A 42862-nucleotide genomic window follows, 5' to 3' on the forward strand; every position below is an offset into this window, starting at 1 on the left:
TCACAACCAAACAGGGAAAAGAAGGAAAAGTCAATGTGAATTACAATGCCCGTGTAGATATTTCCAACATTTCCAAACGCTATAATTTACTGAATGCTCATGACTATGCGCTTTTTGAGAATGAATTGGATCGAACCTCTAACGGCTACGATATGCAAGGAAACGTCATTCCAAGTACAAAAGTCCCCAGACATACAGATGATGCCTTGGAAAGATATAAGATTTATTCAACTGACTGGCAGGACTTAATGTACCAGACGGCAGTATCTCAGGACCACCAGTTGGCTGTCAATGGTGGTAACAAGATGACTCAATATAATATTACTGCCGGCTACACCGATCAAGAAGGTATTATTATGAATACTGGACTCGAACGTTATTCTTTCCGTCTGAATCTTAAATCTGAGCTTGCCAAGCGTTTAGTTTTGCAACTGAACACAAGTTATTCACAGACTGAGCAGAAGCAAACGTCGCACTCTCAATCTTCAAGTATGAACCAAATGGTAAGACACAATAAAAATTGTATCTTTCAAGCTATGAGATAATTAACAGAGAAACAAAACAGACTTGTTAACGGTTTAGAAACCAGCGAACTTCTATAATCTGCCTCATTTTGCATCAAGCGAAAGAACGTCCTTACTTTTTGCAAAGGTACAAAACAGTCCCCGTCTTTGCAAAATTTCCCGCAATTTTATTTCGCCCGCAAATTTTATCCTCCATCATTTTTCCTGTTCTGAAAACGGCTTCCGGCTTGATGTGCGCAAGCCCATTTCAGAAGCAGCACAAGCAAAGAAAAGCCCACGACGACCACAATGTCACCAGTGACACTGCCATCGTCGCGGACACTTCTTTTATGTGCTTGTGCTGAACGGCCAAGACCGTCTTATTCGTTTTTCTTTTTTCGTTTCCGTTGTCAGCCGGAAATGCCGCCGGATGCAGGACACGGCAAGCGTGAATCTGCTCCTGCGACTATTCCCGGCTGTCATGTGTGGCCTGTCTTCCAACCGTCTTGCCCTGCCGTTGCCAATCGGAGCAATGGCAGGCAAGACCATTTTCAGACAGATGCCGCCGGAGGAACACCCGCGACCGCAAGCCATGCCCGCATGACAATGACGGTCACGGGACTTCCGTCACGGCGGCAGGAAAGCGAGGCTTTCCCTTGTCAGTTGCGCCGCCCTTTCGATTTTCCTGTGGCGCGTTGCGCCATTTCACATACTTCCCCCTTTTCCTTTCCGTCTCTCCAAGTGTATGCCAATGTCCCCATGCCGCCATTCCAGACGGCATCAGTGGTCATTTTCGTTGCAGGGGCAAAGGTAAAGACGGGATTAGGAACACAAATTTTTTAGCCACAATCTCCACACTTCGCAGGCTCAGGTAGTATTCTGTCGAAAAAATTTGCTGAACCTACTCCCCTGACCTTTGCTTTTTCCCCTGAAACGAAAACGACCGGTGCGCGGTCGGAAGACGTCACAAGGAGACATCGGACATACGGAGAGGCGAAAAGAAAAAGGACTCGACCCGACCTCCCCATCCGAGCAAGACAAGTAACAACAATCTAAAAATTGGAAGATATGAGAATGACATTGAACGACATCGGAAAGGCTATGCGGAGCGTATTGTCCGCAATGGTGAGAGCAGCATGGGGCATTACCCTTTGCGCAGGAGGTTTGGCGGTGGGCATCGCAGGGGAAATCCTGCTGGGTATGTTGAACTTCATGTTCGGCATCCTCACCGCCCTGCTTTCAGTAGTGGCAGCTATCGGAATTTTCATTTGGTTATTAACCCTTTAATTCATACGGATATGGCGAAAAGACACAGCAAGACAGTGGCACAACAATGCAGGTATTACGAGGTGGACAACATCTTCGAGTATATGGTAGAGGTGTGCATCAACGGTAACTTTTCCTCATTCAGGAGGTTGTACCACGAGTTGAACAAGGAGGCAAGAAAGGACTTCATCGCCTTTCTCATCTTGGAATGCCCGCCCCAATACCACATAGAGATTTTACAGAAAACCGTATAACCATCTTAAATTACAGACAATGGAAACTTTTGACTTTTATATGGATTGCAAGGTAACTTGCTGGGAACGTACCCGCTTCTCCATCAAAGCGAACAGCTATGAAGAAGCCAAATCCATCATTCTTTCATGGGAAGATAAAGACGTGAACAGCCATATCGGTATGGACGAGAACGTCATCTATTGCGACTACGAATTGAACCCCGAAACGGTGGAAGGACTGTCCCCTGCGGAAAACGACAACAACCCTACGATGGAAATCTACGGACGGGATGACGAGTTGTTTTATCACAATATGTTGGACGAACAATAGAGCAAAGTTATGAGAACGGAAACGAGGAAATACGAAGTTTACAAGGTGGACGAGCTTTCGGACAAGGCGAAAGAGAACGCCTATTGGAAGTGGTTGAAAGGCTTTGAATATGACGCATCCGACAACAGGGCAACGTTGAAAGCCTTTGAGGAGATTTTCAAGGTAAAGGTAAGCAGGTGGAATTATGATGCCTGTACCTATAATTTCCAATTCATCTCAAATTACAGCGGGGAAGAGGAAGAACTGTGCGGTGTGCGGTTGCTGAAATTCATCGTGAACAACTATTGGCACAACCTTTTCAAGCCCAAGACCTATTGGCACAAAAAGGACTTCCACAAACAGCGCAGAAGTCGGATATCCGTAACCAATGATTGTGTGCTGACGGGTTATTGTGCGGACATGGACATACTGAAACCCATATACGACTTTCTGAAAGTCCCCGACAAGCATACGAACTTGTATGACTTGATGAATGACTGCATCGACAGCTTTTTCCGCTTTTGCAGGGATGATGTGGAATATGCTAGCAACGAGGAAGCCTTTGAGCGTGATTGCGAAGCCAACGAATACGAGTTTTTATCCAACGGAGAATTTTTCAAATAACTAAAATACATACAGATATGAACGGAACAGACCATTTCAAGCGGACCATCCAAGCCTATTTGGACAGCCGTGCGGCGGAGGACAAGCTGTTTGCAGCAAGTTACAGCAAGCCGAACAAGAACATGGACGATTGCATCACCTATTTGTTGCATTGGGCGAAAAGCCAATGCAATGGAGGCAACGGCATAGGCGTTACCGCAGGGGAAGTCTTGTCGCAAGCGGTACACTATTTTGACGAGGACGACATCGACATCGGCAAACCAATCCCGTGCCAAGTCATGGTATGCGGAGTTGAACTGACGGACGAGGAAAAGGCGGAAGCAAGGCAGAGAGCCATCCGCCAATACCAAGACGAGGAACTGCGCAAGATGCAAAACCGGAACAAGGCTAAGGCGAACCAAAAGACAAACGCACAACAAGTTGAACTTTCATTATTCTGAACCTATGAAACCCAAGACACCCATACAGAAAGAAGTCATCCGTCTGAGCGCAACCCTGCCCGAACTGACAAACGCACAGAGAACCTACGCTTTCCACCATTGTTTCAAGCACTACGGCAGGCGGACTGCAAAAGGCGTCATTACCTGCACGGAGTGCGGACACGCATGGAAAAGCGGACACAGCCTTGCCGACACGCTTTGCGGATGCACCTGCCCGAACTGCGGCACGGCATTGGAAATCACGGACACCCGAAAGAGGGTGTTCGTGGACAACGAGTATTTCTCCATCATCACCACCTGCAAAGGCTACCAGGTAATACGTTTCTTTTTCGTCAGGAGCCGTCAGAAAGTCGGGCAAAAGGCGGAGTATTCCATCTTTGAGGTGGCACAGCGGTGGATTGCTCCTGACGGCAAGTCCGAGACAGTGGCAAGGTTGCGTGGCTTTTCACTTCTCTACTACGACTTGTGGAACGAGGACAGCCCGATGGAAATCCGCAGGAACAACCAGCATAAGGTGTATGACATTGACCCGATATGCACCTATCCACGCCGACGGATTATCCCCGAAATTAAGCGAAATGGCTTTGACGGCAACCTGCACGGCATACTGCCTTACGACTTCTTCAAGGCTATCCTTTCGGACAGCCGTGCGGAAACATTGCTGAAGTCGGGCAACATCGAACACTTGCGCTATTTCCTCTCCCGTCCGCAGGTACTTGACAGATGTTGGAACTCGTACAAGATAGCCATGCGGAATAAATATGCCATAACCGACATCTCATTGTGGTGCGACCTCGTATATCTCTTAGAGAGATTGGGAAAAGATTTGCGCAACCCCCGTTTCATATGCCCGCCCGATTTCAAGGCGGCTCACGACCTGTATATGGGGAAACGGCAAGTCCAATTGGAGCGTGAACGGCAGCAGCAACACAGGGAGTGGGAAGCCGAGCGGTTGGAGCGTGAGCGGAAGCGTCTGGAAGAAATGGCGAAAGAGAAAGACGAGTATATCCGAAAGAAAGCCGCATTCCTCAACCTTGTACTGACGGACGGTCTAATCATCGTCAAGGTGCTGCAAAGCGTGGACGAGTTCTACGAGGAGGGGAAAGCCATGCACCATTGCGTCTATGCCAACGCCTACTACAACAATGAGAACTCCCTGATACTTTCCGCACGGATAGACGAGCGACGCATCGAGACAGTGGAGGTGGACTTGCGGACATTAAAAGTGGTGCAGAGCCGTGGCGTATGCAACTCCAACACCGAATACCACGACCGCATCATCAAATTGGTGGAGGACAATGCCGAGCAGATACGGAAACGGATGAAAGAAGCAGCGTAATCGTTTAACAACTTAATACTTATTGATATGGAAGTGAGAATAGAAAACATGATTTTCGGGTGGCACGAGAAACTGCCTGAAATGTTCATCGAATTGTTGAACACGCTTGTACTGACAAAGGACGAGCAGGATGTAAGGGGGGTAATGGAGGTGTTCGCCCGAAAGAAACTTTTCAACGCCCTTTTCGCATTCGGGTATGGCGCACACCATCTGTGGGTGACACAGAAAAAGGCATCCGACCCCGACCAATGTTTGGAGAACAGATTACTGATTGTTGAATTTTAATTGATAAGGCTATGACAACAAGAATGACTATTAACGGAGTAAGCACCTGCACGGCAGGTGAGAAATACGAGAAATTCCAACTGAAAATCGGGCGCAAAGTCCGCACGATGTACCAATATGACTATCGGGACACCACAACGGGAGAACTGTTCTCCTGCGTGAAACCCACATTGGACGAGTGCAGGCGGTTGCGTGACGAATGGATTAAAGCGAAGGAGGGCAGACGATGAGCGCAGGATATGAAACGCTGATAGTGACGTTCAGCGACCCTATCAAGGTTTTGGACAATATGTTCGCCGATGCGGACGCATGGGGAACGGACAGCCTCAAAGGATGGGTGGAGGACTATGAAAGTACGAGGTTTACGCAGATAAACGGGCATACGGCAGTCATCACTTCCGAATACAACATGCCCTGCGTAAAGGAATGGCTCACACGCTGCACGGCTATCGCCGACATAAAGGAATTTTGAGTGCGTGGCGGTGGAAACACCGCCCACACTCCATTCGTAACAACTGAAAAAACAAGCGAAATGAAATACTATTTCATACTGACAGACGGCAGGGACGCATGGGTGCAGTTCGTTTACCTGCCCACGCAAGATGAAGCGTCCGGTTATATCCGAGATTTGCGGAGCGTGGGAATATCCGTACACGGGTATAACCTTTGGAACAAGGACACACGCCCCATTGCCGAGCGCACACTTGAGCGTGTGCTGCAAAGGATAAAGCGGTAAAATCGGGCGGCAGGCTTGCCGCCCGCTACTTTCTTTCATGAGCAGGTCGGCGGATAAGAAAGTAGCAAAGAAACCGTTGCCCCCATCTTCGATAAGATGGAAAAATCCAATGAAGTCATTAATTATATATCCCAGTCTGGTTTGATAATTGTAGGATAACGTTGTTGCCTGACAATCTTTAATTTTTCTATATAATATAAATATATCTCTTTGTATGAACCAAACCCCGGTTGCTGCATATCCTCTTTGATGGATAAGCCATCAAAAACAAGAAGCCATAATCTTAAAGCAACCCCTAAATAGCCCCAAAGAAGATCCATTTCGTGCAATTCCAGTTTAGTAACCAAATTTTCTATTCGAACATCCATATCTGGATGGGTTCCACCACCAGAAATAGAATCCTCTCCCATTAATAAAAGGGCTGCTAATGTAGTTGCAATTCCTGCCTTATAGGTTCTTCCCCATGCAGAGTTATATTCAGTTTGAATAAAGCTAATTGCCATATCATCTGCTGCAATTTCATCATTTATTGAACGAGAAAGCGTTTGCTGTATTTGTGTATGCCCCAAATAATTATGTGAAAACTCGTGAGCATATATAAATGCTATTGCAGCACAATAGACATCATTCGCATGGCTTATAATATTTTCAAATTGCTGCGGATTACAGATATTTGGAGTAACCCAATATGCATCTCTATTAAAGTTATGTAATAATTGCCGTCCTCTGAAAAAACAATCATTGCCATATTCTACATCTATCATATTGGGCTTATATCCATTTTTATTAATACCAACAGCATCCATCATAGGGATATGTATAACATTTTCAAAATATGCGATAAGATAGACACAAACAGACCATAAATACTGACAGAAATTTTCGTTGATATATATATGATTTAATTTATTATTATCTTTTTTAATTTCCGCAACATCACTAATAGCTTTCTCATCTCTTATGAAAGTAAATCGGCGAGAAAAATTATTGCTATTGCAATCATTTTTTACAGCATCTAATAACTCAAAAACTTTTTCAATATATTGAATAACATCATCAGATAACTGTTCTACAGGTAAATAATAGATTTCTTTCGGCTCTTTCATTTTTCGAAAATTTATTTGTAAAGATAATATGTTTATTTGTATTGGAAGCAAAAATTCCTTGCGAAATTATTTACCGCAAGGAATTTTAATCATATCACGGAATATATAGCAACGCAAATTCTGTTTTTCTTCGATTGAATAGCATGGCGTGCTGCTTTCCTTTGTACCGGCAGTAAGCGATATATTCACGGTAAATGTCTCGATTCCCGGCTTCCAGCTTGCGGATGAGTTTGCTTTTCGGGTGTCCGCCGTGACCAAGCAATACCCCTTGACCCACATTGAAACTTAATACGGTAAGAAGCAAGGCATCTTTACCAAATTTGCGGAACAGCTTGTAGCGCACCGCCAAATCCTTGCGGAGCAGGGCTTCGGCTTCCGCCTCCGTCATGTCATAGGAAAGGTTTTCGTTGGGCAACCTGCGATGCCCGTAGCCGTAGTAGGGGTAATCGGAACGGTCGTGCAGTCCCTCGTACTTTTTTATCAGTTCAACGGCGATGTCAGCCTTGGGATGATTGTTAAACGATGCCAGCAGTTCCGCCATGCTGTCCGTGTCTTGTGCCGGCAGGCTGCCACAGAGGGCAGCCGCCAGCAGCAGGAGCAACGCCTTGCGCATCATCGGCTGGCGTTCAAGGTGTCAGACACAGCGACGCCTCCCTCCGTTTCCGCGTCCGAGTCGTTGTTGAACTCCAATTCCCACTCGCAGGCATTGCCGAAATTGTCCTCCACCGTGATGGTCAGGCTTTGCGACTCGTCGCACTCCGAGGTGTAATATAGGCGGAATTTTTCGTTCTCCAGCAGGTAGCGGTCGTTGGGCTGCAACACCAAGCCGTTATCCAGCTTCAACGTGCCCTCCCCGTCGTATTGGAAATAGCGGATGGTATAGACCGCCCCGTCAAACTCGCCCTCGCGTACCAGTTCGCAACGGATTTCCGCCGTCTCGCCCTGCGCCAGTTCCTTCGGCACGGGCATGGCTTCCACCGTGAACGGATAGGCTTGCGTCACGTCCAAATCGTCATCGCAGGCGGTGAAGCATACAGAGAGCAGCCCCAGACAAAGGGTTGCCAATGATTTTACTATGTTTCTTTTCACTTTCCGTGTATTGTTTAATTTGTTCATGTTCATAACCGTTACATTTTAAGTTTGATGTTCTTGTTGTTCTTCTCGTTTTGTTTCAGACGGCTTTGCAGATACTCGTTCAAGTCCTTGCATCCGCCGTAGATGCCGGAGCAGTCCGACACCCTTTCGCCGTAACGTGTGCGCAGGGCTTCCAATGTCCGCCGCCCGGCTTCGTCGTTGTCAAGGTGGCACCGCACCGTTCCGTAGCCGTCCAGATGCCGGTACGCCCTCGCCACATTGGACACCGAGTTGAGGACAAGGTGGTCCTCCCCGCCGCCGATGCCTAATGCACGGGCGGAAAGGTAGTCCACGAAGCCCTCGTACACGTTGCAAACGGCAGAGCCTGACGGCAGCAGGGTGACGTCCTTTGGCGGCACACAGCCCTTGAAGAACGGGTTGCGTATCTCGTAGCCGCCACCGCAGTTGCCGAAAGCCACGGCGAAATACCGTTTCCCGTGCGTGGAGTAGCGCATCTCCTTGCAGTTCGCGATGGCTATGGCGGACGGTATGCCCCTTTCTTGCAGGTAATGGAGTAACGCCCGGCTCTGCAAGGGCAGCACTTCCACGTCCTCGAAGCTGTGTCCGGCTGGTTGCCGCACTTCGGGGGTGCGGCGTTGCTCATAGTCCTGCAACGGCATGTCCGCCACCTCCGCCACATACCTCGCCTGTGTGAGGAAGTCGCCGCTTTGGATGAACTCCCCCGCAAGGGCGAAGATGTTACCGCCCTTGCCCTCGCCAAAATCAAACCAGAGGTTCTTTTCCGGGTTTACCTTGAAGGAAGGCGTGTGTTCCTCCCGGTACGGCGACCTGTACCAGATGGCGTTGGCACGTCTTTGCACGGGATGATGCCCCAGCCGTGCAAGGAAGTCCTCCAGCGGATAGCGTTTCATCGCTTCTATATCCATATAGGCGCACATTCAGTTGATGATGAACTTCACGCCTATCCCGTATTCCGTGTGGCACACGCCCATGCTGCCGCCCCACAGGAAGCGTTCACGCAGCGAGGCCGTCAGCGCAATGAAGTCCACGAGGTACAGCTCCATTTCCAGCGTGGCGGCGCAGCCATAGACAAAGGCGTCCTTGTTGTTCAGCCTCGCCCCGTCGTACAGCGTCTTTCCGCCCCAGTTCACCGTCTCGTACCCGGCAAGGGCTGACGCGCCAGCGTAGAAGAACACCACCTTTTTCGCGTCCGAGAGGAAGTTGTAGTAGTAACCGCCCTCCGCCGTGAACTGTGCCGCAGGGATGGTCGTACTCCGGTATCCGTGGCTGGTTTTCAGGTATTCCAGCCCGTACACCCACTTGTTCCCACCTTTCGCGTAGCTCGAAAGCATGGCTCCCAGCACATAGCCGTCCGCCTCGTTCAGCCCGGCTCTCAACTCGATGCCCCGCATCTTCGGCAGGCACCGTTGGGCTTCCGCCCGTCCTGCCAGGAGGACGAACAGAAGCGTTACAATAAACAGTACCTTTCCTTTCATCGCACGCGCAGTTCGTTGATGGTTTCAGCCTGTACCAAGTCCTCGTTCTCCACGGTAAACGTCTGGTGGCGTCCGCCGTCCTTCTCGTTCATCTCCACCACGAGCTGCTTGCCGTCGGGGATGGTGAACTTCGGAAGGCAGAACACCGTGCGTTCGGACCGCTTCCCGGCTACACGGACGGCGTAGTTGTAGGCGCGGAGCGGGAACAGCACCTGTTCCTGCATGGCGGTACGCTTCGCCACCTTCTTGTCCACAATCTTGAACGTGATGTAGTCCACGTCAAACGGCACATTGCTTTGGTTCTTTATCTCCGTGTAGAAATACAGCAGGTCATTGTGGACATAAATCCCTTTCAGCAGGTACTGGATGCCGAAACGCTTGCAGCCGATGTGCTTCACCTTGCGCTTGTCCTCCTTGTGCAGCGACTTCATGATGAGGTGTACCAGCATCGGGCTTTCGCTGCCCAGTTCCTTCAGGTAGATTTCCTGCGCGTTGTTCGGTCGGTTCACCGTGCTGCCGTCGTGGATAAAGTCCTTCATTTCCACGTTCAGGATAAGCGGCTCATCGGCGTATTTCACATTAAATGTGTAAAATGACCCGTCCTCCGTGATGACGCTCATGTTCGTCTCGTTGCGGAAATTCTTGACCGTCGCCTTCACACGGATGACGTTCTCCGCACCGTCCGCCTTGCCCGCTATCAGGTTGGGCGAACCCAAGTCCACGTAGCGCACCGCCGCCGGAAACAGGATGTGGACGGTCTTGTCATACGTGACTTCCAAGCCGTGCGGCGGTATCATGCGGTCGAACATCAGCTTTTTCGTCAGACCGTGGTACAGGTCGCCGTCCTCCTCCGTCTGCGGATAGACGTCCTTCACCAGTTCCAGCCCGTCCTCCTTGGCGGTGGCAGTGCTGTCGTTCGTCACTCCCTGCGCGTAGCTCGCACAGGCGATGCCCATCAGCAGGGCAAACATTGTCATTACTTTCTTGATACTCATTTTACGTTGGATTTAGTGGTAAATAAAAATTAGTTTGTTGATTATTTTTTCTTTTTTTGCCTTTATGTTTTTGGACTGTTCATTCCTTTTCTTGGTAGAGCAATACCCTGTACCCTGACTTCAGATGTACCTTGACCGTGCGCATCCTTTTCGAGATGTACTGCGAGATGCCCTGTATCGCCCCTCGCCCCAAGTCGGAGGCGAGCTGCGCCCCCGCGTCGGTCGATATGTTGATGCTGCTTCCGAGCGAGCTGCCCATGTTCGCCCCGATTTCCTTTGCCGCGTCTATCTCCATCGAGCCGGGTATGAAGATGCCCGCCTGCCCGTCGCTGTCGTACACCTCCAGTTCTACCGGGATGATGTTTCCCCCGTGTTCCAGCGAGGTGATGCCGATGCCGAGCCTTTCGCCCTGCAACCGTGCCGCGCCCACAAGGAGCGTGTTCCGGGGGATGACGCGCCCCGACACGCGCATCGGCTCCAGCAGCCGGAGCTTCACCGTCTGCCCGTCCGTCAGCGTCTGGTCGCCCTGCACACAGGCGGCGATGGTGTTCTTCCCCGTCGTTTCCTCCGCACCGATGGCGGTGTGGAAGCCGTAGTTGCGTTCCCCCGAATAGTCCGCGATGAACGCCGAGTCTGTCATGGGCTGCGGCAGGGCGGACACCACCGTCCGCCTTACATCGCTTACGGGTTCTGCCTTCATGCTCTTTTCGCCTGTACTCACAGAACCTCCCGTTTCATCGGGCTGTGCGGCTTGTCCGGCATTGTTGTCATTCTGGTACTTCGCCGCCAGCTCATAGGACTTTTCCAACAGGGCGACCTGTTCCTCCATCGTGGAAGGCTTGCTATCCTGCGCCACCAGCATGGCTTCCAGTTCGTCGATGCGCTCCCGGAGTTCCTCCTTTTCCGTGTCCTCCTTCGGCGGCTCGTAGAACGTGCCCAGCGAGGTGTTCAGCCGTTGGTAGGCGGCAGCGGAAGTGCGGATGCCCGCCTGTCTTTCGTCCGCCGTTTCCCCGTCGGTCGTTTCCGTCCGTGTCAGGCGGTAATCGTCCGAAGTGTCGGCATCGTCCGTTGGCGTGTCACCGTCGCTGTCGTTCCAGAACGCGGAGAGGTCGCCCACCATGCCCCGGCGTTCCTTCCGCTTGTTTTCCAAATCCTGCTGCTCGTAGGCTTTCGCCTTGTCCCCGATGATTTTGGAGTCTTCGGGCATGGGCATGTCCGTGTTGAATCCCTGTCCCTGCCGTTCTTTCTCCTTGTCCTCGGAGGACGGCGCGAAGATGAGCCACATACACCCGGCGAACAGCAGCACCATCAGCGGATAGACCAGCATCTTCTGCCTTTGCTGACGCTGTTGTTCCGTCAGCGGCTTTTTCTCTTTTGTTCTTGATTCATTCTTCTGTTCTTTTGTTTCCATCATCAGTTCAATTAGCTTGTCAAAGTCTGATTTTTATACCTTTATTCTCTTTGCTTACCTGATTCTGTAAGCGAATGGGCATTTTATGCGTACCCAAAGAAGCCGGATGGAGCTTTGGTTTGTTTTTATCCGGAAACAACCTGTGTTCCAAGCGTTCCAATCCTATCCGGGACTGTTCTTTGATGATGCGGTTATGATGCCCTACCATATGCTTGGGATAAGTATCGTCTCCCATGTCACAACGGATAATGTAATCCATCAACGCATCGCTTATTTTTCCGAATGATTCCGCCAACCCATACTTGACCAACAGAGGTTTCGGAATTTTTGTCTGCCCGTCCCATCCCTTTTGAGAGAGTCCATGAAGCACCATCCGTTCCCGGTGCAGGGCTTTCCGATAGTCGTCCGGGAACTTGCCCTGCACTTTCTGCTCGTACAAATCGGAGGCACTGCGCATAATCCGTCCTTTTTCCTCCTGGATGGCCGCATCGATGGAGTCCGCCGACCAGTGATTGTCCGCACGCATTTCCTTGGCCCGTTCCCATTCGAGGTCCTCTATCTTTTGGTACATATCCATCAGACCATGCCTGATGGCGGTCAGGTCTCCCGGATATTCCCCATGCAGGGCAAGCCGCTTCAAGTAGTCGAGTTCCTCGTCCTTCATGCAATACCCTACCAGCTTATGGGCGGTAGCCACTTCTTCCGGATTGGGCAGAGGACATAGGGTATGGCTTTTACCCGTATGGGCACTACAAAGCAGCGTGTACATGGCATTCAGTTTTTGGGGAAGTGTTTCATTCCCCATTTTCAATCCGGACAACAACCAGACCTGCTGTTTGCCCCAATCGGTTTGTTGCAGTACATCCATAACCTTGTGCCAGCCGCTGCGTTCCGTCTGGTCCAGATTCCGGAAGAAACGGTAATCCCAGAGTATTTTTGCCTGCTCTTCCGTAATTGCCGGGCGATGCCCGTTCCTTACGATGGAATCGGCAATGGCATTGTAATCCAAGCGAAGCACCTGATGGCAGAACTTCAAGGTCGGTTTCCATCGGAATCCGGCATCCTGCAAGTTTTCCATCTTTTCCCATATCCAATCTGATAATTTCATTGTGGATTCAAATTTGAGTGATACACCTTATTATATATTTCTAACTTCTCGATGTGCCGTATCTCCAATGCCTCTTCCCCTTTGCCGAAGCCGATGATTGCGGCGGCAGTCATGTAGAGACAGAGCGAGGCGAACACGGCAAATGCCGCAAGGACTATCCTAAGCCGTGCTTTGGGCGGCAGGGCGTCCAGCCTATTGCGTAACCAACCTTTCAGCCCGGTGGTCCACTTTTCAATGAGATTTTTCATCTTTCCCATACGCATTATCTTTCAATCGTCCGGATGTCCTTGTTCTCCAATACCGTGAAGCCCTCGATGGTGAAGCCGTTTGGGTTGTCGTCCGAGCGGCTCGCGTTGAGCAGGCGGCAGGCGGTTACTAATGTCCGTTCCGTCACGTTGCTCTCGCGGATAATCATCTGACGGGCGTATGTCCGCGCCTCGTAGGGATAGCGGTCGAAATTGCACACCACGCTGTCCACCTGCAACACTTGGTTGATGTTCCCGGCGATGATGCGGTTGTAGAAGCCCTTTTCGGCGAAGTCGGCGTAATAGTTGTACGCGCTCTTGTCTGCCAAGAGCAGGGCGCGTTTCACGTTGTGCTCTATCGCGCTTTTCTCCGGCGAGAGGGTGAAAAACAGTTCGTGGAAGCGGCGCACGTGTTCCCTGGCTTCCGCCGGGCGGTTCTGCGACAGGTCCTGCGAGAGCGCGAGCATAAGACTCTTGCCTCCATCGAGGACGTATATCTTCTGCCGTTGCGCCTCGGCGAAGCGGAAGGCGCACACCACCGAGCAGACCACCACGAGGGCGCAGGCCGCCGTATAGACGATGCCGAACAGACGTATCTGCCGGAAACTCGTCTCGATGTTCTTGAGTGATTTGAATTCCATTTTCTTCTTTTCGTCTTTTAATTGTTCAATAATCCGTTTTTAAGGGTCGGGCAACTCACGGAAACGGATTGTCCGGAATGCCTATCTTCGGAACAGCTTTCCCGCCGTTCCCTTGATGAGCTTGCCCGCGCGGCCTGCCACGTTTCCTGCGGCGGCTCCCGCCACGCTGCCGCCCAAAGCCCCGGCGGTGTTGATGTTCTTGTTGTAGCTGCCTATGCCGCCACCTGCTTGGATGATCCAGCCTGCCACCGTCGGGATGGTGAAGTAGCCCACGATGCCGATGATGAGGAACACGATGTACACCCCGTTGCTCGCCTCCACCGAGAAGTTCGGGTCGGTCTGCATCGCTTGTATGTCGTTCTGCAACATCAGAATCTGTATCTTCGCCAGTATGGTGCTGAACAAATCCGACACGGGAAGCCACAGGTAAATCTGTATGTAGCGGCTGAACCACGCCGAGAGCGTCGAGTGGAAGCCGTCCCATACGGCAAAGGCGAAGGCTACCGGTCCCAGGATGCTCAGCACCACGAGGAAGAACGTCCTGAGCGTGTCGATGATGAGCGCGGCTGCGGCGAACATCAGTTCCAGCAGTTCCCGGAACCAGTCACGCACCGTCTTCTTGATGTTGTACGCCGCCCGGTCCATGTACATCCCCGTCATCGTCACCAAGTCCGAGGGCGACCAGCCCAGCTCGTCCAACTGGCGGTCAAATTCCTCATCACTGGCGAGGTAGGCGGTCTCCGGGTTGCGCATCATCGCCTCGTATTCCAGTTTGTCTTTCTGCTCCCGGTACTCGTTCATGTCGAAGGTCTGTTCTTCGAGGATGCCGTGTACGCCCTGCACGATGGGGCTTAACACGCTGTTCATCGTACCCAACACGATGGTCGGGAAGAACAGGATGCACAAACCGAGCGCAAACGGGCGGAGCAGCGGGTACACGTCTATCGCCTCGGCGCGGGCGAGCGACTGCCACACGCGCACCGCCACGTAGAACAACGCGCCCAGCCCGGCAAGCCCTTTCGCCACGCCCGTCATGTCCGCGCACAGCGGCATCATCTCGTCGTAGAGCGAAAGGAGTATCTGGTGAAGGTTGTCGAACTCTCCCATAACTTACCAGTATTTTTCGTTGGGGTTTCCGTAGAGTCCTATCACCCGGTCCATGTCGTTCTTCTTCCTTGCCCGGAGGTAGGACACCGATATGGTCTTGTTCGTGTAGTAGCGCACGAGGTTGCGGTAGTTCATCAGGCTGCGGTAGGCGTTGTCGATAATCGCCAGCCGTTCCGCGTCCGTGAGCGACATCCCCGTCACGTTCACCACGTTCTTCAGGTCTTGCAGCACGTCCGAACTCTCGTCTATCAGCATGGTGTAGCCCGACGATATGGCGGCAAGCTCTTCCGGCGTGTAGTTCTCATCAGAGAGCATCTTCTGGTAGTTATCCACATAGATTTCTGATATTTCCATCACCAACCCGATGCTTTTCGACACCTTCACGCCGCCCTTCACCACGTCATGTACGGATTTCAGCGCGTCGTAATACTTCTTTCCCTGCTCAAACACTTTCTTGGTTTCCAAGAAGCCGTTGAGCGTGTTGGCTTTCGTGCCCGCCGTTTCCACCATCTCCTTGGCGGAGTTGATGATGCTCTGCGCGAGGTTCGTCGGGTCGGACACCACCCATTGGGCGTTTGCCGTGCCTGCACCTGCAAGGCACAGGCAGGCTGCCACCAATGGCATTTTCAGTTTTTGTCTCATATTCACATTGGATTTAGTGGTACATTCTTATTGTTCTTTCTTCTTTTCGCCATTGGCTGTTTCATCCGTGTTCACCCGGATATAGTCGCCGTTAGGCGAAAAGGACAGGATGTCCGTTTCCTCGTTGTATGCCACGTCGATGCGGAAGCCCGTGTTCAGGTAGAGGTTACCGTCCGCCTCCCTTTGCAGCAGGTAGGTCTCCGGCTTCAGTTTCCGGTGGACGCCCGCCCTGCGGAACAGCGTCACCTTGTAAAGTGCGCCCTCCTTGTACACCAATATGTCGGGCTTGCCCTCCACGCTCTGCCAGTTGCCGCAAATCTTCTCGCGGATGTCTTCGTTTTCTTTCATTACCGTCTCGCAGGCTTGCAGCATCAGCGACGCCAAGCCTATCAGACCGCCGCAAAGCAGCAGCCGTTGTGTCTTTGTCAGTTCAATGTTCATAATCTTCAATTCTTGTTTTTTTGTTGATAAAATGTGTCTTGACCTCATACGCCGTTTGATACACCCTTATATGCCGTATAAGGTGGCCTCAAACGCCGTCTGTGGTCGGGTGATGTTTCCATCGGTTACTTTTCTTCGTCCATACGTTTCTCCGCAATCTGCCGTATGGCGGCTTCCATGTCGCTGCCCAGCTTCCCCGCCAGTTCGCGGACTTCCATCTTCTCCGTTTCCTCCGTTGTATAGGCAAGGTATTCGTGTATGGACACCTCCGTGGCGTACACCGCCGACTGTGTGCCGCCTAAGCCTATCCACACCTCCTTGTATCGTCTGGACGAATCGTTGGACTGGTTGATGGAAAGTATCTGCGACTTCTCCTTTTCCGTCAGCCCCAGCAATCCCTGTATCTGGTCGAAGCGGTTCATGAACTTCCGCTGGTCGAGCAGTATCTTGCAGTCCGAGTTGTTGATGATGGACTCCTTGACGATGGGCGAGCTGATGATGTCGTCCACCTCCTGCGTCACCACTATTGCCTCGCCGAAATACTTTCTGACCGTCTTATAAAGATACTTTACATAGGAAGCCATATTCGCCGAAGCAATCGCCTTCCAAGCCTCTTCAATTATTATCATCTTTCTGATACCTTGCAGACGGCGCATCTTGTTGATGAACAACTCCATAATGATGATTGTCGTAACCGGGAACAAGATGGCGTGCTCTTTTATCTGGTCGATTTCAAAGACGATGAACCGCTTGTGTAGCAAGTCCAGTTCCTTGTCCGAATTAAGCAGGTAATTATATTCACCGCCCTTGTAGTACGGCTCCAGCACATTCAGGAAACTGGCAATGTCAAAGTCCTTTTCACGCACTTTCTTATCTTCCAATACCTTGCGATAATCCGTGTCTATAAACTCGTAGAACGTGTTGAAGCATGGGACAATGCTGTTGTCTTCCTTAATACGTCCTATGTACTGCGACACGGCATTGGAAAGTGCAACCTCCTCCGCACGGGTAGCAGGCTCATTGTCCTTCTTCCACAGCGTCAGCAACAAAGTCTTGATACTTTCCCTCTTTTCGATGTCATACACCTTGTCCTCCGTGTAGAACGGATTAAAGGAAATCGGGTTGTCCTCCGTATAGGTATAATAAACCCCGTCCTTTCCCTTGGTCTTGCGGTGTATCATCTCGCACAGCCCTTGGTAGGAGTTGCCCGTATCGACCAGCACCACATGGGAGCCTTGCTCATAGTATTGTCTGACCAGATGGTTCATGAAGAACGATTTGCCGCTGCCCGAAGGACCCAATACGAACTTGTTGCGGTTGGTCGTCACGCCGCGCTTCATCGGCAGGTCGGAGATGTCGATGTGCAGGGGCTTGCCGCTGATGCGGTCCGCCATGCGGATGCCGAAGGCGGACGGAGAGTCCTTGTAGTTGGTCTCGCCCGCGAAGAGGCACACCGCCTGCTCTATGAACGTGTGGAACGACTCTTCCGCCGGGAAGTCCGCCGCGTTGCCGGGGATGCCCGCCCAGAACAGCGTCGGGCAGTCCGTCGTGTTGTGGCGCGGCACACAGCCCATGCTTGCCATCTGGCTGCCCACGTCGTTCTTGATGCGTTTCAGCTCCTCCGCGTCGTCGCTCCACGCCATCACGTTGAAGTGGGCGCGGACGGACTTCAGCCCCTGCGAGTGCGCTTCGTTCAGGTATTCTTCAATCCACTCGCGGTTGATGGCGTTCTGGCGGCTGTACCGGGAGAGCGACTGCATGTTCCTCGCCGTTTTCTCGAAGCGGCGCAGTTCCTCGTCGCTGTTGCCGATGAAGACATACTGGTTGTAGATGTGGTTGCAGGGCAGCAGCAGTCCCAGCGGCGCGGCGAAGGACAGGCGGCAGTCCGAGCGGTCGGTGGACAGCCTTTCGTAACGGCAGTCCGTGGCCACCGCTGCGGGCAGGTCCTCCGTGTCCGACAGGGTGTGCAGGCACAGGCGGTTGTCGCCGACGCGCATTTCCCTTGCCGTCATCTCGATGTCCTCCAGACAGTCCGCGTTGCCCAGCGACAGGGCGAAGTACCTGCCTATGATGCCCGTCTCCTTGTCCGTGCCTGTAAGCTCGTCATCGGAGAGGCGGCGCAATTTGATATGCCCCGAATCGTTCAGGATACGCGCGAACTGCTCCACCGCCTCGATGAACTTCACCGCCGTCTCCTTGTCCTGTATTTCTTTCGGTACGATATGCCCCCGGCACAGCGTATTCCAGTTGCTCTGCTGCCTCATGCGCTCCTTCGTAGTCTTCGTCAGGAACAGGTAGCACTTGTGGTGCAGGAACGGGCGCTCGTTGAAGTGCATCTCGTAGCTGCGGGCGAGGAAGCCCATGCCCTCCTTGCCGAGGTCGGGGCGGTACCGTTCCTTCACGTACCAGTCTTGCTTGTGCAGCACCGAATGGTCGGGCAGTACCTTGATTGCCTTGCACCACGTGGCGTGGATGCCCTCGTATTCCTCCGCCGTGACGGTATAGACCTCCGGAAGCTCCACCTCGAAGGCGGCGGTGATGTCCGCGTCTTTCGAGACGATGCACCCGTGTTCCACCGAAAGCAGGGGGAAGCGGCTTTCCAGCGTGGTGGCTTTCATGATGTTTCTCATACGTTTCTTCCTTTCTTCTTTTTTCGTCTTAACAGATTGGACACCCGTCTGCGGTGGAGCACATGGCGTGGGCGCATCCGTGCCGCGCCCAACTTCATCAGCCCGTGTTCGCCGTACTTCGCGTTCAGCCGGAACGTGAGCCACACGAGCGACGAGGCGGATACCGCGCCGAAGCCGATGCAGAGCCACTGGCCCGCGCCTGCCATGTAGAGGATGATGAAGAGGATGAAGGCGGCGAGCAGCCCGCCCGCGAACAGGAACAGGTACTGCGCCTTCAGGCCCTTGAACTCCACCGGACGGCCGATGCCCTTGTTGATGGGGTACTCAGCCATTGTCCTTATACCTTATTATATATGTATAGGATACCCGTTTGTTAGAGGAAGAACGAGCGCAGGATGGTCGCGCTTACAATCAGGAAGATACACGCGCCGAACCAGCTTGCGGCGGTCTTCGAGGTGTCGGGGTCGCCGGCGCTGAATTTGCCGTACACCTTGATGCCTCCGATAAGCCCGACGACCGCGCCGATGGCGTAGATGAGTTTCGTCGCCGGGTCAAAGTAGGAAGTGACCATGCTGGTGGCTTCGGTGATGCCCGCCATGCCGTTGCCTTGCGCGAAAACTTGGATGTTGGCAGCCAGCAGGAGGGCCGCGAGGATGATTTGCTTTTTCTTCAATGTCTTTGTCATAATCTTTTCTGTTTTGTGCCTCCGGGTTGGATGTTCCCATTGGCGGTTGATACTTGTTTTAATTCTTGCGGCTTTGGATGAAGCCGGCTTTTGGGATTTAGTGGTCTCGGTGGCAAGCCGATGGTTTAGCCGTAGTCGATTTTCTTTTTTCGCATTGCTGTTACGTTTTTACTTGTTATACATAGTCGCGGATGTTGAAGTCCTCGAAGTTGTCCGGAACTGCGGGCGCTTTCTTGGGCATAATCACCGGTGTAGTGTTTGCCTGCGCCGCCGACACGGAGTCCAGATAGTAGTCCATCAGCTCGTCCAGTTTCCTGCGGGTCGCTTCCGAACTCTTTTCTATCATCGCGAACAGTTCGTTGCCCTTCATGTCGCAGAACACCATTCCGGCGTGACGGCGTTCCTCTTTCGTGGCTTTCGGTTTCTTCACCGTCCGCATGGCAAGGTCGATGTCCTCGAAGGTCATGCCTCCCGCTTCATGAGGCTCGCCGTCATCATCTCCGTCTTCGTCATATTCCGCCCCGATGTCGGAAACACGCTTGTCGGCAAACACCTCGTCCAGTTCCTCGTCGGGCACTTGGCGCGACGGCCTGGCTCCCGAAAGCCGGCTATTGGGGGAGGCAGTTTCATCGTCAAAGGCCACGTCCTTCTCGTCCACCTCCTCGCCGGGGGCTTGCACGGTGGCATTGGACATCGGTGCAGCAGCCTGCGGTTTTCGTTCAGGCATCCGGAACAGGCTTTTCCCCATGATGTCGCCGGACCTTTCCGGTGCGCCCACATCCTTTTCCTTGTCCTCCTTGGGTACGTTTTCTTCCCGGCGTTCCCAAGTCAGGTAGATGACCATCCATAGGTTGAAGGCCATCATCAGCACGATGAGCAGCTCGGCCATCGTCAGAGCGGTTGCGAGGTTTCACGGCGTAACAGGGCATTGATGTCGTCCCCATAGGTTTGCAAGTGCTCTTCCAGCACATTCTCGATGTACCCGCCAATGGTGCTGCCGTTCCCGCCCAGTGTCCGCACAATGCGGGACAGCTTCCCGTGCATCTCACGGCTGAGGTAAATGCACTGGCGGTGCGCTCCTTGTCTGGGCGTCAGATAGCGGAGGAACACCGCCGCTTTTTCTAATTGGGTGTCGTCCACAATGTGGATGACTACGTCCGCCTTTTCCAGATTGTTCACTTGGGGAGTGTCCGCCTTCGGGTTGCCATTCCCCTTCTTTTTCATTCTCGAATTGAAAAATCCCATCTTGTTTTCGTTTTTTAGGGTGAATAAAATCAATAAATGTCCTCGTAATTTTTCTTGTAAAGTCGGCGGATCACTTCCTCGTATTCGCGGAAGTGCTGCTCCAGCACACGGTCCACATAGACCGACAACGTAAGCCCGTTCTTCCCGATGACCTGCACGATACGCTGTATCCGCTCGTGGTAGCTTTTGCGGATGTAGGCGGTCTTGCCCGAACACACGGGGATTCTCGGTGCATGGAGGAAGCGTTCCAGGTATTCCTCTTCCTTTTCCGTGGCATCCTTGCCCACCTTTGCTTTCGGTTTTTCCGCCAGCCTGGCCTCCTTTGCGGAAGTGTTGCCATCTGTTCCGAGGCTCCCCGGGGAGGCGGGCGCGGGCATTTCCGGACGGAACGAATCCAGGAACTTGCCGGGGTCAATATCGACATCGAGTTTCTTGGCCATCGGTTCAACGCTTTACGATGCCGAGTATTTCTTCCGCGAGGGCATCGATGCCGCTCCCTTTCGCCAATGCCTTGTCCGGCGGCAGCAGCGTGGAGCGGAAAAACGGGCGGTCGCCTTCCTCAGAGCCTTCCTTGCGGAAACGCTTGCTGTCGGGCAGACTGGTGTCCAGCACTTCAAGCCCCATCCCGGCTATCACCTTGTCATAGATGTCGTACAGGTCGGTCTTCTCGCGCTTGTCCACCATGTTCCACAAGAGGCGGATGCCCTTGATGTTCGACTTGCCGGTAGTGATCAGCGTGTCGTTGATGACGCCCGCGTACTTCAGCGAGCTTTCCATGATGAAACGGTCTGCGGCTATCGGGCAGAAGATGTAGTCCATCGTCGCTACTGTCCGGATCAGGTCGAGGTTGTTCACCGTACCCGTCAGGTCGAAGAAGATGAAGTCGGGCGGTGTCGCCGACTCGACAAATGGCCTGACCGTTTCAATCGCGTTGCCGGGACGGCTCCCCACAATCGGGTAGGCGCGTTTGCCGATGCGCTTGAACTGCTCGTATGCCAGCTTGCGCAGGTACGGGTTGCGCTCGATACTTTTCAAGTCGCGTTCGCGCATGTCCTTGATGCTGAACTGGGGATAGTCGCAGTCCACGACCGCCACGTCATATCCCTTCACGTAATACAGGTAACTCGCCATCAGTACGGTGAGTGTCGTTTTGCCTGCTCCTCCCTTCTGGGTGGAGAAGGCGATGAACAAAGGTTCTTTTTTCATGCTTTCTTCTTTTTTATTTGTTAGACATCCGTTTCTTGGTCCGGTCGGCAGCCATCCGCCCGGTAAGCGAGCAGGCAGTCCGGCATCCCTCCCGGTATGCCTGTTCCCATCCATGCCTGTGTGCCGGCAGGCAAGCATAAGGGCAGGCATACCGACCATTCCGCCTGCAAAGGAAAATGACTTTCGCCAAGGTTGTGTCTCTTTGCTGTTGCGTGGCAGCATTTGGCGTTGTCGTGGCAGCTTGTGGCGTTCTTTGGCCACCCTTTCCACCGCTTTTCCTGGCGTTTGGCCCATTGAAACGGCATCCGCCCTTTGCCTTTCCACCAAGCCTTTGCCTGTATGCCTGTGTGCCGGCAGGCACAAGGGCTGGCGGACTGGCAGGCAGGTTGGCAAGGATGTCAGCCCGGAAGCAGGCAGGCGTGCCGACCGTTTCGCCTGCAAAGGAAAGGGGCTTTCTCAAAGGTTGTATCCTTTTGCCGTTGCGTGGCAGCATTTGGCGTTGTCGTGGCAGCTTGTGGCGTTCTTTACCCGGCCTTATCGCCACTCATCTTGCGTTTGGCTTGTGGCCGTTATTTGGCATTTTCACCATTCCGATGCCTGTATGCCAGCGTGCCGGCAGGCAGGCACAAGGGCAAGCAGACTGGCAGGCAGGTGAACTGGCAGGCGGGCAAGAATGCCTGCCACCTGGCAAGGAAGAATGCTAGCTTGTAGGTTCGCAGGCATATTGGCCACAAATAGGTAGAACTTTTTCTATTGTGGCCAATGTGGACTCATGAACATCTTAATTCATTCCTACCAATCGCTTTCCAATAGTTTTCTTGCTTGGCTGATTTTCGCTCTTTGGCATTTCAGCACTCCAATGCCTGTATGCCGGCAGGCAGGCACAAGGGCAAGCAGACTGGCAGGCAGGTGAGCAGGCTGGCGGGCAAGAATGCTTGCGGATTCGCAAACATATTGACTACAAACATGAAGAACTCTTTTTCACTTGTGCTAAATGTAGTCTCGTGGACATCTTAGCACATTCCTCCATCGCTTTCCAACAGTTTCTTTGTTTGGCTGGTTTATGCTCTTTGGCATTTCCCCGCTCCAATGCCTGTATGCCAGCGTGCCGGCAGGCAGGCACAAGGGCAAGCAGACTGACAGGCAGGCAGGTGAACTGGCAGGCGGGCAAGAATGCCTTCCGGTTCGCAAATCTGAAAACGGACAGGCAGGCAACTATGTTTTTTTCACTTGCGTGGCAGCATTTGGCGCTGTCGTGGCAGCTTGTGGCGTTTTTGAGCCGTATTTCAGACTTGGAAAACACCCTACCTTTGCACCCAAGCGGCAGGGCAAAGCCGAAAGCGCGCACCGCAGACCCCGGCTCCGTCCTTCTTTTGGGCAGCAGAAAGGTATCGGGCGACCGATGCCTTATAAATGGGTAATGGCAGGTCTATCCCCAATCCGTTTACCACGGATTTTTGTGTCCTCAAAGACACAGCAAGGTGTCCTTTGAGTAACTCAAAGGGTTTCGGGTTACTCCCGAAACGACCTTGCCCCTCACGGGGAGGGCTTCCTCTCCGAAGTCGGGAAGCCTGTTTCCACCTGCGGTGCGGTTGCCGAAGCTACGCTTATGCCGTGACACCACTAAATCCATTGTAATATGAACGAGAACAAGAAAAAGAACGGGACTGACAGTCCCAAGTGGGGGCGGCATCCACGGGAAAGCCGCAAGTCGCACTGCGTGATGGTGCGTTTCGACGACGGGGAATGGCTCAGGTTCCTCGCTATGCACGGCAAGTCCGGCGTGGAGGCGAGGGCGGTGTTCCTGAAGGCGCACTTCTTCGGACAGCCGTTCCGGGTACTGGTCACGGACAAGACGCTGCTCGACTACTGCACGAAGCTGTCCGCTTTCCATGCGCAGTACCGCATGGTGGGGAACAACTATAACCAGACGGTCAAGGAGCTGCGCTGCCATTTCTCGGAGAAAAAGGCGATGGCATTGCTCTACAAGCTGGAGCAATGCACGAAGGAACTGGCCGCAATCACGCGGCAGGTCGTTGAACTTTCAAGGGAGTTTCAGGAAAGATGGTCGCAAAAATCACGGTAGGCACGTCGCTGTACGGGGCGTTGGCTTACAACGGCATGAAAGTGAACGAGGGCGAGGGGAAGCTGCTCGCCGGGAACAAGGTCTTCGACGATGGCAGCGGACGGGTGGACATCGCCCGTGCCGAACAGGATTTCAAACGGTACATGCCGGAGAACGTCCGCACACGGAACAAGGTCATCCATATCTCCCTTAATCCGCATCCCGACGACCGCCTGACGGACATGGAGATGGAAAGTCTCGCGCGGGAGTATCTGGAGAAGCTGGGCTACGGCGACCAGCCTTATCTAATTTTCAAACATGAGGACATCAACCGCCACCACCTGCATATCGTCTCCGTCAATGTGGACGAGAATGGCAGGCGGTTGAACAAGGATTTCATCCATCGCCGCAGCAAGCGCATCACCACGGAGCTGGAACGCAAGTACGGTCTGCACCCCGCCGACCGCAGGCAGCACCGTAACGACAATTCCTTGCGCAAGGTGGATGCCTCGCAGGGAGACGTGAAGCGTCAGGTGTCGAACACCGTCAAGGCGGTGATGGCTACCTACAAGTTCCGGACAATGGGCGAATACCGCGCCTTGCTCTCCCTCTACAACGTCACTGTGGAGGAAGCCCGTGGCATGGTGAACGGACGCGAGTATCACGGACTGGTCTATTCCGCCACCGATGATGGCGGGAACAAGGTCGGCAATCCCTTCAAGGCATCCTGCATCGGGAAGTCCGTCGGCTATGAAGCCGTGCTGCGCAGGTTTGAGTATCCCAATGCCCAAATCCGCGACAAGCGTCTGGCGGACATGACGCGCAAGACCGTCGCTGCCGTATTGGACAGGACGTACCGCAAGGATGAATTTGTCGCCCTGCTCAAAGCGAAGGGCGTGGATGTGGTGTTCCGCCACACGGACGGGGGGCGCATCTACGGGGCGACCTTCATCGACCACCGCACGGGCTGTGTGCTGAACGGCTCCCGGCTGGGCAGGGAATTTTCCGCCAACGCCTTGCAGGAGCACTTCACTTTGCCGTATGCGGACACGCCGCCGATGCCGTTCACCCTTACACGGGACGAACCGCAGGCGGAAGCCCATACCTATGTGGAACACGGCGAGAGCCATTCCACGGGCTTGGGCTTGCTTGGCGGCGACGCATCGGGCGCACAGGCGGAAGAAGCCGCCTTCGAGCGCGAACTCAAACGCAAGCGGAAGAAACGCCGGAAGGGTTTGGGATTATAAATTATCCGTCCGCAGGGCATCCAAGCAAAGGTCAGACCTTTGGCTATCTAAGGTCAGACCTTTGGTAGCCTCACCTCGGACTTGAGATAGGCTCAGGTCGGACTTGAGGTATGCTTATGTCCGGGGAAAGCCTTGCGGACATATTGTTCAACTTAAAAACAGAAACAGATTTATGTCACAACAGGAAGACGATTTGAGGGCGTTGGCGAAAATCATGGACTTTCTCCGCGCCGTGAGCATTATTCTGGTGGTCGTCCACCTCTATTGGTACGGGTATGAAGCCGTAAGGCTGTGGGGCATCGACATCGGTGTCGTGGACCGGGTGCTGGTCAATTTCGACCGCACCGCCGGACTGTTCCACCATATCCTTTACACAAAACTTTTTGCGCTGTTGCTATTGGCTCTCTCTTGCTTGGGTACAAAGGGCGTGAAGGAGGAAAAAATCACGTGGGGCAGGATTTGGACGGTGCTTGCCGCAGGGCTGGCCCTGTTCTTCCTGAACTGGTGGATGCTCTCCCTGCCGCTGCCCGTGGAAGCCAACGTAGCCTTCTATGCCGCTTCGATGGCGGCGGGCTATGTCTGCCTCCTGATGTCCGGCACGTGGATGAGCCGCCTCTTGCGCACCAACCTCATGGATGACGTGTTCAACGTGGAAAACGAGAGCTTCATGCAGGAGACGCGCCTCATGGAGAACGAGTATTCGGTGAACCTGCCTACGCGCTTCTATTACAGGAAGAAGTGGAACGACGGGTACATCAACGTGGTAAACCCGTTCCGCGCTTCCATCGTATTGGGCACTCCGGGCAGCGGAAAGTCGTATGCCGTGGTAAACAGCTTTATCAAGCAGATGATTGAAAAATCTTACTCGATGTACATCTATGACTTCAAGTTCAGCGACCTTTCCACCATCGCTTACAACCACCTGATGAACCACGGCGACGGCTACAAGGTCAAGCCGAAGTTCTACGTCATTAACTTCGACGACCCGCGCCGGAGCCACCGCTGCAATCCCATTCACCCGGATTTCATGGAGGACATCACCGATGCCTACGAAAGTGCCTATACCATTTTATTAAATTTGAACAAAACTTGGGTGCAAAAGCAAGGCGACTTCTTCGTGGAGAGTCCGATTATACTTTTTGCCAGTATTATCTGGTTTTTACGGATTTATCAGGATGGAAAGTATTGCACCTTCCCACACGCCATTGAGTTGCTGAACAGACGTTATGAGGATGTTTTCCCTATTCTCACCAGCTATCCGGAGTTGGAAAACTATCTTTCGCCCTTTATGGACGCTTGGCAGGGAGGTGCAGCCGAGCAGTTGATGGGGCAAATCGCATCAGCGAAGATACCGCTCTCGCGCATGATTTCCCCACAGCTTTATTGGGTCATGTCAGACAGTGAGTTTACGTTGGATATTAACAACCCGGATGAGCCTAAGATTCTCTGCGTCGGCAATAATCCCGACCGTCAGAACATCTACGGCGCGGCGTTGGGTCTGTACAATTCCCGAATTGTCAAGCTCATTAACAAGAAGGGCAAGCTGAAGTCGGCGGTAATCATCGACGAGCTGCCTACGATTTACTTCAAGGGATTGGATAATCTTATCGCCACTGCCCGAAGCAACAAGGTGGCGGTCTGCCTCGGCTTTCAGGACTTTTCGCAGTTGAAACGCGATTATGGGGACAAAGAAGCGGCGGTCGTGATGAACACGGTGGGAAACATCTTTTCGGGTCAAGTCGTTGGTGAGACCGCCAAAACGCTTTCCGAGCGTTTCGGCAAAATCTTGCAGAAGCGGCAGAGCGTCACCATCAACCGGGAGGACAAGTCCACCTCCATCAACACGCAGATGGAGAGCCTGATACCCGCGAGCAAGATTTCCACGCTGACGCAGGGCATGTTCGTGGGCGCGGTGGCCGACAACTTCAACGAGCGCATCGAGCAGAAAATCTTTCATTGCGAGATTGTGGTGGACGTGGAGAAGGTGAAGCGCGAGGAACAGGCTTACAAGCCCATCCCCGTCATCACGGACTTCACCGATGCCGACGGCAACGACCGCATGAAGGAAATGATACAGGAGAACTACAACCGCATCAAGGCGGAAGTGCGGCAGATTGTCGCCGACGAGTTGCAGCGCATCCAGTCCGACCCGGAACTGCAACACCTCTTGCAGGGCAAGTAAAAACGCCATAGGCGAAAAAAGGAAAATCCTTAACTTGGCTGGATGTTCAGACCGGGTTAAGGATTGTCCTTTTCTCGTTGATTGACAATTGAAATGAAAATTACTGCATTGGTTTCTCCGTTTTATACAGCAGATGGGGCATTTCTTTTCCATTGTATATAATGGTATGGCTGCCGCAAGGTTTCATGGCAATGGCTTCCGCCACACGGATGGAGGACGTGTTTTCGGGACGGATGCTGCAATAGACCTCTTGCAAGCCCAGTTTCTCGAAAGCGTACCGCAGGCATCTTCGGGCGGCTTCCGTGGCATAGCCGTTGTGCCAATACGCATTGTCCAGGATGTAGCCGAGTTCCACCGCTTCATTCCCGTTTATCACGCTTTTCATCAGCCCGGCCTGTCCGATAAGTTTGCCCCCGTCTTTCAACACAAGGGCGAAATACCCGTAGCCGTCCTTGCGGTAACGGGAGAACTGGCGGTTCACCCATTGGCGCACCTCCTTCTTGTCAAAGCCGTGTTCCCATGCGTACATGACTTCCGACTTGCCCATGAGGGCGAGCAACGCGCCCGTGTCCTTGCGGGTGATTTTGCGGATGACGAGCCGTTCCGTTTCCATGATCGTGAGCGACTCGGCGTAGGTCTTTATCTCCAAGCCGTCGTCTTTCCACTCCTTGACCATCTTCCGGACGGTATCATCCACCAGCCTGCGGTAGGCGTCATCGGGAACGGCTTTCAAGTAAAACGTGTCATTGGTTTCCTTCAACACCCAATCGGCTATGTCCTGCAAGTCCTTCCCTTCGGGGATATAGTCCTTGTGTATCATGTACTCGTTGATGTTGTCCTCCAGTAGTTCCTCCATGGCGGTACGGGTGTCTTCCTCCAATTCCGAAAACGGGGTTTCCGCTACCTGAAAAATGTCGTTGTTCCATTCATCCGCTTCTTCATCGTCCTCTTCCGGCACAAAAACGCCCCGTTTCATGTCCAGCATCTCCTGCGCGAATTTTCCCGACTCCCTGTCCTTGTACTTCTTGGCATATTTTTCCAGCAGTTCCCAGTCCTGCCGCCTCATGGGGAAGCGGAACGCGGCGCGTTCCACCTCGTTGCAGCGCATCATGTCCGCCTGTTCGTCCTTTGGAAGCGACTGGCATTCCTTGCAGATGTGCAGCGCGTGTCCTCTGCCCGAGAAGCTCTCGTTGGACTTGTGGCAGCCGCATACCTTGCAGTAGTGTCCGCCGTGTTTCCTTTTCTTCTTCACCATGTTACTCACCCCTTTCCAGCAAAGCCTTTCCTTGTTCGGTGAGCCTGTATTTCTGCTTGGGATGTTTCGGCTGGTCAGGATAGAGCGGTTCCACCAATCCGGCTTCCATAGACGGGTTAAGGTAATTGCCCAAGAAATTCTCCCTGTCCTTCAGTTCCATCATTCCCATCATTTCTTTCAGCGAGCAAGTGTGTTCCCCTATCAGTTCAATGAGCCGGACGATGCTTGTCGGGTACTTGTCGGGTGCTTGTCGGGTACTTGTCGGATGCTTGTCGGATGCTTGTCCAGCCGTTTCCATCTCATAGCGGAATACCACCCATACGGAACTCCCGTCCGTGTGGAATTCCGGGTCGGGTATGCCGGCACGGCGGCACTCGTCTATCATCAGGCTGATGCCGCGACCCCAGCTTTCCAGCAACTCGCTTTTGTAAAGCACGTTGGCTATGATGAGGTTGGGCGGCTCTGAACTGTGTCCGCCAAGCAGTTTTTCAAGGGTCATGTCGGGAGGGAACGCGCCGCTGCTCTCTATTTCCACGCGGTCGTCATAAATGGCGATGCCCACCGAACCGCCCGGACGGTGGTAGGCTCTGTGACAAAAGGCGTTGATGCAACATTCCCTCAATGCCTTGTAAGGTATGCTCAGCTTTTCTTCACGGTACAGCCCCTCTATTTTACCCGACAAGGACAGGTGCTTGAAAAAAAACGACATGGCAGCGTCCAATAGCGCGTAGATGTTCCCTTGCTGTCTTTGGTTGTCTATGAATTCCTCTTTGCTTGTGCCTCTGAACCTTGCCATTCGCAACAGGCATTGGGGATAGTCGTACAGATTGCGCCCGAACAGTACGGCGGCGGCATTGTTCAGCTTCCCGTCATGCAACAGGTCGAATTTTTCAAGGATGGCGGGTATTTCTTCGCGAATGGTGGTTTCCGGCAGGCGTCCGCAGTTGATTCCGGCGCGTACCGCACCGATGATGACATTCTCGTCGAGGTCGCTGATTTGCAGGTCGGGGTTGGGGATTGCCTCCCAACTGTATTTGCCGCCCCTTTGCATCAGCAGGTGGTTGTACTTGTCCTGCGGCATGACAGACGTCACGCTTTCTATCCGCTGGTAAGCCCTGCCTTTATATGTGAACGGACGCATATAGCGTTGTTCCTCAGCATATAAGGCAATGACCTGTTTGTCCGTGTCGGGAATGTTTGCGTATGAGACCGTTATCGTGGCAAACGGCTCGAATAGGCGGATGGCTTCCGCAATTTCCCGTTTCGTCTTGTCGCTCACTTCCTGACCGGTGATTTTCCCGTTGTCAGCCACGCCGAACAGTACCGTACCGCCCTCGCCGTTGAGGAAGGCGCACAGTGTCTCCATGCCGCGCTCCAACTGCCCGGTGATCAGCTTGTATTCTGTCCGTCCCCCTTCATCGCCGGAGGCCAGTTTGCGTATGTCGTCTATATTGGTTATATTCATGCGTAATCGTTTGGAGGGCAAAAATAATCATTTGACCGACAGATACGAAATTTTGGAGCATTTTCTTGCAAATTGTCATTGCTAGAACAGGAAAAAGAAACCGGGAGCAAGGGGCTTCTACCCATACACCTTGTTCCCGGTCATGAATCAGACAGAAAAACTTTCATCTCTTGCGTGCCCGTTCCCGCTCATCGTCTTTCACGATTCGCTCGTTCAGCTTTTCGGAAGCCCGGTCGAAGAAATAGGTACGGCTGTCATTTTTCCGACGACGGATATCCACATAGGCGTTGTAGCACTGACTGGGCTTCAACTCCATGCCGAAGAATCGGGAGAAATGGACCATCAGTTCCTGGATACCGGTTTCTCCGCCGTTGATACATTTCAGGGTGTCGAGCCCGTACAATAATTCCACTAGGTCGGATATGCTGCCTGTCCAACATATCGGAGGGGCATCAGAAGGAGGGGCGCCGGTTTTCTCGCCGGTAAACATGTGGGAGGGCGGCAACGGATGGTATTCCCGGGCAAGGAACCGTAGCATCTTGCGCACAAAGGCAAGGGCCTTGTGTACATGCAGATTCAGTTCGCTCTCATGGCTCCTGCCTTGCAGGGCCTCATGGTATTGCAGCTCCGTTTCCGCATAGCTCAGGGCGTGTACCGGATGTCCGCTTTCGGGCGGGATGAGACAGAGTTGGATGACCCTTTGTGTAAACTCATCGTAGGCCGTGCGTAACCCGGTGCGGCTGTCGGGATTGCTTATCAGACGGAAAAACTCGGTTTCCGTCAAGGTGAGATGTTCCATTTGTTCCTAATTTTTTGTTTTTACTCGGATGAAATGTGCGCACATACATCCATAGGAGCAAATGATAGTCCAATTACAATGTTATGGTGATGAACTTGTATGCAATTTCTTGCAAATCAAGCTCTTGGCAGACGAAAATTTGTTTTAAGGAAGAATAGGCAGCCTCCTTCCCGTGTCCGACTTCCGGACAGGTGTCCGTTTTTCGTACACAGTACCGCCCTTTCTTTCCGCTTTTTTCCATTCCGTTTCGTCCTTTCCCCTGCCATGTCACCTCTTCGTCTGAATCCCATACAGGTCCATTTTCTCGTACAGCGTGCTCCGGCTTATGCCCAGCAGTCTGGCGGCCTCTTTCCGATTATGCCCGGCCTTTTCCAAAGCCTGGCATATCCGCTTCTTTTCCATGCATTCCCCTTTCAAGGCAATGTCAGGATCGGAAGGCTTTCCGGACTCATCCAAGTTCAATTCTTCCGCCGTCACCAATTCCCCTTGGGCAAAAAGCACGGCGGATTGGACCGCCTGTTTCAGTTCCCGTACGTTTCCCGGCCAGTCATGGGCCAGCAACCGTTTCTTCGCCTCCGCATCGAAACCTTTTACCTGTCTGCCATGCTCTTGGTTGTAAAGTTCCCGGAAGAATTCAGCAAGCGGCAGGATGTCTTCCGGGCATTCCCTGAGCGGGGGTACTTTCACGGTGTACTCACTCAATCGGAAATACAGGTCCCGGCGGAAACGCCTTTCCGATATGGCTTCTTCCAGATTCTCGTTCGTTGCGGTGATGATGCGCACGTTGGCTTTCCTGTCTTTTGTGCCGCCGACAGGACGGTAACGCCTGTCCTGTATGGCGCAGAGCAGCATCTGCTGTACGCCGAGGGGAAGGTTGCCTATCTCATCCAGGAACAACGTTCCTCCCTCGGCTTCCGACCAATAGCCTTCCTTGCGCCCGACCGCCCCGGTAAAAGCCCCTTTTTCATGCCCAAACAAGGCGGAAGCGGCCAGACTTTCGGATAACAGCCCGCAGTCCACTGTCACGAACGGTTTGTCCGCACGGTCGCTTTGGGCATGTATCTTTTCAGCGATATGTTTCTTTCCTGTACCGTTCTCACCCCGAACCATCACGCAGATGTCGGCTTTGGCTAGGACGTGGAGACGTCCGAATACTTTCTGGTAGGCTTCGCTCTCCCTTATGAACAGGGGTTCCTCATGGAATGACTGCCTTTTCTGCAAGTCTTGGAGCATGGCGGGAAGCTGGCTGGTCAGCAGTTTCTTGGGGATATAGTCTTCCGCTCCGGATTTCATGGAACGCACGGCGGTAGGCACTTCCGCATAATCCGTCATGATGACGTAGGGATTGTGCTTCCCCTCGCGGCGCAGTTCTTCAAGCAACAGGATGCCGTCACCGTCAGGCAACCGGAGGTCGGCAAGCACGATGTCGTCATCTTCCAGCATTGAAAACAGTTTCCGGGCACCGGTGCAATCGGAGGTACTGACTGTCCGGTATCCGTTTTCTTCCAAAAAATTGCAGACATACCTGCTGTACACAAGGTTGTCTTCCACTACGATTATCTTTCCCATTTCTTCATCTCCTTTCTGGCGGCTTCTATGATGGTTTCTCCTTGTTCCAACACGGCACGGGCTGCATAGGCGACTTCTTCGTCCGAGTACGGTTCCTTGTGGATGGCTTCGTGCAACTTCTGCAAGGGGCGTTCCGTCCGTATCACCATCCATGAGCTCCTCAAATGGTGTACCCAGCTGTTCAAGGCTGTCAAGTCTTTCCTTTCGGATGCCTTCCGGACTTCCTCTATCTCTTTCTCCGTTTCGGCAATCAGCTGCTCCAATGTTTTCCGCTTGTCGCCGAAAGCCAACAGGGCGGAGAAGTCCGGCTGCCGGTTCCCTCTTTCACGGATGCAGTGCCGTGTCGCCTCCATCAGTTCGTCTATGGAAAACGGCTTGGGAAGCAATCCGGAAAATCCGGCTTCTTTCAGTTCCTCCTCCGATACATAGCCGGCCGCAGTAGCTGCCACGATGGGAAGTTCACGGGAATTGCCGATGTCGGACATGCGCAGCAGTTCCAGAATCTCGTAGCCGTTCGCTTCCGGCATTCTCAAGTCTGTTATCAACAGGTCATAATCCTTGCTCCGTATCCTGTCGGTCAGCTCGGCCAACGTAAGGCAGTTGTCGCATGAAACGCCACATTGAAGGTACATCTCGCGCATCAGGCGGAGCGTCACCGGGTCGTTGTCTATGGCCAGCACGGAACATCCGGCCAGTGAAGGACGGACATCCATTGACTTCTCTTCTTCCGGTACTTCTTCGGCTTTCGGCAGCGGCAGGACAACGGTGAAGCGGCTTCCTATGCCAGGTTTGCTCTGTACGGAAGCAGAACCCTGCATCAGCTGTACGAGATTGGTCACAATGGCAAGGCCCAGCCCGAAGCCGTCCTGAGTCACAGCATTGCCCAGACGTTCGAAGGGGGCGAAAATCTGTTCCTGCTTTTCTTCCGGGATGCCCGTCCCGGTATCCTGCACGTACAGGATGAAGTTGCCGTCCTTATAGTCCGTGCAGAGTGTAATGCGACCGCTGCGGGTAAACTTGACCGCATTGGAGAGCAGGTTGCTTCCGATGCGCAATATGCGCTCCTTATCGCCTCCCAGCACTTCTGTCGTCTGGTTGTCAGTCACGAATTCGATTCCTTTGGCTTCAGCCAAAGGGGCGAACTCCGTTTCCAACACAGTTGCTATTGACTCGGAGCGGAATGGACGGATATGCAGCTTTTCTTTATGGATCTCCAGCCTGAAAAATTCCAGCAGCTCGGTGGTCATGGAAGCCATGCGGCTGGCAGATTCACGCACGGTTAATATGTGGCGTACCCGGTCTTCCAGGGCTTCATCCCGGAGCAGGAGTTCTGCATTGCCGCTTATCGCCGTCAGGGCCGTGCGCATTTCATGGCTGACAGTCTGCATCAGGTTGTGACGGAATTGCAGCAATTGCCGGTTCTTCTCATTGCTCGCCTGCAATTCGCCGATAAGTTCTTCGCGTTTCTTTTTTTCGCCATGATTGCGGCGGATTTCCCGGTGGATGGCGATGTGGAACAGGATTAAAAGGAGGATGGCGGTGGACAAGGTAGAGGTGAGCAGGAGCGTGGAACGGCTTTGCGCTTCCATTATCTTATGCTCACGCTGAAAGAAGGCTTCCTGCACTTGCCTGTCCAGATTCTTGATGAGGTGGTTCAGCCGGGCGTTCAATGCCAGATTGCGGGCGTACAGGCTGTCGGCACTGGTTTCCATATCCTCCGTCCCTTCCTGCTGCATGGCAATCAGGCTGTCACTGAATGCGTGCAGTTCTCCGGCGGAAGGCAAAACCCGGACGGTTTTCTTGGCGCCCAACGCTCCCAGTATATTGTCCCTTCTTTTCCTCACGGTGCGTATGCGGGTGGCACGTTCCGCCACTTTGGGCAGATGGTGGACAAGCAGACTGTCAGCAGCATCCTGTATCCCGATGGCTTCCACGACACGGAACAAGTGCATTTCCTTGTCGGCAAGCAGGTGCCGGAGCGTGTCTATCTGTTCGGGACGTACATGCTGCCTGCACCGGGGCTTCAAGGCCAGCAGCAGGCTGTCTGTGGACAGCCGTTTCTGGCGATAGTTTGCCGTATCTGCATTTTCTTGGCTGATCAGGCTCTCGCCCAGCAGGGAAAGCTCGGTGATGTGAAGGTGTGCGGCATGGATGTCATTCCGTACCGATTGCAGGTCATGCACTTCGAAATCTATCTCCCGCATCCGGCTACGCTCACGAAAGAGGATAACCACCATTCCGACTATGGCGGCCAGCAACAGGAAGTTCCCGGCATATATCTTTTGTGTCAAGGATACTTTCATTGCTAGTCATATTATCCGTAGTGCATTCTCTCATCAGAATGTGCTACCTCGTTTATGGGCAAAAATAGAAATTATCAACCACAATCCATGCGACCGGTTCAGAGTTTATGAATAATTATTTTTTTAGAACGATTCAAAACAAATTGAGCCGCACCATGACGGGTGTTTGATTGTAAAATAGTCATTGGGATTATGCAAGCGTAACGCAGGCATCCGAACGAACGGATATTACAACATCCGGCAAGAGTGCAGACAATGCAAAATGCACAGAGAGTCTGATAGACAATGCAACTACTTGCATACAGGTACAACAAAACAATGGCGACTACAACATTTGGGTTCATAGTTGCAGTCGCCATTTCACATGCAAAGGTTGTACCTGTGGTTCCCGAAAACTTACGATTTCTTTCCTGCTTCGGATACAGCTACAAAAATAGCCGTCCTGATTCCGGGCGGCTATTATAACTACTTGCAGGTAATTGCAGACAGTGCTTTTTAATATATCTGTCTACAAGGTGAGAAACAACAATCAATTGTCACTCGTCCCTCCATTATGGTTTCTGTTGTAAGAGGTTGTCACGACTGCCACATCACCGTATTGTCTTCCACTGACGGAACGGTTCAATGCGGAGACGGTCAAAGTGGTCACTTGTTGAGTACCTGCCACGTGCAAGGCCGTACCGACGGGCAAGGTCACATTGATGGGGTAAGTTCCCGTAGCCGTAGTGACACCTGCGCCGGCAATGCGGGCCAGAATCTCAATCAGGTAAGCGGTTATCCGACTGGTCCCGGACGAAGTGATTTCCGTTCCGATGTGATAAGTGAACGAGGCCGAACCAACGGTCATGTCACCCGATCCATACAGGTTGTCCCACAGGTCTTGTTCAAAGGCCAACGGCGTGCTTGTGGAGGAAGAAGTCACATCCGCTCCAAAGAGCAACGTATAGGAAGTGAACTGGTCGGCAAACACGATTACTTGTCCGCCTTCTACAGTATATTCTGCATCCACCCATTGCCCGTTCACGTATTTCTGTGCCGTGATGGATTGCGCCACTTCCGCATCCACATCGTAAGCCAATTCGATGGGACTTGAAAGCGTGGCGTTCGCATCGGTGCAAGCCACGCTTGTACCAATCAGCATGACGCTTTCGGCAGCACGGGAAGTGGCACGGGTATTGGCTTCGGCTTCATCCAGCGTGTAAAGCGGGGTAACCACGATGGAACTTCCCGCAGGCAATTCCGCCGTCTCGGGTACGGTGACAGCCACTGTGACCGCGCCCTCGTCATTGCCTTCGATGGTCTCTGAAGTCACGTTGGCCTCCGTATCGCCGTTGGCGGCTACTTCAATGGTCGTGCCTTCATTGGGCAATGACACGTTCCATACGACATTGGCTCCGCTTCCGCTTTCTGCAACGGTGACGGTTGTTTCCTTGGACTGTTTCCCCGGAGCGGAAGCCGTCAGGGTATAACTTCCGGCATCCACATCGTCAAAAGTGAACGTGCCATCTGCGCCGGTCTGTGTCGATTCGCCGTTCATGCTCACGGTAGCCGAAAGGCCGTTGCCGTCCATGCCGGTGACACGCCCGCTGATACTGTGCGATACGGACACCGTGGGCGGCGTCACGTTGCTGTAATCCGGATCATCGTCACTGCACCCTACGAAACTGGTGCACAAAGCCACACTAAGGAATGCGAACATTCCCCATCTTGATAGATTTCTAAGATTTTCCATTTCTAAAAATAATTAAACGATTAAATTAGGTTATTTTGAAATTCTGTATTCTAGTAGTTATATCCGTATTGTTTGTGTCTTCAATCAGGGTGGGTCTTGCCCAACAGGTTTAACTTGAAACACAGGCCACCTGTGAAATGTTTCCCATTCTGCAAGGTTGCCTGCAAAAAGAGGTGTTTCCACAACAAACAGTCTGCGCCGATGTTGATATCGTCACCGGTATATTCTATCGTTGCCCGAAGGTTTCTGGCAAAGGACGGGCGATAGGTGATACCGGCGGCTATGCCCCGCCATTTGGCATTGAAATCCGATGTAAAATAGCGGTAGGTCAAATGAAAACCAAATTCATTCCGCCTGTACATGACGTGTTTGCTGGCGGCTATATAATAATTCTGGAAGTAGTCGTTGACCGGATATTTGCCTTCGGCATAGGACTCGTTCACCTTGCTGCCGGGATCCTGGGTGCCTATGGCAATTGCAGGCCACCATTTGCCTTCTTTCAGCGGACGCACTTTCAGGTGAAAGTACCGGTCTTTCTTATTATGTCCGACATGGCCATCGTTGTCAATCCCCTTCAGTATGGTACAGACATACGCTATTTCTATCCAAGGGAAGGGGGTGATGGCCAGAAAATGGTTGGTCGTGTTGAATTTCTCTCCTTCATACTGGTAGGTGTCAGGAAGAAATTCCTGATTCAGGAAGAAGAAACCGATACGGGCTTCTCCCTCTGTCGCCATTTCCGCCGTGGGCACGTGGATCATGCCGGTAACGCCCGAATACTCTTGCGCCCTCAATATCGGAATGCAGCCCATCACGACAAGGAGGCCAATCAATAATCTTCTCATTTCCGCCCTCCTTCCTTTTCCGAGAAGTCCGGCTTCATGGTGTTGCTGCCCCATTGCAGGGCATTGCGGTCAAACCAGCCCTCGCGTTCGTTCTCCTCCGGGTCGGTCGTGTACATTTTGTTGGCATAGGCGTCACCTTCCATACTGTATGTCAGGCGGAAATTAGAAGCCGGACGGAAATTGACAGTGCGCCGTTTCCGCTTGTAAGGCGGTATCATCATCACCACCTTAAAACCGGCATTCTTGCCGCCCTCGTTGCTATACTCGCCGTACAATCCGACCGTACAGTGGTTGAAATGCCGCATGGCTTCAACTATGGCTCCATAATCTTCATAGAGGAAACGTCCGCCCCTTGCGCGGAACTGCGTATTCCATTTGTTCAGATAGACATCGGTGCCCAGCAAGGCGGTAATCCGTTTGGGGGTACTTGCTTCCCAGTCCACTGCCATTGAACAATAGCCGGTTAATCCAGCCTGCACTTCCAATGCCAACCAGCGGTTTACGACATACATCCCTTTCAAGTCCAATCCATACCGCTCCCTGCCGAACAAGCCGCCGCTTGCTTTCAGGAACCACCGGGATCGCCAATGCGCCTCTTTAGATAACACCGCCATGTTCAACCGTACTTTCTTGTATCGGTCGCCATAGTCGTTATACACCGGCACTAATGCCTGTGCTGCCGCCTGCCACCCCTTGCCCATGTTCCATTTCACACCGGGAGTCAGATTCAGCAAAATCTCATATATTTTCCCATTGTGAAACAAATCCCGGTAGTTGAAATCCGCCCCTACAAATATATCTACCTGACCAGCGGGTATGGACGGCTGTGCAATTATGGATGAATACCCATAAAAGACCAGCATGAATAGCAAAATGAACAGTTTCTTGCTTATTCTCTCGTAAGCTTTCATTTTTTCATATACGCTCGTAATTGTTTTATTGTTAATTGATGTCATAGTTCATATCCCGGTCATCTTTCATCTGATACCTTTTACCACATTTTCTACGAAACGCAAGTTTCTCTTCATCCTTTTAACCCAATGTGAGCCATCCTGATTTTACTCTAAGATGGCTCACATTGAAACGACACTCGCACAAAGTGCCTTTCAGTCTTTCACCAGAAAAGAGGTGAAAGGTTTATTTTTCCCAATCATTTATTCACACTTTCATTAGTCCAAATATAATCCTTCATGATAAAACTTTGTTTTAGCTTCCACCTTAGGTCAGTTTACAAGGAACTACACGCAGACCGTGAAACGGGCTGCTGACAACAAACGGCGGTATGCTCCCGGAGAGGGCAGCATACCGCCTGTTTTGTTGTCTAGGGTTTCCAAAGGGGTGCCCCCTTTGGCACACGACTTTGCTTGCAAAGTGTAGTGTGTTATACCTGCTGGCGTGGCTGACAGAGGAAACGGGGTGCGGTGCTTCTTGCACCCCGTTTGCTCCGGCAGGAAAACAGGCTGAATTTTTGCGAATGGGAATGAGCAAAAAATCGGCCTGTTTTCAGAGAACGGCGGCAGGTATATGAAAGCCCCCGTCCCTCGTCCTTCGCTCCGACTTGTGGACAAAGTGTCCCGAAGTGTGGCCACACTCCCGGAAAAGTAGCAGGACAGCAGGCAACCGTCAAGGCTGAAATGAACGGGTTTGCACCCGGCCTTGACCGCCGCCCGCCGTTCCGCTGAATGGGTGAACAAGGCGGCCAATCCCTCAAAGTGCTTGGCCGCTCTCTTTTTGATTTTGGAGCATTTCTTTTCCCAAAATTGAAATGGGCGGGGAAGCCATTTTAGGGCTTTCCCGCCTTGATTACCCTTTAGCAAAGACGGGCGGGGCTGTCAACGGCGGCGCATGAAATGCGCCGTTCATCTTGACCGTTGACTGGCTCGGCTGGCTTTGCTATTTTTATCGAATTGCATATTGGTAAATTGCATTGATATGTACTTGGGTTGTATTCACGATTGGCACATTAACATCTTCGGGCTTTATGGCAAGTGGCAGCTCCGTACAGGCGAGAATGAGTGCATCTACATTTTCTTTTTCAATGTATTTATTTGCCAGTGCAATCATTTTCTCTTTATCACTAGGAATTACTATGCCATTCTCTAAATTGGGGTATATCAGTTTTCCTAATAGAGATATTATTTTTTCGCTATCGCCTTTACAAGTAACATCATCGGGCGGCGAAGTTCATCTTCCATACCCGGAATATCCATCATCTCTTTAGGCGGTTCTGCTTCCTCTACAACTTTAAGCTCAAACCCATTGTTCAGCAATCCCATTATAATCTGTGTAAGTGTGTGATGTTGTTTTACTACATCACATCCTAAAAAATGTGTATTTCGTTCTCCTGTTATAAAGTAATTATCAATCGCCCAATATTGCGGTTTCCCATCATCTGTATAAATCCAATCCTGCCCAACTCCTGCGGTAAAAACAGGGTGTTCGATATTAAAAAGAAAAATTCCACCTGGTTTTAATGTCCTATACACTTTTTGAAATATTTCCACTATGTCCTCTATATAGTGCAGAGCTAAATTAGATATAACACAATCCCATTCATTTTCTGGATAGTCATATTCCTCTAATCCGCTAATACGATATTCAATTTGATTTCCTGAATTGCGCTTTTGGGCTTCCTCAATCATTTTCTTACTTAAATCGATCCCTAATATTTTTGTAGCTCCTTGTTCTTCTGCGAACTTGCAGTGCCAGCCATATCCGCACCCCAAGTCAAGAACAGATTTTCCTTCTAACGAAGGAAACAAAGGTTTTAATTGATGCCATTCACCAGCAGCTTTTAACCCCTCTTTATCAATGACAATAACATTCCCTTGTGTTTCTTCAAGAATTGCTGATCGCAAACTCGTTTTCCCTGACCCTGGTTGCCCACCAAGTAAAAAAGCGGTTGGCGATTCAACCGCTTTTTTTCCTTGAACCAATTCTTCTAAATTATCATTTAAGCGATTTTCAAATTGTTTGTCAGTAAAATTGACTATATTTGCCATATTAAGCCACTTTCTCTTTATTCAAAACTTGTTTTGAATAGCGATTCATTGACCGCCAATACTCATGAACGGCTTGTAATTCTTCTAAAGAATAATCAAAAAGATTTACACGTTTTGCAAGCTTTAATTGGTTTAATAAATTGACTTCCAATAATTGAGAGTCATTTTTATTTAATTCATGATTCAAAACATAGTTTAATACTCGATTATAAACGCTTGCCGATAATTCGTTAATGATCTCTATTTCAAATGTTTTTTCATAAGTAACTGCCATTTCATTTTCACTCCTTTTAAAGTTTGTCAGGTAAATATTTCCGAATATATTCTTCTAAGGCTTTATCCATAACTTCTTTTACGTTTCCGCCATTCTTTGCTGTTTCGATTTTTATAATATGGTGCAAGTCAGCACGAACACGAACCGTCTTATCCCCCATAATATCTTTTTTTGCACTGATTGGTGTATCATTTCGTTTTGCTTTTTGTGCGCCTAAATTTCCCACAACCACTCACTTCTTTCTATTTCTTCTTACTCTTATTTTATCATCAACAATCACAAATCACAAGTGATTTGTGATTAATCACTTGTGATTTGTGATTCTATTCTTTTTCGTTTTCTAATTGAATGATTCGCTCAAGCATTTCAAAAAATACGTTCTCATACATAGATAAAATCAATATATCCCTTTTCTCCGATTTTTACAACGGCATTGTAGGACTTTCTATCTTTCGTTTTGATTCCTTTTACCAGGGTTTCTTTTCCCTCTAGTAATTCTTTTACATTTGTTTTGGTGAGTTTTTTCTTTCTAAAATGTTCAGCTAAAGTGAAGGTACATTCAGGATAATTTGAACAACCATAAAACGATTTTTTTAATACAATATTGTTGCCACACTTAGGACATTTTCCTACAAGGGGTCCCGAGCGCTTAGTGGGAATTTGTACCCCTTATCGATACAAATTCCCCGTAGGCGCTAGGGACCTCTTTAGCTCCTTGGAAGCTGTCAGTAGTATACCTAATAATTTATCTACATTCCCTTTAGTAACGTGTAACTTTCCAAATTTACAAAAGCGACTCATAGAATTATTTCCTCCCGTTAAATAATAGATAACTATTAAAAATAGACAATACTTGCTCATAAGTAACGGTACTTAAATTGTTTACTTTGGCGTGTTTCATTGCTTGATGAAACTGATTTTTAGTAAACAGTTGACGATATTCTCGATTGACCCATTTTGAAACAAAGTACGTATATAGCTTCCAATATTTATCTGGAACATCTGTGGTATGGCGGGTAAGTTTTATTAAGACACTGTTTACTTTTGGTTTAGGATGAAAGCATTCCGCTGGCAGCTTAAGCAATTGCTGAATCGAGACTTGAGTGTGCAAGAGCAACCCTAGTGTTCGGTGAATATCCAAGGTACCCTTGTAGAATCCTTCTGCAACAATCAGATAGATGTCAGACGCATGGCTTTCAAAAACCACTTTTTTAATAATTTGTGTGCTTAAATGGTAAGGAATACTCCCAACAATTTTATACCTCTGTTTGTTAGGGAATTGAAACTGTAGAATATCTTGGTGAATTAAAGTGACACGAGTATTCAGTTTTAATTTTTCTGACGATAAGTTGAATAGATGACTGTCTAATTCAATAGACGTTACCTGTTTACTTATTTTAGCCAGTTTCGTCGTTAAATGCCCTTTACCTGTTCCAATTTCGTAAACGGTATCGGTTTCTTTTAAATTCAATTGTTTTATTATTTGGTTGAGTACTTTTTCACTCGTTAAAAAGTTTTGAGAATATTTTATATTTTTGTTCATGTAATCACTCCTTCTTAATTACAAATTTTTAGCATCTAATTTAACTTCAATAGACTAATAACAATGTTTGGTCTTGCTTCACTTTGTGCTTGTCGGAAGCCTAAATAGTAACTGCGTTTTGCTTCGTGTCCGTCTGGCAACCGCTCAAATTGTTCATCAAGTTCTGATACACCTTCTTCGTTATAGCGTGGATCAAATTCTTCTAAAAAGTCTGCTTCCTCTACAACTTTAAGCTCAAACCCATTGTTCAGCAATCCCATTATAATCTGTGTAAGTGTGTGATGTTGTTTTACTACATCACATCCTAAAAAATGTGTATTTCGTTCTCCTGTTATAAAGTAATTATCAATCGCCCAATATTGCGGTTTCCCATCATCTGTATAAATCCAATCCTGCCCAACTCCTGCGGTAAAAACAGGGTGTTCGATATTAAAAAGAAAAATTCCACCTGGTTTTAATGTCCTATACACTTTTTGAAATATTTCCACTATGTCCTCTATATAGTGCAGAGCTAAATTAGATATAACACAATCCCATTCATTTTCTGGATAGTCATATTCCTCTAATCCGCTAATACGATATTCAATTTGATTTCCTGAATTGCGCTTTTGGGCTTCCTCAATCATTTTCTTACTTAAATCGATCCCTAATATTTTTGTAGCTCCTTGTTCTTCTGCGAACTTGCAGTGCCAGCCATATCCGCACCCCAAGTCAAGAACAGATTTTCCTTCTAACGAAGGAAACAAAGGTTTTAATTGATGCCATTCACCAGCAGCTTTTAACCCCTCTTTA

54 protein-coding genes and 1 pseudogene (1 of these 55 running past the window's edge) are annotated in these 42862 nt (G+C 51.1%); 17 read left to right on the forward strand and 38 right to left on the reverse strand.

Annotation, left to right across the window (positions count from 1 at the left end; translation table 11 throughout):
- From KTR07_RS16345 to KTR07_RS16400, 12 genes are all read left to right on the forward strand, one after another.
- Positions 1-545, forward strand: the end of a protein-coding gene (locus KTR07_RS16345) for a SusC/RagA family TonB-linked outer membrane protein (RefSeq protein WP_254306557.1). It extends 757 nt beyond the left edge of the window; the window shows 545 of its 1302 coding nt (coding positions 758-1302); its start codon lies off the left edge, out of view; its stop codon occupies positions 543-545.
- A gap of 267 nt (positions 546-812) precedes the next feature.
- Positions 813-1346, forward strand: a complete 534-nt coding sequence (locus KTR07_RS16350) for a hypothetical protein (protein ID WP_004322003.1) — start codon at positions 813-815, stop codon at positions 1344-1346.
- A 225-nt stretch (positions 1347-1571) separates the two neighbouring features.
- On the forward strand, positions 1572-1790 hold the full coding sequence (locus KTR07_RS16355) for a hypothetical protein (RefSeq protein WP_004322004.1): 219 nt from the start codon (positions 1572-1574) through the stop codon (positions 1788-1790).
- Between the two features lie 11 nt (positions 1791-1801).
- Positions 1802-2023, forward strand: coding sequence for a hypothetical protein (locus tag KTR07_RS16360; protein WP_004322005.1), 222 nt, complete (start codon positions 1802-1804; stop codon positions 2021-2023).
- A gap of 19 nt (positions 2024-2042) precedes the next feature.
- Complete coding sequence (locus tag KTR07_RS16365; protein ID WP_004322006.1) at positions 2043-2333, forward strand: hypothetical protein; 291 nt, start codon at positions 2043-2045, stop codon at positions 2331-2333.
- 9 nt (positions 2334-2342) lie between these two features.
- Positions 2343-2936 carry a hypothetical protein gene (locus KTR07_RS16370; RefSeq protein ID WP_004322007.1) on the forward strand — a complete coding sequence of 198 codons (594 nt, stop codon included), beginning with the start codon at positions 2343-2345 and terminating at the stop codon, positions 2934-2936.
- Positions 2937-2953: 17 nt separating this feature from the next.
- Positions 2954-3376 (forward strand): PcfK-like family protein, encoded by a 423-nt coding sequence (locus KTR07_RS16375; protein ID WP_004322008.1) that lies wholly within the window; start codon positions 2954-2956, stop codon positions 3374-3376.
- Between the two features lie 4 nt (positions 3377-3380).
- Positions 3381-4715 (forward strand): PcfJ domain-containing protein, encoded by a 1335-nt coding sequence (locus KTR07_RS16380; protein ID WP_004322009.1) that lies wholly within the window; start codon positions 3381-3383, stop codon positions 4713-4715.
- Between the two features lie 27 nt (positions 4716-4742).
- The gene (locus KTR07_RS16385; RefSeq protein ID WP_004322010.1) at positions 4743-5000 is read left to right on the forward strand and encodes a hypothetical protein; all 258 of its coding nucleotides are present in this window, start codon (positions 4743-4745) and stop codon (positions 4998-5000) included.
- A gap of 11 nt (positions 5001-5011) precedes the next feature.
- Complete coding sequence (locus KTR07_RS16390) at positions 5012-5230, forward strand: DUF3873 family protein (RefSeq protein WP_004322011.1); 219 nt, start codon at positions 5012-5014, stop codon at positions 5228-5230.
- The gene (locus KTR07_RS16395) at positions 5227-5472 is read left to right on the forward strand and encodes a hypothetical protein (protein ID WP_004322012.1); all 246 of its coding nucleotides are present in this window, start codon (positions 5227-5229) and stop codon (positions 5470-5472) included. The genes KTR07_RS16390 and KTR07_RS16395 overlap by 4 nt, the downstream gene beginning before the upstream one ends.
- A 60-nt stretch (positions 5473-5532) precedes the next feature.
- Positions 5533-5736, forward strand: a complete 204-nt coding sequence (locus KTR07_RS16400) for a hypothetical protein (RefSeq protein WP_008156960.1) — start codon at positions 5533-5535, stop codon at positions 5734-5736.
- A 122-nt stretch (positions 5737-5858) separates the two neighbouring features.
- Here the strand turns inward: KTR07_RS16400 and KTR07_RS16405 are convergent, their stop codons facing one another.
- The 21 genes from KTR07_RS16405 to KTR07_RS16505 form a co-directional block, all read right to left on the reverse strand.
- The gene (locus KTR07_RS16405) at positions 5859-6842 is read right to left on the reverse strand and encodes a phage exclusion protein Lit family protein (RefSeq protein WP_004322013.1); all 984 of its coding nucleotides are present in this window, start codon (positions 6840-6842) and stop codon (positions 5859-5861) included.
- Between the two features lie 94 nt (positions 6843-6936).
- Positions 6937-7458: a glycoside hydrolase family protein gene (locus tag KTR07_RS16410; RefSeq protein WP_004322014.1), complete on the reverse strand. Its 522-nt coding sequence runs from the start codon at positions 7456-7458 to the stop codon at positions 6937-6939.
- On the reverse strand, positions 7455-7964 hold the full coding sequence (locus tag KTR07_RS16415; RefSeq protein ID WP_004322015.1) for a DUF3872 domain-containing protein: 510 nt from the start codon (positions 7962-7964) through the stop codon (positions 7455-7457). Before KTR07_RS16415 ends, KTR07_RS16410 begins: the two co-directional genes overlap by 4 nt.
- A gap of 5 nt (positions 7965-7969) precedes the next feature.
- Entirely contained in the window at positions 7970-8863 is an 894-nt protein-coding gene (locus KTR07_RS16420; RefSeq protein ID WP_007841022.1) for a toprim domain-containing protein, read from the reverse strand.
- Between the two features lie 12 nt (positions 8864-8875).
- Complete coding sequence (locus KTR07_RS16425) at positions 8876-9433, reverse strand: conjugal transfer protein TraO (protein WP_004322018.1); 558 nt, start codon at positions 9431-9433, stop codon at positions 8876-8878.
- Positions 9430-10428: a conjugative transposon protein TraN gene (gene traN, locus KTR07_RS16430; protein WP_004322020.1), complete on the reverse strand. Its 999-nt coding sequence runs from the start codon at positions 10426-10428 to the stop codon at positions 9430-9432. The genes KTR07_RS16425 and traN overlap by 4 nt, the downstream gene beginning before the upstream one ends.
- A gap of 79 nt (positions 10429-10507) precedes the next feature.
- Entirely contained in the window at positions 10508-11839 is a 1332-nt protein-coding gene (gene traM, locus KTR07_RS16435) for a conjugative transposon protein TraM (protein ID WP_004322021.1), read from the reverse strand.
- Positions 11840-11858: 19 nt separating this feature from the next.
- The gene (locus KTR07_RS16440) at positions 11859-12947 is read right to left on the reverse strand and encodes a hypothetical protein (RefSeq protein WP_004322022.1); all 1089 of its coding nucleotides are present in this window, start codon (positions 12945-12947) and stop codon (positions 11859-11861) included.
- The gene (locus tag KTR07_RS16445; protein ID WP_008761198.1) at positions 12944-13210 is read right to left on the reverse strand and encodes a TraL conjugative transposon family protein; all 267 of its coding nucleotides are present in this window, start codon (positions 13208-13210) and stop codon (positions 12944-12946) included. The genes KTR07_RS16440 and KTR07_RS16445 overlap by 4 nt, the downstream gene beginning before the upstream one ends.
- On the reverse strand, positions 13210-13833 hold the full coding sequence (gene traK, locus KTR07_RS16450; protein WP_004322024.1) for a conjugative transposon protein TraK: 624 nt from the start codon (positions 13831-13833) through the stop codon (positions 13210-13212). The genes KTR07_RS16445 and traK overlap by 1 nt, the downstream gene beginning before the upstream one ends.
- Positions 13834-13914: 81 nt before the next feature.
- Entirely contained in the window at positions 13915-14940 is a 1026-nt protein-coding gene (traJ, locus tag KTR07_RS16455) for a conjugative transposon protein TraJ (protein ID WP_007841019.1), read from the reverse strand.
- 3 nt (positions 14941-14943) lie between these two features.
- Positions 14944-15582, reverse strand: coding sequence for a DUF4141 domain-containing protein (locus tag KTR07_RS16460; protein ID WP_004322026.1), 639 nt, complete (start codon positions 15580-15582; stop codon positions 14944-14946).
- Positions 15583-15609: 27 nt separating this feature from the next.
- Complete coding sequence (locus KTR07_RS16465; RefSeq protein ID WP_004322027.1) at positions 15610-16023, reverse strand: DUF3876 domain-containing protein; 414 nt, start codon at positions 16021-16023, stop codon at positions 15610-15612.
- 125 nt (positions 16024-16148) lie between these two features.
- Entirely contained in the window at positions 16149-18653 is a 2505-nt protein-coding gene (locus tag KTR07_RS16470) for a TraG family conjugative transposon ATPase (RefSeq protein WP_004322029.1), read from the reverse strand.
- Positions 18650-18985, reverse strand: a complete 336-nt coding sequence (locus tag KTR07_RS16475) for a DUF4133 domain-containing protein (RefSeq protein WP_004322031.1) — start codon at positions 18983-18985, stop codon at positions 18650-18652. Before KTR07_RS16475 ends, KTR07_RS16470 begins: the two co-directional genes overlap by 4 nt.
- 41 nt (positions 18986-19026) lie before the next feature.
- Positions 19027-19338, reverse strand: a complete 312-nt coding sequence (locus KTR07_RS16480; protein WP_004322034.1) for a DUF4134 domain-containing protein — start codon at positions 19336-19338, stop codon at positions 19027-19029.
- Between the two features lie 175 nt (positions 19339-19513).
- The gene (locus tag KTR07_RS16485; RefSeq protein WP_004322036.1) at positions 19514-20227 is read right to left on the reverse strand and encodes a hypothetical protein; all 714 of its coding nucleotides are present in this window, start codon (positions 20225-20227) and stop codon (positions 19514-19516) included.
- A gap of 2 nt (positions 20228-20229) precedes the next feature.
- Complete coding sequence (locus KTR07_RS16490) at positions 20230-20583, reverse strand: DUF3408 domain-containing protein (RefSeq protein ID WP_004322038.1); 354 nt, start codon at positions 20581-20583, stop codon at positions 20230-20232.
- A gap of 29 nt (positions 20584-20612) precedes the next feature.
- Entirely contained in the window at positions 20613-21023 is a 411-nt protein-coding gene (locus tag KTR07_RS16495; protein WP_004322040.1) for a DUF3408 domain-containing protein, read from the reverse strand.
- Between the two features lie 4 nt (positions 21024-21027).
- Positions 21028-21789 (reverse strand): ParA family protein, encoded by a 762-nt coding sequence (locus KTR07_RS16500; protein ID WP_004322043.1) that lies wholly within the window; start codon positions 21787-21789, stop codon positions 21028-21030.
- 13 nt (positions 21790-21802) lie between these two features.
- Positions 21803-22333 (reverse strand): hypothetical protein, encoded by a 531-nt coding sequence (locus KTR07_RS16505; RefSeq protein ID WP_192921436.1) that lies wholly within the window; start codon positions 22331-22333, stop codon positions 21803-21805.
- A gap of 16 nt (positions 22334-22349) precedes the next feature.
- Here KTR07_RS16505 and KTR07_RS28450 point away from each other — a divergent pair, with 16 nt between their 5' ends.
- The 5 genes from KTR07_RS28450 (at position 22350) to mobC (ending at position 27283) form a co-directional block, all read left to right on the forward strand.
- Complete coding sequence (locus KTR07_RS28450; protein ID WP_234136941.1) at positions 22350-22493, forward strand: hypothetical protein; 144 nt, start codon at positions 22350-22352, stop codon at positions 22491-22493.
- Positions 22494-22852: 359 nt separating this feature from the next.
- Positions 22853-23281 carry a hypothetical protein gene (locus KTR07_RS16515; RefSeq protein ID WP_032539464.1) on the forward strand — a complete coding sequence of 143 codons (429 nt, stop codon included), beginning with the start codon at positions 22853-22855 and terminating at the stop codon, positions 23279-23281.
- 147 nt (positions 23282-23428) lie between these two features.
- A complete protein-coding gene (mobA, locus tag KTR07_RS16520; RefSeq protein WP_004292808.1) occupies positions 23429-23875 on the forward strand; it encodes a conjugal transfer protein MobA in 447 nt (148 codons plus the stop codon).
- Positions 23854-25101 carry a conjugal transfer protein MobB gene (gene mobB, locus KTR07_RS16525; RefSeq protein WP_004292807.1) on the forward strand — a complete coding sequence of 416 codons (1248 nt, stop codon included), beginning with the start codon at positions 23854-23856 and terminating at the stop codon, positions 25099-25101. Before mobA ends, mobB begins: the two co-directional genes overlap by 22 nt.
- Before the next feature lie 172 nt (positions 25102-25273).
- Entirely contained in the window at positions 25274-27283 is a 2010-nt protein-coding gene (mobC, locus tag KTR07_RS16530) for a conjugal transfer protein MobC (protein ID WP_004292806.1), read from the forward strand.
- 100 nt (positions 27284-27383) lie between these two features.
- Here the strand turns inward: mobC and KTR07_RS16535 are convergent, their stop codons facing one another.
- The 17 genes and pseudogenes from KTR07_RS16535 to KTR07_RS16615 all read right to left on the reverse strand — a co-directional run.
- Positions 27384-28538, reverse strand: a complete 1155-nt coding sequence (locus KTR07_RS16535) for a GNAT family N-acetyltransferase (RefSeq protein ID WP_004292804.1) — start codon at positions 28536-28538, stop codon at positions 27384-27386.
- A gap of 1 nt (position 28539) precedes the next feature.
- Complete coding sequence (locus tag KTR07_RS16540; RefSeq protein ID WP_004292801.1) at positions 28540-30003, reverse strand: ATP-binding protein; 1464 nt, start codon at positions 30001-30003, stop codon at positions 28540-28542.
- A 163-nt stretch (positions 30004-30166) separates the two neighbouring features.
- Positions 30167-30802: an RteC domain-containing protein gene (locus KTR07_RS16545; RefSeq protein ID WP_004292800.1), complete on the reverse strand. Its 636-nt coding sequence runs from the start codon at positions 30800-30802 to the stop codon at positions 30167-30169.
- A 73-nt stretch (positions 30803-30875) separates the two neighbouring features.
- Complete coding sequence (locus KTR07_RS16550) at positions 30876-31043, reverse strand: hypothetical protein (protein ID WP_008673580.1); 168 nt, start codon at positions 31041-31043, stop codon at positions 30876-30878.
- A 26-nt stretch (positions 31044-31069) separates the two neighbouring features.
- Positions 31070-32371, reverse strand: coding sequence for a sigma-54 dependent transcriptional regulator (locus KTR07_RS16555; RefSeq protein WP_004292796.1), 1302 nt, complete (start codon positions 32369-32371; stop codon positions 31070-31072).
- On the reverse strand, positions 32359-34674 hold the full coding sequence (locus KTR07_RS16560; protein WP_004292791.1) for a hybrid sensor histidine kinase/response regulator: 2316 nt from the start codon (positions 34672-34674) through the stop codon (positions 32359-32361). Before KTR07_RS16560 ends, KTR07_RS16555 begins: the two co-directional genes overlap by 13 nt.
- Positions 34675-35203: 529 nt before the next feature.
- Entirely contained in the window at positions 35204-36406 is a 1203-nt protein-coding gene (locus tag KTR07_RS16565) for a beta-sandwich domain-containing protein (RefSeq protein ID WP_004292790.1), read from the reverse strand.
- A gap of 80 nt (positions 36407-36486) precedes the next feature.
- Positions 36487-37251, reverse strand: coding sequence for a YjbH domain-containing protein (locus KTR07_RS16570; RefSeq protein ID WP_004322045.1), 765 nt, complete (start codon positions 37249-37251; stop codon positions 36487-36489).
- Positions 37248-38207, reverse strand: a complete 960-nt coding sequence (locus KTR07_RS16575; RefSeq protein ID WP_004292788.1) for a hypothetical protein — start codon at positions 38205-38207, stop codon at positions 37248-37250. The genes KTR07_RS16570 and KTR07_RS16575 overlap by 4 nt, the downstream gene beginning before the upstream one ends.
- A gap of 425 nt (positions 38208-38632) precedes the next feature.
- Positions 38633-38962: a hypothetical protein gene (locus tag KTR07_RS16580; protein ID WP_185150408.1), complete on the reverse strand. Its 330-nt coding sequence runs from the start codon at positions 38960-38962 to the stop codon at positions 38633-38635.
- A gap of 188 nt (positions 38963-39150) precedes the next feature.
- A complete protein-coding gene (locus tag KTR07_RS28770) occupies positions 39151-39390 on the reverse strand; it encodes an aspartate/glutamate racemase family protein (protein ID WP_071585656.1) in 240 nt (79 codons plus the stop codon).
- Positions 39387-40253, reverse strand: coding sequence for a methyltransferase domain-containing protein (locus tag KTR07_RS16590; RefSeq protein ID WP_007857419.1), 867 nt, complete (start codon positions 40251-40253; stop codon positions 39387-39389). The genes KTR07_RS28770 and KTR07_RS16590 overlap by 4 nt, the downstream gene beginning before the upstream one ends.
- A gap of 1 nt (position 40254) precedes the next feature.
- Positions 40255-40527, reverse strand: coding sequence for an antitoxin (locus tag KTR07_RS16595; RefSeq protein ID WP_000301765.1), 273 nt, complete (start codon positions 40525-40527; stop codon positions 40255-40257).
- A gap of 16 nt (positions 40528-40543) precedes the next feature.
- Entirely contained in the window at positions 40544-40759 is a 216-nt protein-coding gene (locus KTR07_RS16600; protein WP_002321610.1) for a peptide-binding protein, read from the reverse strand.
- A gap of 149 nt (positions 40760-40908) precedes the next feature.
- Positions 40909-41163: pseudogene (locus KTR07_RS28775) on the reverse strand (topoisomerase DNA-binding C4 zinc finger domain-containing protein); the annotation flags it as partial.
- A 169-nt stretch (positions 41164-41332) separates the two neighbouring features.
- Complete coding sequence (gene erm(B) / locus KTR07_RS16610; RefSeq protein ID WP_004292767.1) at positions 41333-42070, reverse strand: 23S rRNA (adenine(2058)-N(6))-methyltransferase Erm(B); 738 nt, start codon at positions 42068-42070, stop codon at positions 41333-41335.
- 35 nt (positions 42071-42105) lie between these two features.
- A partial coding sequence (locus KTR07_RS16615; protein WP_007487728.1) for a bifunctional 2-polyprenyl-6-hydroxyphenol methylase/3-demethylubiquinol 3-O-methyltransferase UbiG occupies positions 42106-42862 on the reverse strand: 757 nt, incomplete at its 5' end.

It is taken from the genome of Bacteroides sp. MSK.20.82, from assembly GCF_019052485.1.
Taxonomy (GTDB): Bacteria; Bacteroidota; Bacteroidia; order Bacteroidales; family Bacteroidaceae; genus Bacteroides; species Bacteroides thetaiotaomicron.

Excerpts from the sequence above, each read along its gene's own strand:
- KTR07_RS16575 (WP_004292788.1), bottom strand. The coding sequence starts at position 38,207 with ATGACATCAATTAACAATAAAACAATTACGAGCGTATATGAAAAAATG.
- mobC (WP_004292806.1), top strand. The coding sequence starts at position 25,274 with ATGTCACAACAGGAAGACGATTTGAGGGCGTTGGCGAAAATCATGGAC.
- KTR07_RS16485 (WP_004322036.1), bottom strand. The coding sequence starts at position 20,227 with ATGGCCGAGCTGCTCATCGTGCTGATGATGGCCTTCAACCTATGGATG.
- KTR07_RS16465 (WP_004322027.1), bottom strand. The coding sequence starts at position 16,023 with ATGAACATTGAACTGACAAAGACACAACGGCTGCTGCTTTGCGGCGGT.
- KTR07_RS16590 (WP_007857419.1), bottom strand. The coding sequence starts at position 40,253 with ATGGCAAATATAGTCAATTTTACTGACAAACAATTTGAAAATCGCTTA.
- traN (WP_004322020.1), bottom strand. The coding sequence starts at position 10,428 with ATGAGTATCAAGAAAGTAATGACAATGTTTGCCCTGCTGATGGGCATC.
- KTR07_RS16595 (WP_000301765.1), bottom strand. The coding sequence starts at position 40,527 with ATGGCAGTTACTTATGAAAAAACATTTGAAATAGAGATCATTAACGAA.
- KTR07_RS16555 (WP_004292796.1), bottom strand. The coding sequence starts at position 32,371 with ATGGGAAAGATAATCGTAGTGGAAGACAACCTTGTGTACAGCAGGTAT.
- KTR07_RS16395 (WP_004322012.1), top strand. The coding sequence starts at position 5,227 with ATGAGCGCAGGATATGAAACGCTGATAGTGACGTTCAGCGACCCTATC.
- KTR07_RS16380 (WP_004322009.1), top strand. The coding sequence starts at position 3,381 with ATGAAACCCAAGACACCCATACAGAAAGAAGTCATCCGTCTGAGCGCA.
- KTR07_RS16420 (WP_007841022.1), bottom strand. The coding sequence starts at position 8,863 with ATGGATATAGAAGCGATGAAACGCTATCCGCTGGAGGACTTCCTTGCA.
- KTR07_RS16415 (WP_004322015.1), bottom strand. The coding sequence starts at position 7,964 with ATGAACATGAACAAATTAAACAATACACGGAAAGTGAAAAGAAACATA.
- KTR07_RS16515 (WP_032539464.1), top strand. The coding sequence starts at position 22,853 with ATGCTCTTTGGCATTTCCCCGCTCCAATGCCTGTATGCCAGCGTGCCG.
- traK (WP_004322024.1), bottom strand. The coding sequence starts at position 13,833 with ATGGAATTCAAATCACTCAAGAACATCGAGACGAGTTTCCGGCAGATA.
- mobA (WP_004292808.1), top strand. The coding sequence starts at position 23,429 with ATGAACGAGAACAAGAAAAAGAACGGGACTGACAGTCCCAAGTGGGGG.
- KTR07_RS16500 (WP_004322043.1), bottom strand. The coding sequence starts at position 21,789 with ATGAAAAAAGAACCTTTGTTCATCGCCTTCTCCACCCAGAAGGGAGGA.
- KTR07_RS16410 (WP_004322014.1), bottom strand. The coding sequence starts at position 7,458 with ATGATGCGCAAGGCGTTGCTCCTGCTGCTGGCGGCTGCCCTCTGTGGC.
- KTR07_RS16490 (WP_004322038.1), bottom strand. The coding sequence starts at position 20,583 with ATGGGATTTTTCAATTCGAGAATGAAAAAGAAGGGGAATGGCAACCCG.
- KTR07_RS16350 (WP_004322003.1), top strand. The coding sequence starts at position 813 with ATGTCACCAGTGACACTGCCATCGTCGCGGACACTTCTTTTATGTGCT.
- KTR07_RS16540 (WP_004292801.1), bottom strand. The coding sequence starts at position 30,003 with ATGAATATAACCAATATAGACGACATACGCAAACTGGCCTCCGGCGAT.
- KTR07_RS16440 (WP_004322022.1), bottom strand. The coding sequence starts at position 12,947 with ATGAAATTATCAGATTGGATATGGGAAAAGATGGAAAACTTGCAGGAT.
- KTR07_RS16550 (WP_008673580.1), bottom strand. The coding sequence starts at position 31,043 with ATGGAAAAAAGCGGAAAGAAAGGGCGGTACTGTGTACGAAAAACGGAC.
- KTR07_RS16470 (WP_004322029.1), bottom strand. The coding sequence starts at position 18,653 with ATGAGAAACATCATGAAAGCCACCACGCTGGAAAGCCGCTTCCCCCTG.
- KTR07_RS16405 (WP_004322013.1), bottom strand. The coding sequence starts at position 6,842 with ATGAAAGAGCCGAAAGAAATCTATTATTTACCTGTAGAACAGTTATCT.
- KTR07_RS16385 (WP_004322010.1), top strand. The coding sequence starts at position 4,743 with ATGGAAGTGAGAATAGAAAACATGATTTTCGGGTGGCACGAGAAACTG.
- KTR07_RS16570 (WP_004322045.1), bottom strand. The coding sequence starts at position 37,251 with ATGAGAAGATTATTGATTGGCCTCCTTGTCGTGATGGGCTGCATTCCG.
- mobB (WP_004292807.1), top strand. The coding sequence starts at position 23,854 with ATGGTCGCAAAAATCACGGTAGGCACGTCGCTGTACGGGGCGTTGGCT.
- KTR07_RS16535 (WP_004292804.1), bottom strand. The coding sequence starts at position 28,538 with ATGGTGAAGAAGAAAAGGAAACACGGCGGACACTACTGCAAGGTATGC.
- KTR07_RS16355 (WP_004322004.1), top strand. The coding sequence starts at position 1,572 with ATGAGAATGACATTGAACGACATCGGAAAGGCTATGCGGAGCGTATTG.
- KTR07_RS16565 (WP_004292790.1), bottom strand. The coding sequence starts at position 36,406 with ATGGAAAATCTTAGAAATCTATCAAGATGGGGAATGTTCGCATTCCTT.
- KTR07_RS16390 (WP_004322011.1), top strand. The coding sequence starts at position 5,012 with ATGACAACAAGAATGACTATTAACGGAGTAAGCACCTGCACGGCAGGT.
- KTR07_RS16425 (WP_004322018.1), bottom strand. The coding sequence starts at position 9,433 with ATGAAAGGAAAGGTACTGTTTATTGTAACGCTTCTGTTCGTCCTCCTG.
- KTR07_RS16400 (WP_008156960.1), top strand. The coding sequence starts at position 5,533 with ATGAAATACTATTTCATACTGACAGACGGCAGGGACGCATGGGTGCAG.
- traJ (WP_007841019.1), bottom strand. The coding sequence starts at position 14,940 with ATGGGAGAGTTCGACAACCTTCACCAGATACTCCTTTCGCTCTACGAC.
- KTR07_RS16370 (WP_004322007.1), top strand. The coding sequence starts at position 2,343 with ATGAGAACGGAAACGAGGAAATACGAAGTTTACAAGGTGGACGAGCTT.
- KTR07_RS16365 (WP_004322006.1), top strand. The coding sequence starts at position 2,043 with ATGGAAACTTTTGACTTTTATATGGATTGCAAGGTAACTTGCTGGGAA.
- KTR07_RS16495 (WP_004322040.1), bottom strand. The coding sequence starts at position 21,023 with ATGGCCAAGAAACTCGATGTCGATATTGACCCCGGCAAGTTCCTGGAT.
- traM (WP_004322021.1), bottom strand. The coding sequence starts at position 11,839 with ATGGAAACAAAAGAACAGAAGAATGAATCAAGAACAAAAGAGAAAAAG.
- KTR07_RS16460 (WP_004322026.1), bottom strand. The coding sequence starts at position 15,582 with ATGAGACAAAAACTGAAAATGCCATTGGTGGCAGCCTGCCTGTGCCTT.
- KTR07_RS16475 (WP_004322031.1), bottom strand. The coding sequence starts at position 18,985 with ATGGCTGAGTACCCCATCAACAAGGGCATCGGCCGTCCGGTGGAGTTC.
- KTR07_RS16360 (WP_004322005.1), top strand. The coding sequence starts at position 1,802 with ATGGCGAAAAGACACAGCAAGACAGTGGCACAACAATGCAGGTATTAC.
- KTR07_RS16480 (WP_004322034.1), bottom strand. The coding sequence starts at position 19,338 with ATGACAAAGACATTGAAGAAAAAGCAAATCATCCTCGCGGCCCTCCTG.
- KTR07_RS16560 (WP_004292791.1), bottom strand. The coding sequence starts at position 34,674 with ATGAAAGTATCCTTGACACAAAAGATATATGCCGGGAACTTCCTGTTG.
- KTR07_RS16375 (WP_004322008.1), top strand. The coding sequence starts at position 2,954 with ATGAACGGAACAGACCATTTCAAGCGGACCATCCAAGCCTATTTGGAC.
- KTR07_RS16445 (WP_008761198.1), bottom strand. The coding sequence starts at position 13,210 with ATGCGTATGGGAAAGATGAAAAATCTCATTGAAAAGTGGACCACCGGG.
- KTR07_RS16545 (WP_004292800.1), bottom strand. The coding sequence starts at position 30,802 with ATGGAACATCTCACCTTGACGGAAACCGAGTTTTTCCGTCTGATAAGC.